Source organism: Pseudarthrobacter sp. H2, from assembly GCF_050157045.1.
Classification (GTDB): domain Bacteria; phylum Actinomycetota; class Actinomycetes; order Actinomycetales; family Micrococcaceae; genus Arthrobacter.
The window spans coordinates 2610523-2665989 of the sequence record NZ_CP189594.1 but is presented as its reverse complement, the minus strand read 5'-3'; the positions used below and the strand labels follow the sequence as shown (position 1 = coordinate 2665989).

59 protein-coding genes (2 of these 59 cut by a window edge) are annotated in these 55467 nt (G+C 68.4%); 46 read left to right on the top strand and 13 right to left on the bottom strand.

The window, feature by feature from the left end:
* The 8 genes from ACQCSZ_RS12615 to ACQCSZ_RS12580 all read left to right on the top strand — a co-directional run.
* Positions 1-137, top strand: the end of a protein-coding gene (locus tag ACQCSZ_RS12615; protein WP_427004124.1) for a M50 family metallopeptidase. It extends 1195 nt beyond the left edge of the window; only the last 137 of its 1332 coding nucleotides appear in the window; its start codon lies beyond the left edge, outside the window; it ends in the stop codon at positions 135-137.
* A 132-nt stretch (positions 138-269) separates the two neighbouring features.
* Positions 270-1175, top strand: coding sequence for a MarR family transcriptional regulator (locus tag ACQCSZ_RS12610; protein ID WP_427004123.1), 906 nt, complete (start codon positions 270-272; stop codon positions 1173-1175).
* Positions 1172-1726 carry a hypothetical protein gene (locus ACQCSZ_RS12605; RefSeq protein ID WP_427004122.1) on the top strand — a complete coding sequence of 185 codons (555 nt, stop codon included), beginning with the start codon at positions 1172-1174 and terminating at the stop codon, positions 1724-1726. Before ACQCSZ_RS12610 ends, ACQCSZ_RS12605 begins: the two co-directional genes overlap by 4 nt.
* A gap of 83 nt (positions 1727-1809) precedes the next feature.
* Positions 1810-2091 (top strand): type II toxin-antitoxin system Phd/YefM family antitoxin, encoded by a 282-nt coding sequence (locus tag ACQCSZ_RS12600; protein WP_427004121.1) that lies wholly within the window; start codon positions 1810-1812, stop codon positions 2089-2091.
* Positions 2088-2360, top strand: a complete 273-nt coding sequence (locus ACQCSZ_RS12595; protein WP_427004120.1) for a type II toxin-antitoxin system RelE family toxin — start codon at positions 2088-2090, stop codon at positions 2358-2360. The genes ACQCSZ_RS12600 and ACQCSZ_RS12595 overlap by 4 nt, the downstream gene beginning before the upstream one ends.
* Positions 2361-2407: 47 nt before the next feature.
* Positions 2408-2701, top strand: coding sequence for a YciI family protein (locus ACQCSZ_RS12590; RefSeq protein WP_427004119.1), 294 nt, complete (start codon positions 2408-2410; stop codon positions 2699-2701).
* Between the two features lie 74 nt (positions 2702-2775).
* Positions 2776-3942, top strand: a complete 1167-nt coding sequence (gene ispG / locus ACQCSZ_RS12585) for a flavodoxin-dependent (E)-4-hydroxy-3-methylbut-2-enyl-diphosphate synthase (protein ID WP_427004118.1) — start codon at positions 2776-2778, stop codon at positions 3940-3942.
* On the top strand, positions 3905-4792 hold the full coding sequence (locus ACQCSZ_RS12580; RefSeq protein WP_427008328.1) for a DUF4081 domain-containing protein: 888 nt from the start codon (positions 3905-3907) through the stop codon (positions 4790-4792). Before ispG ends, ACQCSZ_RS12580 begins: the two co-directional genes overlap by 38 nt.
* Here the strand turns inward: ACQCSZ_RS12580 and ACQCSZ_RS12575 are convergent.
* Genes ACQCSZ_RS12575 through ACQCSZ_RS12565 form a run of 3 tightly spaced genes read right to left on the bottom strand, consistent with a single transcriptional unit; the run spans position 4789 to position 6958 of the window.
* A complete protein-coding gene (locus tag ACQCSZ_RS12575) occupies positions 4789-5406 on the bottom strand; it encodes a TetR family transcriptional regulator (protein WP_427004117.1) in 618 nt (205 codons plus the stop codon). The genes ACQCSZ_RS12580 and ACQCSZ_RS12575 overlap by 4 nt on opposite strands.
* On the bottom strand, positions 5403-6146 hold the full coding sequence (locus ACQCSZ_RS12570; protein ID WP_427008327.1) for an ABC transporter permease: 744 nt from the start codon (positions 6144-6146) through the stop codon (positions 5403-5405). The genes ACQCSZ_RS12575 and ACQCSZ_RS12570 overlap by 4 nt, the downstream gene beginning before the upstream one ends.
* 8 nt (positions 6147-6154) lie before the next feature.
* Positions 6155-6958, bottom strand: coding sequence for an ABC transporter ATP-binding protein (locus ACQCSZ_RS12565; RefSeq protein ID WP_427004116.1), 804 nt, complete (start codon positions 6956-6958; stop codon positions 6155-6157).
* A gap of 247 nt (positions 6959-7205) precedes the next feature.
* On the opposite strand from ACQCSZ_RS12565, the gene ACQCSZ_RS12560 reads away from it, so the two are divergent.
* The 5 genes from ACQCSZ_RS12560 to ACQCSZ_RS12540 all read left to right on the top strand — a co-directional run bounded on the left by ACQCSZ_RS12560 (position 7206) and on the right by ACQCSZ_RS12540 (position 12790).
* The gene (locus ACQCSZ_RS12560; RefSeq protein ID WP_427004115.1) at positions 7206-9017 is read left to right on the top strand and encodes a proline--tRNA ligase; all 1812 of its coding nucleotides are present in this window, start codon (positions 7206-7208) and stop codon (positions 9015-9017) included.
* Positions 9018-9027: 10 nt separating this feature from the next.
* Positions 9028-9822 carry a sulfite exporter TauE/SafE family protein gene (locus ACQCSZ_RS12555; protein WP_427004114.1) on the top strand — a complete coding sequence of 265 codons (795 nt, stop codon included), beginning with the start codon at positions 9028-9030 and terminating at the stop codon, positions 9820-9822.
* 54 nt (positions 9823-9876) lie between these two features.
* Positions 9877-11304 carry a pyridoxal phosphate-dependent decarboxylase family protein gene (locus ACQCSZ_RS12550; RefSeq protein WP_427004113.1) on the top strand — a complete coding sequence of 476 codons (1428 nt, stop codon included), beginning with the start codon at positions 9877-9879 and terminating at the stop codon, positions 11302-11304.
* 58 nt (positions 11305-11362) lie between these two features.
* Positions 11363-12454 (top strand): phosphotransferase, encoded by a 1092-nt coding sequence (locus tag ACQCSZ_RS12545; protein WP_427004112.1) that lies wholly within the window; start codon positions 11363-11365, stop codon positions 12452-12454.
* Positions 12455-12616: 162 nt separating this feature from the next.
* Positions 12617-12790 (top strand): hypothetical protein, encoded by a 174-nt coding sequence (locus ACQCSZ_RS12540; protein WP_427004111.1) that lies wholly within the window; start codon positions 12617-12619, stop codon positions 12788-12790.
* 49 nt (positions 12791-12839) lie between these two features.
* Here ACQCSZ_RS12540 and ACQCSZ_RS12535 read toward each other — a convergent pair whose 3' ends face one another.
* Positions 12840-13568: a VIT1/CCC1 transporter family protein gene (locus tag ACQCSZ_RS12535; protein ID WP_427004110.1), complete on the bottom strand. Its 729-nt coding sequence runs from the start codon at positions 13566-13568 to the stop codon at positions 12840-12842.
* Positions 13569-13788: 220 nt separating this feature from the next.
* Here ACQCSZ_RS12535 and ACQCSZ_RS12530 point away from each other — a divergent pair, with 220 nt between their 5' ends.
* From ACQCSZ_RS12530 to ACQCSZ_RS12520, 3 genes are all read left to right on the top strand, one after another.
* Complete coding sequence (locus ACQCSZ_RS12530; RefSeq protein ID WP_427004109.1) at positions 13789-14160, top strand: ArsR/SmtB family transcription factor; 372 nt, start codon at positions 13789-13791, stop codon at positions 14158-14160.
* Positions 14135-14602 carry an SRPBCC family protein gene (locus ACQCSZ_RS12525; protein ID WP_427004108.1) on the top strand — a complete coding sequence of 156 codons (468 nt, stop codon included), beginning with the start codon at positions 14135-14137 and terminating at the stop codon, positions 14600-14602. Before ACQCSZ_RS12530 ends, ACQCSZ_RS12525 begins: the two co-directional genes overlap by 26 nt.
* Positions 14603-14705: 103 nt before the next feature.
* Positions 14706-15215: a hypothetical protein gene (locus tag ACQCSZ_RS12520; protein ID WP_427004107.1), complete on the top strand. Its 510-nt coding sequence runs from the start codon at positions 14706-14708 to the stop codon at positions 15213-15215.
* 138 nt (positions 15216-15353) lie between these two features.
* On the opposite strand, the gene ACQCSZ_RS12515 is transcribed toward ACQCSZ_RS12520, so the two are convergent.
* On the bottom strand, positions 15354-16241 hold the full coding sequence (locus ACQCSZ_RS12515) for a DUF4439 domain-containing protein (RefSeq protein WP_427004106.1): 888 nt from the start codon (positions 16239-16241) through the stop codon (positions 15354-15356).
* A 400-nt stretch (positions 16242-16641) separates the two neighbouring features.
* Here ACQCSZ_RS12515 and rimP point away from each other — a divergent pair, with 400 nt between their 5' ends.
* From rimP to ACQCSZ_RS12485, 6 genes are all read left to right on the top strand, one after another.
* The gene (gene rimP / locus ACQCSZ_RS12510) at positions 16642-17259 is read left to right on the top strand and encodes a ribosome maturation factor RimP (protein WP_427004105.1); all 618 of its coding nucleotides are present in this window, start codon (positions 16642-16644) and stop codon (positions 17257-17259) included.
* A complete protein-coding gene (gene nusA / locus ACQCSZ_RS12505) occupies positions 17259-18239 on the top strand; it encodes a transcription termination factor NusA (protein WP_427004104.1) in 981 nt (326 codons plus the stop codon). Before rimP ends, nusA begins: the two co-directional genes overlap by 1 nt.
* Before the next feature lie 213 nt (positions 18240-18452).
* A complete protein-coding gene (locus tag ACQCSZ_RS12500; RefSeq protein ID WP_427004103.1) occupies positions 18453-18794 on the top strand; it encodes a YlxR family protein in 342 nt (113 codons plus the stop codon).
* Between the two features lie 152 nt (positions 18795-18946).
* Complete coding sequence (infB, locus tag ACQCSZ_RS12495) at positions 18947-21916, top strand: translation initiation factor IF-2 (protein WP_427004102.1); 2970 nt, start codon at positions 18947-18949, stop codon at positions 21914-21916.
* 301 nt (positions 21917-22217) lie between these two features.
* Positions 22218-22745, top strand: coding sequence for a 30S ribosome-binding factor RbfA (rbfA, locus tag ACQCSZ_RS12490; protein WP_427004101.1), 528 nt, complete (start codon positions 22218-22220; stop codon positions 22743-22745).
* Positions 22746-22857: 112 nt separating this feature from the next.
* Positions 22858-23343 carry a nucleoside deaminase gene (locus ACQCSZ_RS12485; RefSeq protein ID WP_427004100.1) on the top strand — a complete coding sequence of 162 codons (486 nt, stop codon included), beginning with the start codon at positions 22858-22860 and terminating at the stop codon, positions 23341-23343.
* Positions 23344-23861: 518 nt separating this feature from the next.
* Here the strand turns inward: ACQCSZ_RS12485 and ACQCSZ_RS12480 are convergent.
* Together ACQCSZ_RS12480 and ACQCSZ_RS12475 are read right to left on the bottom strand one after the other, a co-directional pair.
* Positions 23862-24065 carry a hypothetical protein gene (locus ACQCSZ_RS12480; protein ID WP_427004099.1) on the bottom strand — a complete coding sequence of 68 codons (204 nt, stop codon included), beginning with the start codon at positions 24063-24065 and terminating at the stop codon, positions 23862-23864.
* Positions 24066-24201: 136 nt separating this feature from the next.
* Positions 24202-25359 (bottom strand): pyridoxal phosphate-dependent aminotransferase, encoded by a 1158-nt coding sequence (locus ACQCSZ_RS12475; protein ID WP_427004098.1) that lies wholly within the window; start codon positions 25357-25359, stop codon positions 24202-24204.
* Between the two features lie 139 nt (positions 25360-25498).
* On the opposite strand from ACQCSZ_RS12475, the gene truB reads away from it, so the two are divergent.
* From truB to ACQCSZ_RS12460, 3 genes are read left to right on the top strand one after another with little or no spacing between them, the layout of a single operon-like run.
* Positions 25499-26512 (top strand): tRNA pseudouridine(55) synthase TruB, encoded by a 1014-nt coding sequence (truB, locus tag ACQCSZ_RS12470; RefSeq protein WP_427004097.1) that lies wholly within the window; start codon positions 25499-25501, stop codon positions 26510-26512.
* Between the two features lie 2 nt (positions 26513-26514).
* Positions 26515-26868: a hypothetical protein gene (locus tag ACQCSZ_RS12465; RefSeq protein ID WP_211877877.1), complete on the top strand. Its 354-nt coding sequence runs from the start codon at positions 26515-26517 to the stop codon at positions 26866-26868.
* A gap of 1 nt (position 26869) precedes the next feature.
* Entirely contained in the window at positions 26870-27364 is a 495-nt protein-coding gene (locus ACQCSZ_RS12460) for a hypothetical protein (RefSeq protein ID WP_427004096.1), read from the top strand.
* A 25-nt stretch (positions 27365-27389) separates the two neighbouring features.
* Here ACQCSZ_RS12460 and ACQCSZ_RS12455 read toward each other — a convergent pair whose 3' ends face one another.
* Positions 27390-27848 (bottom strand): VOC family protein, encoded by a 459-nt coding sequence (locus ACQCSZ_RS12455; RefSeq protein WP_427004095.1) that lies wholly within the window; start codon positions 27846-27848, stop codon positions 27390-27392.
* 70 nt (positions 27849-27918) lie between these two features.
* Positions 27919-28491 (bottom strand): NUDIX domain-containing protein, encoded by a 573-nt coding sequence (locus ACQCSZ_RS12450; RefSeq protein WP_427004094.1) that lies wholly within the window; start codon positions 28489-28491, stop codon positions 27919-27921.
* Between the two features lie 125 nt (positions 28492-28616).
* On the opposite strand from ACQCSZ_RS12450, the gene ACQCSZ_RS12445 reads away from it, so the two are divergent.
* Complete coding sequence (locus ACQCSZ_RS12445) at positions 28617-30407, top strand: DUF222 domain-containing protein (RefSeq protein ID WP_427004093.1); 1791 nt, start codon at positions 28617-28619, stop codon at positions 30405-30407.
* Positions 30408-30429: 22 nt separating this feature from the next.
* Here the strand turns inward: ACQCSZ_RS12445 and ACQCSZ_RS12440 are convergent, their stop codons facing one another.
* Positions 30430-30879, bottom strand: coding sequence for a hypothetical protein (locus ACQCSZ_RS12440; RefSeq protein WP_427004092.1), 450 nt, complete (start codon positions 30877-30879; stop codon positions 30430-30432).
* A 233-nt stretch (positions 30880-31112) separates the two neighbouring features.
* Here ACQCSZ_RS12440 and ACQCSZ_RS12435 point away from each other — a divergent pair, with 233 nt between their 5' ends.
* The 9 genes from ACQCSZ_RS12435 (at position 31113) to ACQCSZ_RS12395 (ending at position 42665) form a co-directional block, all read left to right on the top strand.
* The gene (locus ACQCSZ_RS12435) at positions 31113-31364 is read left to right on the top strand and encodes a hypothetical protein (RefSeq protein ID WP_427004091.1); all 252 of its coding nucleotides are present in this window, start codon (positions 31113-31115) and stop codon (positions 31362-31364) included.
* A 391-nt stretch (positions 31365-31755) separates the two neighbouring features.
* Positions 31756-34044, top strand: coding sequence for an alpha-amylase family glycosyl hydrolase (locus ACQCSZ_RS12430; RefSeq protein ID WP_427004090.1), 2289 nt, complete (start codon positions 31756-31758; stop codon positions 34042-34044).
* Positions 34045-34449: 405 nt separating this feature from the next.
* On the top strand, positions 34450-35496 hold the full coding sequence (locus ACQCSZ_RS12425; protein WP_427004089.1) for a bifunctional riboflavin kinase/FAD synthetase: 1047 nt from the start codon (positions 34450-34452) through the stop codon (positions 35494-35496).
* Positions 35497-35530: 34 nt separating this feature from the next.
* Complete coding sequence (kynA, locus tag ACQCSZ_RS12420) at positions 35531-36385, top strand: tryptophan 2,3-dioxygenase (protein WP_427004088.1); 855 nt, start codon at positions 35531-35533, stop codon at positions 36383-36385.
* Positions 36382-37665 (top strand): kynureninase, encoded by a 1284-nt coding sequence (locus ACQCSZ_RS12415; RefSeq protein ID WP_427004087.1) that lies wholly within the window; start codon positions 36382-36384, stop codon positions 37663-37665. The genes kynA and ACQCSZ_RS12415 overlap by 4 nt, the downstream gene beginning before the upstream one ends.
* 139 nt (positions 37666-37804) lie before the next feature.
* Entirely contained in the window at positions 37805-38074 is a 270-nt protein-coding gene (gene rpsO, locus ACQCSZ_RS12410; RefSeq protein ID WP_354244612.1) for a 30S ribosomal protein S15, read from the top strand.
* A gap of 247 nt (positions 38075-38321) precedes the next feature.
* Positions 38322-40583, top strand: coding sequence for a polyribonucleotide nucleotidyltransferase (locus ACQCSZ_RS12405; protein ID WP_427004086.1), 2262 nt, complete (start codon positions 38322-38324; stop codon positions 40581-40583).
* 117 nt (positions 40584-40700) lie between these two features.
* On the top strand, positions 40701-42044 hold the full coding sequence (locus ACQCSZ_RS12400) for a M16 family metallopeptidase (protein ID WP_427008238.1): 1344 nt from the start codon (positions 40701-40703) through the stop codon (positions 42042-42044).
* Positions 42045-42170: 126 nt separating this feature from the next.
* Positions 42171-42665 carry a DUF1579 domain-containing protein gene (locus ACQCSZ_RS12395; protein WP_427008237.1) on the top strand — a complete coding sequence of 165 codons (495 nt, stop codon included), beginning with the start codon at positions 42171-42173 and terminating at the stop codon, positions 42663-42665.
* A gap of 568 nt (positions 42666-43233) precedes the next feature.
* Here ACQCSZ_RS12395 and ACQCSZ_RS12390 read toward each other — a convergent pair.
* Entirely contained in the window at positions 43234-43500 is a 267-nt protein-coding gene (locus ACQCSZ_RS12390; RefSeq protein WP_427008236.1) for a MoaD/ThiS family protein, read from the bottom strand.
* A gap of 7 nt (positions 43501-43507) precedes the next feature.
* Positions 43508-44638, bottom strand: coding sequence for a GTP 3',8-cyclase MoaA (gene moaA, locus ACQCSZ_RS12385; RefSeq protein ID WP_427008235.1), 1131 nt, complete (start codon positions 44636-44638; stop codon positions 43508-43510).
* A gap of 339 nt (positions 44639-44977) precedes the next feature.
* Between moaA and ACQCSZ_RS12380 the strand changes: the two genes are divergently transcribed.
* From ACQCSZ_RS12380 to ACQCSZ_RS12350, 7 genes are all read left to right on the top strand, one after another.
* The gene (locus ACQCSZ_RS12380) at positions 44978-46408 is read left to right on the top strand and encodes a molybdopterin-dependent oxidoreductase (protein ID WP_427008326.1); all 1431 of its coding nucleotides are present in this window, start codon (positions 44978-44980) and stop codon (positions 46406-46408) included.
* 40 nt (positions 46409-46448) lie between these two features.
* On the top strand, positions 46449-47672 hold the full coding sequence (locus tag ACQCSZ_RS12375) for a molybdopterin molybdotransferase MoeA (protein WP_427008234.1): 1224 nt from the start codon (positions 46449-46451) through the stop codon (positions 47670-47672).
* Positions 47660-48154, top strand: a complete 495-nt coding sequence (gene moaC, locus ACQCSZ_RS12370; protein WP_211879087.1) for a cyclic pyranopterin monophosphate synthase MoaC — start codon at positions 47660-47662, stop codon at positions 48152-48154. The genes ACQCSZ_RS12375 and moaC overlap by 13 nt, the downstream gene beginning before the upstream one ends.
* A 2-nt stretch (positions 48155-48156) precedes the next feature.
* Positions 48157-48663, top strand: coding sequence for a MogA/MoaB family molybdenum cofactor biosynthesis protein (locus ACQCSZ_RS12365; RefSeq protein WP_427008233.1), 507 nt, complete (start codon positions 48157-48159; stop codon positions 48661-48663).
* On the top strand, positions 48653-49162 hold the full coding sequence (locus tag ACQCSZ_RS12360) for a molybdenum cofactor biosynthesis protein MoaE (RefSeq protein ID WP_427008232.1): 510 nt from the start codon (positions 48653-48655) through the stop codon (positions 49160-49162). Before ACQCSZ_RS12365 ends, ACQCSZ_RS12360 begins: the two co-directional genes overlap by 11 nt.
* Positions 49163-49281: 119 nt before the next feature.
* Entirely contained in the window at positions 49282-50040 is a 759-nt protein-coding gene (gene dapB / locus ACQCSZ_RS12355) for a 4-hydroxy-tetrahydrodipicolinate reductase (protein WP_427008231.1), read from the top strand.
* Positions 50041-50045: 5 nt separating this feature from the next.
* Positions 50046-50528: a hypothetical protein gene (locus ACQCSZ_RS12350; RefSeq protein ID WP_427008230.1), complete on the top strand. Its 483-nt coding sequence runs from the start codon at positions 50046-50048 to the stop codon at positions 50526-50528.
* A 48-nt stretch (positions 50529-50576) separates the two neighbouring features.
* On the opposite strand, the gene ACQCSZ_RS12345 is transcribed toward ACQCSZ_RS12350, so the two are convergent.
* Positions 50577-51860: a heparan-alpha-glucosaminide N-acetyltransferase domain-containing protein gene (locus tag ACQCSZ_RS12345; protein ID WP_427008229.1), complete on the bottom strand. Its 1284-nt coding sequence runs from the start codon at positions 51858-51860 to the stop codon at positions 50577-50579.
* A gap of 599 nt (positions 51861-52459) precedes the next feature.
* Here ACQCSZ_RS12345 and ACQCSZ_RS12340 point away from each other — a divergent pair.
* From ACQCSZ_RS12340 to ACQCSZ_RS12325, 4 genes are all read left to right on the top strand, one after another.
* Entirely contained in the window at positions 52460-52846 is a 387-nt protein-coding gene (locus ACQCSZ_RS12340) for a hypothetical protein (protein WP_427008228.1), read from the top strand.
* 183 nt (positions 52847-53029) lie between these two features.
* Positions 53030-53815, top strand: a complete 786-nt coding sequence (locus ACQCSZ_RS12335; RefSeq protein WP_427008227.1) for a carbon-nitrogen hydrolase family protein — start codon at positions 53030-53032, stop codon at positions 53813-53815.
* A 79-nt stretch (positions 53816-53894) separates the two neighbouring features.
* Positions 53895-54803 (top strand): 4-hydroxy-tetrahydrodipicolinate synthase, encoded by a 909-nt coding sequence (dapA, locus tag ACQCSZ_RS12330; protein WP_427008226.1) that lies wholly within the window; start codon positions 53895-53897, stop codon positions 54801-54803.
* Between the two features lie 59 nt (positions 54804-54862).
* On the top strand, positions 54863-55467 hold the 5' end (the start) of the coding sequence (locus ACQCSZ_RS12325; protein WP_427008225.1) for a ribonuclease J. The gene runs 1087 nt beyond the window's last position; only the first 605 of its 1692 coding nucleotides appear in the window; the start codon lies at positions 54863-54865; the stop codon falls past the right edge of the window.

The window sequence follows — 55467 nt, the reverse complement described above, 5'->3', positions numbered from 1 at the left end:
TCGGCCGCCCCGATCCCGGCGCGTTCGACATCGCGAAGCTGCTGCCGGTGACCTATGTGGTGGCGGTGCTGCTCATGGGCATCGGGGCGCTGCTGATCTACGCGGACATCGTCAAGCCGGTGAACCTCTTCGGCTGAGGCTTTGCGCCGGTCTATTGCCGGTCTTCTGCCCGCCTTCCGCCGACGGGCCGATCTAAGCTATTTAGGCTGATTATGGAGAATCACTCGAAAATGATTGATTATTCACAATCAGCCTTTTAGGGTTGGCCTATGTACGTGATGACCATCGACCAGCGCGGGAGCAGCACCGACACCGACCGCGTCCCCGGACTCCTCGCGGAACTGGGTGCCCTTTCCACGGCGGGGCGCTTCGAACGCTCCGTCGGCGACGAGGTCCAGGGCGTGGTTGAACGCCCGGACGAAGTGGTGGAGATCGCCCTGCACGCCCTGCGCAGCGGCCGCTGGTACGTGGGGATCGGCGTGGGGCAGGTGGACCTGCCGCTGCCGGCCAGCCCCCGGGAAGGCTCCGGGCCCGCCTTCGTCGCGGCCCGGCTGGCGGTGGACCGGGCGAAGGCCGCGGCCTCCCACGTCCCGCTGGCGGTGGTCGCCGGCGTGGTCCCGGGCGGGGTGGCCGGCGTCCGGCGGACGGATGCGGCGCCGTTGGCGGCGCCCCCCGAGGCGCACGGCTCAGCGCCGGACCGCCCAGTGCCGGACGGCTCAGTGCCGGACGGCCCAGTGCCGGACGGCTCAGTGCCGGACGGCCGGGCGGGGGCGTCGGCAGGCGCCAGGGCCTGCGCCAACGCCGAGGCCGTGCTGCGGCTGATCGGGCGGCTGGTCCAGGACCGGACCGCGGCGCAATGGAAGGTGGTCGATGTGCTGCGCTCCGTGCAGCACGGCCACGCCGGCACGCACGGAACCCAAAAAATCGCCGCCCGGAAACTCGGAATCACCGAACAGTCGGTGAGCCGTGCGCTCCTGCGGTCCGGCTGGCAGGAAGAATGGGCGGCGAGGCCGGCTGCGGAAATGCTGCTGGCACTGGCCCACGGCCTGATCACAGGCACCGGCGGCTTGAAGATTCCGGACGCCCGGGATCCCGGGCCCCGCAGCCCCCAGGCGCGTGGCGCCGATACACTCAACGCCGATGCCCAGGACAGCAGCACAGGAGGAGACAGGTGAACGCCCTCTGGATCACCCTGGCCCTGCTCACGGCCGGATTCGCCGGCTGGCCGGTGACTGCCCTGGTCTTCCGGCTCGCCCGGACCATCGACGCCAGGGCCGACGCCGCCGGCACGGCCAGCGACGCCGGCACCGACGCCGCCACCGACCCCTCGGCCGACGTCACCGTTGATCCCGTGGTTGATTCAGTGGTTGATTCAGGGATCCGGCAGCCGCAGCCGCAGCCGCAGCCGCAGCCGCAGCCGCAGCCGCAGCCGCCGTCATCGGCCCCGGGCTCCAGCGAGGCGGGCTCCAGCGAGACGGTCAGCAGCGAACGTATCCTGCGGGGAGGCGCGATCATCGGCGTCCTTGAACGGCTGGCGGTCTGCCTCGCAATTCTGGGCGGCCAGCCGGTGGCCATCGCCTACGTGGTGGCCATCAAGGGCCTGGGCCGCTTTGCCGAACTGAAGGCGACGCCGGTGGCGGCCGAGCGGTTCATCATCGGCACCCTGGCCTCCATGCTGTGGGCGGCGGGCATCGCGGCGCTGGCCAAGGTCTTCTTCCTCGGCTGAACCCCGGTTCGGGACCGGCTCCATCGGTCCGGGCCGGTCCCCAAAGCCTGCTGAGGCGATCTATTTGCGCTAGAATTCTGTACATGACAACTTTGCCAGTGGCCGAAGCGCGATCTCACTTCTCCCGTCTCGTCGAGCAGGCGTCCACGACCCACGAGCGGTTCGAGATCACCCGGAACGGCTCGCGCGCCGCGGTGCTCCTGGGCGCTGAGGATTACGACGCTATGCTGGAAACTTTGGCGATCCTTTCCGAATTGGAGCTGGTCAAGGAGATCGGTCAAGGCCTCAAGGATCTGGAAAGCGGCGACACCTTCACCGTCGAGCAGGTACGGGCCGACATGAGGACGGCTGCCCCTAAGGGATGAGCCCCCATTACGACGTCAGGTTTTCGCGGTCCGCCCGGCGTGCACTGACCGAGGATCTGCCGGAGAAGGTCGCTGCAGCAGCGTTCGAGTTCATCACCGGCGCTCTGAGCGAAAACCCCCAACGGCTGGGCAAGCAGCTCCTGCCCCCGCTCTTTCCCCTATATTCGGCTCGACGCGGGGACTACCGGATCATCTACCGGATTCTCGACAACGTTGTCGTGATCGAAATCGTATCGATCGTCCACCGACGTGACGCCTACCGCGCCTAGCTGCGGCCGGATGTGAACGGGGCAGGCGGGGGCGATAGTGTATCCGTATGACTGTTTTTGCTGTGGAGTACGTATACGACGCCGAATCCTCCGATGCCCGTGACGCCAGCCGTCCCGCGCACCGCGAATGGACCGCAGGGCTTGTCAGGGAAGGCGCGCTCCTCGCCAGCGGGCCCTACACGGACGGAGCCGGCGCACTGCTGATCTTCAAAGCAGCCGACGAGAAGGCCCTGAACGAGCTCCTGAAACAGGATCCGTTCGCGGCGGCCGGCGCCATCTCCGGCACGCGCACGAGCGTGTGGGCCCCGCTGACCGGCCTCCTCGCCGACCACGCGGCCTAGCCCGTACCGCCTAGCCCGTACCGCCTACAGACCATCCACACTTCGATGCCGTTACTTCCATACAAGGAGTCCATGTGACCTCGGTCAGCCTGGGAATGCCGTCAGCACCGCCCCCCGTTCTTGCCCCGCGGCGGAAGACCCGCCAGATCAAGGTCGGTTCCGTCGGCGTCGGTTCGGATTCCCCGATCAGCGTCCAGTCGATGACCACGACGCCGACCACGGACATCAACGCCACCCTCCAGCAGATCGCCGAGCTCACGGCCTCAGGCTGCGACATCGTCCGGGTGGCCTGCCCGTCCGCCGACGACGCTCTGGCGCTGCCGATCATCGCCAAGAAATCCCAGATTCCGGTCATCGCGGATATCCACTTCCAGCCGAAGTACGTGTTCGCCGCGATCGAGGCCGGCTGCGCCGCGGTGCGGGTGAACCCCGGCAACATCCGGAAATTCGATGACCAGGTCAAGGAAATCGCGCGCGCCGCGAAGGACCACGGCACCTCGATCCGGATCGGCATCAACGCCGGCTCGCTGGAGCCCGGCATCCTGAAGAAGTACGGCAAGGCCACCCCGGAAGCCCTCGTGGAATCCGCTGTCTGGGAAGCCTCGCTGTTCGAAGAGCACGGCTTCCACGACTTCAAGATCTCGGTCAAGCACAACGACCCGGTCATCATGGTCGCGGCCTACGAGATGCTGGCAGAGCAGGGCGACTGGCCGCTGCACCTGGGCGTCACCGAGGCCGGCCCGGCGTTCCAGGGCACCATCAAGTCCGCCACCGCCTTCGGCGCCCTGCTCTCCCGCGGCATCGGCGACACCATCCGCGTCTCCCTCTCCGCGCCGCCGGTGGAGGAGATCAAGGTGGGCAACCAGATCCTGCAGTCGCTCAACCTGCGCCCGCGCAAACTCGAAATCGTCTCCTGCCCCTCCTGCGGCCGCGCCCAGGTGGACGTGTACACGCTCGCCGAGCAGGTCACCGCGGGCCTGGAAGGCATGGAGATCCCGCTGCGCGTCGCCGTCATGGGCTGCGTCGTCAACGGCCCCGGAGAAGCCCGCGAGGCGGACCTCGGCGTCGCCTCCGGCAACGGCAAAGGCCAGATCTTTGTGAAGGGGCAGATCATCAAGACTGTCCCTGAGGACCAGATTGTTGAGACACTGATCGAAGAGGCCATGCGCATTGCAGAAGAGATGGGGGAGGCCGGTGGCGAAGATGCTGTCAAGGGTAGCCCCGTGGTTAGCGTCTCGTAGGGACGGCGCCGCTTCCGGCGTCGCCGTCCGCGTCCTGGGTGTTGAGGATACCGCACCGTTGTTGGACCTCGCCGGGCAGGACCCCGTCGCCAATGTCTTCATCCTGTCCCACCTGGAAACCGCGGGCACGGCGTCGCCCACTGCCGGCGGCGCCAGCATCCTGGGCGTGTTCGACGGCGGCACCCTCCTCGGGGCCTGCTGGGCGGGTGCGAACCTGGTGCCGGTGCAGCTGGACCCGGAACTGGCGGGCCTCGTCGCGACGGCGGCGCACCGCTCCGGGCGCCGCTACGCCTCGATTTTCGGCCCGGCCGACACCGTGATGGCCATCTATGCCGGGCTGGAGCGGCTGGGCCAGTCCGCCCATGAAGTCCGCGACGACCAGCCGCTGATGAGCATCACCGGCCCGCCCGCCGTCGAGCCCGAGCCGGCGCTGGGCTTCGGCCAGCTCGCCGATTTCGATAAGATCCTGCCCGCCTGCGCTGCGATGTTCGAAGAGGAAGTCGGCTACTCCCCGTACCTTGGCGGCAGGGAGTACTACGGCCGGCGGGTCAAGGGCCTGATCCGCGCGGGCCATTCTCTGGTGCATCTGGACGCCGACGGCGAGGTGGTGTTCAAGGCCGAGCTGGGTGCCGTGACACCGGAGGCAACCCAGGTCCAGGGCGTCTGGATGAACCCCAAATTCCGTGGGCTCGGCCGCAGCCCCGGCTACATGGCCGCCGTCGTGGTCCTGGCCCAGACCATCGCGCCCGTCACGAGCCTCTACGTCAACGGCTTCAACACCCGTGCCCGCGCCACCTATGAGCGGGTCGGCTTCCAGCAGGTCGGAACGTTCGCGACCGTCCTGTTCTAGGAGGGCTCCGGCAGATCCCCGGCGAGGTAGCGCTGGATGGTGGGCGCGATGAGCCTGACCACATCCTCCCGGCTGGCAGAGGCCAGCGGCTCGAGCCGGATGACGTAGCGCATCAGCACGGCGCCGACCAGCTGCGCGGCCACCAGATTTCCGCGCAGGGCCACCTCCTCCGGCGTGCCGGCGACCCCCGCCATGATGCGCGGCAAAATCCTCTGGCTGGCGATTTCCCCGAGAATCGCCGTCTTCGCCTTTGAACCGATCGTGCCCCGGAGGAAAGCAAGGAGGCTGTGCTGCGCGGGGCTTTCCCACAGTCCCAGGACTGCCCGGACCAGAGCTTCGGCCCGCTCGGAAGGATCGCGGCGGTCCAATCCGGCCAGCACCGTTGACGGGTCCGCAGGCAGCTCGACGCTCAGGGCGAAGAGTTCGTCCTTGCCGGCGAAGAAATGATGGATCATGGCCGGGTCCACGTGCGCCTCGCGCGCTACCAGGCGCAGGCTGGTGCCCTCGAATCCATGCTCCGCGAACAACCGCCGCGCGGCCGCGAGGATCTGGTCCCGGGAGCCCGCATCGCCGGCCCGGCGGCCCCGCCGGGGCTCAGGCTGCCCGCTGCTCACGCGGTCCGCCGGCGAAGGGTCAACGAGGCCAGGACCAGTACTGCCACGACGATCGCGGCCATGATGCCGGTGTCCTGCCACAGGGCGTCGGTGGCCTCGGCGTGTCCGGCGATCTCCTTCAGGGCATCCACCGAAAACGTCAGCGGCAGCACATTGGAGACTGCCTCCAGGACCCCGTTCATCCGGTCCCGTGCGACGAAGAGTCCGCACAGCAGGATCTGGGGCACCACAACCACGGGCATGAATTGCACGGCCTGGAATTCGGTGCGGGCGAATGCGGAGCACAGCAGGCCCAGCGCAACGCCCAGCACCGCATTGACGACGGCGATCATCACCACGAGGCCCGGACTTCCCTTGATCTCCAGGCCGAACACCCAGTAGGCGACGCCGGTGGCCACCAGCGACTGGAGGGCGGCCATGAGGGAAAACGCCAGCCCGTAGCCGAACAGCAGGTCCGTCTTGTGGATGGGCGTGGTCAGCAGCCGCTCCAGCGTTCCGGAGGTTCGTTCGCGGAGCATCGTGATGGAGGTGACAAGGAACATCACCACAAACGGGAAGATCGCCAGCATCATCAGACCCACCCGGTCAAAGGTCCGCGGGGCGCCCGGCGGGACTGTTTCGTTCTCGTAGAGGAAGTAGACGGCCGTCAGCAGCAGCGCGGGAACGACGAGCATCAGCGCCACGCTGCGGTGGTCGTGGCGCAGCTGGTCCAGGACCCGGCCCGTCGTCGCCAGCATCATGCGGGGATTCATTCCAGCACCTTCATTCCGGCCGTCGGGCGCGTTGCGGCAGCAGGACTTGGTTCCCCGGGGCTCCGGAGCGGCCCGTCGGCGGACTCCGCCTGCCTGATGACGTTCAGGAACGCCAGCTCCAGGTCCTCGCTGCCGCCCTGCCCGCTGAGCTCGGCGGGGGTGAGCGAGGCCAGCAGCCGCCCCTCCCTCAGGAGCAGGAGGGAGGCGCAGTGGCGCGCCTCTTCCATGACATGGCTGGAGACCAGCAGGGTGGTTCCGGACGCCGCCATGGCGCCGAAGCGCTCCCAGAGGTCTGCCCGGAGAACCGGATCCAGGCCGACGGTGGGCTCGTCCAGGATGAGCAGCCTGGGGCGGGCCACCAGGGCACACGCCAGCGACACGCGGCTGAGTTCGCCGCCGGAGAGGTCCGCCGTCCGCATCCGTGCCTGCCTTTCCAGGCCGACGGCGGCAATCGCCTCGGCGGCATCGCGCCGGTGGACGCCGTACATGGCCCCGAAATACCGGACGTTCGCTTCGATGCTGAGGTCGGGGTAGACGCTGGCCGACTGGGTGACGTAGCCGAGTTCATGCCGGAGAGCCGGATCGCCGGCGGGCCTTCCCAGCACCATGACGGTTCCCGAGGTGATGCGTTGGACGCCCACGATGGCGCGCATCAAGGTGGTCTTGCCGCTGCCGGAGGGGCCCAGCAGCCCCGTGATCCGGCCCGCGGGAATGCTGAACCCGACATCCTGCAGGATGTCCTTGCCGGCGCGCACGATCCGCAGGCCGCCCACCTGCACCGCTGCTGCTGGATCTGACATGGTTTCCTCCGCCGGGCTGCCGTGCCAATCGCACAAACGGACAATTCATCAACTGATGAATTAAATCTAGGCAGGGAAGAGCGGATGGTCAATGGACCGGAATACCAGTTGCGCAGCGGCCCGGGGCTTCCATCATTCCTGGCGTGGCTCTTCTGCGTCCGGGCTGACGGTAGATTAGTACCTAGACGTTTTTCGCCGGTTTTGGCCGGTTTCACCCTGCTCCTCCCCAGAAACGGATACCTACCCAGTGGTCCTTCGACTTTCCAAGCTGTTCCTGCGCACCCTGCGTGAAGACCCCGCCGACGCCGAAGTGGCCAGCCACCGGCTCCTGGTCCGGGCCGGCTACATCCGCCGGGCCGCGCCGGGCATCTACACCTGGCTGCCGCTGGGACTGAGCGTGCTGCGCAAGGTCGAACAGGTCATCCGCGAGGAAATGACGGCCATCGGCGCGCAGGAGGTCCACTTCCCGGCCCTGCTGCCGAAGGAGCCCTACGAGGTCACCAACCGCTGGACCGAATACGGCGACGGCATTTTCCGGCTCAAGGACCGCAAGGGCAACGACTACCTGCTGGCCCCCACGCACGAGGAAATGTTCACCCTGCTGGTCAAGGACCTGTACTCCTCGTACAAGGACCTGCCGCTGAGCATCTACCAGATCCAGAACAAGTACCGCGACGAGGCGCGTCCCCGGGCAGGCCTGCTGCGCGGCCGCGAGTTCATCATGAAGGATTCCTACTCCTTCGACGTCGACGACGCCGGCCTGGACGCCAGCTACGCGGCGCACCGCGGCGCGTACCTGAAGATCTTCGAGCGCCTGGGCCTGGAAGTCATTCCGGTCGCCGCCACCGCCGGGGCCATGGGCGGCTCCAAGAGCGAGGAATTCCTGCACCCCACCGAGATCGGCGAGGACACCTTCGTCCGCTCCGCCGGCGGCTACGCGGCCAACGTCGAGGCCGTCACCACGGTGGTTCCCGCGGACATCGACTTCAGCAACGCCCCCGCCGCGGAGGTCCGCGACACCCCGGACACCCCCACGATCGACACCCTCGTGGACGCCGCCAACGTCCTGGTTCCCCGCGCGGAGTCCGACGGCGGCGCCTGGACCGCCGCCGACACCCTCAAGAACGTCGTGCTCGCCGTGACGCTGCCCACCGGCGAACGCCAGATCGTCGTCATCGGCCTGCCGGGCGACCGCGGCGTGGACCTCAGGCGCGTGGAAGCGAACATCGGGTCCTTCCTGCCCATCGCCGGCGAGATCACGCTCGAGGCCGCCAATGAGGACGACCTCAAGAAGCACCCCCTCATCGTCAAGGGCTACCTCGGCCCGGGCCTGTCCCTGGACGCGCCCCTGCTGGGCACCGAGGGTGCCGCCAAACTGCTCTACCTCGTGGACCCCCGGGTCGTCAGCGGCTCCGCCTGGGTCACCGGCGCCAACGAGGCCGGCAAGCACGTGTTCGGCCTCGTCGCCGGCCGCGACTTCGGCTGGGACGGCGTGATCGAATCCACCGAGGTGCGCGCCGGCGACGAGGCCCCCGACGGTTCCGGACCGCTGGAGACCGCCCGCGGCATCGAGATGGGCCACATCTTCCAGCTCGGCCGCAAGTACGCCGAAGCCCTCGAGCTCAAGGTCCTGGACCAGAACGGCAAGCAGGTCGTCGTGACCATGGGCTCCTACGGCGTAGGCGTCACCCGCGCCGTCGCGGCCCTCGCCGAGTCCAACCACGACGCCAAGGGCCTGGTCTGGCCGCGCGCCGTCGCCCCGGCCGATGTGCACGTCGTCGCGGTGGGCCGCGGCGAGGAGATCTTCGCCGCCGCCGAAAAGCTGTCCCTTGAGCTCGAGGCCGCCGGCCTCGACGTCATCTACGACGACCGCCCCAAGGTGTCCCCGGGCGTGAAGTTCGGCGACGCCGAACTCGTCGGCGTGCCCACCATCCTCGCCGTCGGACGCGGCCTCGTGGACGGCGTCGTGGAGATCAAGGACCGCCGCAGCGGCGACGCCGAGAACGTGGCCGTCGAGAAGGCCGTGGACTACGTGGTCAACGCCGTCCGCAACAGCTAACGGGGGCAGGGTGGTCTCCGGACTGGAGTCGATCCAGCTCGGCACCCTCGTCCTGGTCGTGGTGGCCGGCTTCGCCGCCGGCTGGGTGGACGCCGTCGTCGGCGGCGGGGGACTCATCCAGCTGCCGGCGATGCTGCTGGTCCCGGGCATCAGCCCGGTGCAGGCCCTGGCGACGAACAAGATGGGGTCCATCTTCGGGACGACGACGAGCGCCGTCACGTTCTACCGGCGCGTCCGGCCGGACCTGGGCACCGCCGTGCCGATGGCGGTGATCGCCCTGGCGGGCAGCTTCGGCGGCGCCGTGCTCGCCGCCACGCTGCCGGCCAGCGTGTTCAAGCCCATCATCGTCGCGGCGCTGGTCGCCGTCGCACTGTTCACCGCCTTCCGGCCCGCCGTCGGCGAGCTGACCAGGCTGCGGCACGAGGGCCACCGGCACTATATGGTGGCCTGCCTGATCGGGGCAGTGATCGGTTTCTATGACGGGCTCATCGGCCCGGGCACGGGCTCGTTCCTGGTCATCGCGCTCGTTTCCGCCATGGGCTACGCCTTCCTCGAGGCCAGCGCCAAGGCCAAGATCGTGAACATGGCCACCAACGCCGGCGCCCTGATCTTCTTCCTGCCGCACGGCTCGCTGCTGTGGGGGCTCGGGCTGGTCCTGGGCCTGGCCAACATGGCCGGCGGCTACCTCGGGGCCCGGACCGCCGTCAGGCAGGGGAGCCGCTTCATCCGGATCGTGTTCCTGATCGTGGTGGGCGCGCTCATCCTCAAGCTCGGGACCGACATCTGGCAGGACAGCCTGGCCTGACCCACCCGACGGCGGGCACTCCCTGCCAGGAGGCCGCAGGCGTAGCATGCAGCTATGTCAGCAGCTGAGGAACGCTATGCGGCCGCCCTGGCGGCTGCCGCCGGGCACGCGCACGAGTGGCTGGAAAGTCAGGGGACACGCCGGATCGGGCCGCGGCGCACGGCGGCGGAGCTGGCCGCCGACTTCGGCGGCCCGCTGCCCAGGGAGGGCATGCCGGCCGCGGAGGTGATCGACTATCTCGCGGAAAAGGCCGAGCCGGGCCTGATGGCGATGCCGTCCGGCCGGTTCTTCGGCTGGGTCATCGGCGGGACCCTGCCGGCGGCGCTGGCGGCGGACTGGCTGGTCAGCGCCTGGGACCAGAACGCGGTGATGCGCTACGCCGTTCCGGCCATGGCGGCCATCGAGGAAGCGGCCGGGGCCTGGCTCCTGGAGCTGTTGGGACTTCCGGAGGAGTCCGACGTCGGCTTCGCCACCGGCGCCACAATGGCGAACTTCACCGGCCTGGCCGCCGCACGGTGGCGGCTGATGGCGGACGCCGGCTGGGACCTCGACGGCGAGGGACTGTCCGGCGGCCCCCGGATCCACTGCTTCGTGGGGGCCGAACGGCACGACACCATCGACCTCGGGCTGCGGTACCTGGGCCTGGGCCGCCCCGCCGTGGTCCCCGCGGACCGGCAGGGGCGCATCATCCCCGCCGAGCTGGACCGCGCCCTGGAGCGCGCCCTCGACGCCGCGCCCAGCCGCGGGAACAGGTCCGGGCGGGCGCCGGCGCTCGTGTGCCTGCAGGCCGGAAACCTGCATTCGGGAGCCTTCGATCCCTTCACCGAGGCGATCGCCGTCGCAAAGGCCTACGGGGCCTGGGTGCATGTGGACGGGGCGTTCGGGCTCTGGGCCGCCGCCGTGCCGGAACTGGCCGGGCTGACCGCGGGCCTGGCGCTGGCCGACTCCTGGGGCACGGACGCGCACAAGACCCTCAACGTCCCCTACGACTGCGGGATCGCGGTGGTCCGGGACGCCCAGGCGCTGCGTTCGGCCATGGGCGTGCACACCAGCTACCTGATCCCGGCCAGAGACAGCGCGGGGGACCCGTTCGAAAAAGTTCCCGAGCTCTCGCGCCGGGCACGCGGCGTGCCCGTATGGGCGGCCCTGAAATCGCTCGGCCGGGACGGCGTCACGGCCCAGGTCCGGGAACTGGTGCTGCGCGCCTCGCAGCTGGCGGAGCGGCTGTCGGCGCTCGACGGCGTCGAGGTGCTCAACGACGTCGGCTACACGCAGGTGTGCCTCGCCTTCGGGGACGACGCCGTGACGCGCGCGGTGACCGCACGGATCATCGGCGACGGGCGGGTGTGGATGTCCGGCTCGCGGTGGCAGGACCGGGACATCCTGCGGATCTCCGTCAGCAACTGGAGCACGGACGACGACGACGTGGAGGTCGCCGTCGGCGCGGTCCGGGACGCCCTGGCGGCGGTGCGCGCCGGCTGACCGGGCCCCCCAGCTGCCTGCAGAACCCGGAAGGACTTCCGTGAAAGGACTCGAGGGATTGGCTCCCTCTGAAGTGGAGTTGCTGCTGCGTCTGGTTGGTGGAGAGGGCGCCGCAAACGGGGCTGTAGCGGAGGAATGGCATCTGGTCCGGCTCCGGGCCGGCTCCGGACAGGGGGAAGGGGTCTACCGGCTTGCCGGCCCCGGCGCGGACGGAAGCGCGGCGTCTCTCATCCTGAAGATCCTCGCAGCATCCCCGCCAAACGATGAGGCGTGGCGATGGAACTGCCAACAGCGCGAGCCCCTCTTCTACGGTTCCGATCTGGCCCGGGGCCTGAACGGGCTTGTCGCGCCCAGGTGTCTCGGCGTGACGCAGCGGCAGGATGGGACGACCTGGCTGTGGCTGGAAGATGTTGCTGACGATGCCAGGGCGTGGCCCCTGGCCCGATACGGACTCGCCGCCTACCATCTGGGAAGGTTCAGCGGACGCTTCGCGTCAGCTGCAGCGCTTCCGGACTACCCCTGGCTGAGCCGCCGATGGCTGCGGGGCTGGCTTGGGGAAGCGGCCGCCGCAATAGCTGAACTGCGGGCCCTTCAGAACGATCCAGCGGTCCAGCGGGTCTATCAGGATGCGGGCAGCATCCTGCGGCTCTGGGATGAACGTGGGGGAAGGCTGAACATGCTCGAACACTGTCCGCAGACGCTGTGCCATCTGGACGCCCACCGCAGGAACATGTTTGCCCGGAAGGCAGCGGGCGAAGAGCAGACCGTGTTTATTGACTGGGCCTTTGTCGGCGTTGGTGCCATTGGCGAGGATCTCGCGTCCCTCGTCAGCGCCACCGTCGCCTTGGGCGAAGTGGCGCCCGGCGACATTCAAGAGCTCGAGGCAACGGTCATGGAAGGTTACCTGGAGGGGTTACGGGACGCGGGGTGCCGGACGGATCCGGAGCTCGTCCGGCTGGCATATTCATTGGCCGCTTCCCTCCGGCTTCCCGTCGGCGCCGTGCGCCTTGTGCTTCCCATGCTGCTCGATCCGGGACTTCACGCCGACGTCGAACAGTTGCATTTCGGCACGCCCATTGAGGCCTTGTTCGATAGATGGGCGACGATGAACCGGCACCTAATCCGCCTTGGAGATGGGCTCGTCAAATGAGCCCTGCGGGCCACACGTTTCCTCACACGGTATGGAGGCAAGCTGGGCTTGTTACAGGCAAACCGCGGCGGGAATCCTATTCGCGGAGCCTGACGATCCGAACGAGGGGCCCGCAGCCTCCTGCGGCGAAGCCAGCCCCACAACACATTAGAGGTGTGTGAAATGTCCGAATTCATGGCCGGTGTTCTCGTCGTACTCTTCATCGTTGGCCTGGTGGCCATGGCCGCCGTCGTCTCTGTCCTGAGAGACGGCCGGGGCACTCCGCCGGAGCCCTCGGACCAGCCCTGGACGGCCCGTGAACTGCCCAGCAGCCCTTATTACGTCAGCCACCCGTAGGAGAAGGCAGAATTTGGGGCCGCGGACGCAGGGAGGACCCGGCCTGGACTCAGACGACCCCGCTGGCGCCGAGCAGGTTGCCGAGGAGGAAGGTTGCTGCCAGGGCCAGCGCACCGCCCACCACCACGCGGACCGCCGCCCTCAGTTTCGAGCCGCCGCCGATCCAGGCGCCCAGCGCTCCCGTGATCGCCAAGGCCACGAGGACGGCACCGAAGGTCAACGGGACACGGATGTTCTCCGGCGGCAGCAGGATGGCCAGCATCGGCAGGACGGCACCGATCAGGAACGCGACGAACGAGGCGAAGGCGGCGTGCCAGGGGCTGACGATATCGGTCTCGTCGATGTTAAGCTCCGCCGAAAGGTGGGCGGCCAGGGCATCGTGCTTGGTGAGTTCGAGGGCCACCGTGCGGGCCGTCTCTGCGCTGAGTCCTTTGGCCTGGTAGATGGCGGCAAGTTCTTCCAGCTCCTCTTCGGGCTCCTCCTCCAGTTCCCGGCGTTCCTTCGAGATCAGGGCCTCCTGGCTGTCCTTCTGGCTGCTGACGGAAACATATTCGCCCAGGGCCATGGAGATGGCACCGCCGACCATGCCCGCGGCGCCGGCGATCAGGATCGGGCCCGAGTCCGTGGTGACGCCCGCGACGCCGACCACGATCGCGGCCACGGACACGATCCCGTCGTTGGCGCCCAGGACGCCTGCCCGGAGCCAGTTGAGCCGCTGGGCGAGGTCGTTCCTATGGGGTTCGTTCTCGTGGAGGGTTGCCGCGCCTGTGGTTTCCATGCCTTCCAGCAAAGCACCAGTGCCACGTGCTGGCCAGTATTGCGACCCTAAGCACGTCAAGCCAGGGCTTACTAAGCTCGTGCCCCTCGGTCCCGTATCCGCGGAGCTCGCTATCGGCCAGCGTCAGCGTTACGGAGACCCCTTGACACCCGGTCCCCGGGGGCGCATATTTAACAGATCAGTTAATTAATGGAAATGTTAAATACAAGGGCGCATCACGATGTCAACCGATCGGCTCAGCCTCATCTTCTCGGCGCTTGCCGACCCCACCCGCAGGGCCATCCTGGCCCGGCTGGCGGAGGGCGAAGCCACCGTGAATCAGTTGGCCGAGCCCTTCGACATCAGCCTCCCTGCGGTCTCCCGCCACCTTAAGGTGCTGGAAACCGCCGGGCTGATCACTCGTAGCCGGAATGCGCAATGGCGCTCCTCGAAGCTCGAGGCCGCACCGCTGCGCGAGGCTGCTGAATACATGGACAAGTACAGGCGCTTCTGGGACGTCAGCTTCAGCCGTCTCGATGCGCATTTGCGAACGATCCAGCAAGTTCCCAAGAATCAGGAGCCAGGTAATGAACACGCAACAGAACACCACTGAGTCCCACACCCTCACCATGACCAGGGAGTTCGATGCTCCTCGCGAACTGGTCTTCAAGGCCTTCACCGATCCGGACCAGCTCGCCGCATGGTTCGGCCCGGAGGGAGTGGACTCGCCCCGGGACCGGATCGTCGTCGAACCCCGCGTCGGGGGCACCTGGCGGCTCGTCATGGTCTACGAGGATGACGGCGTCGCCAAGGAGTCGCCGATCGACGCCGTGATCTCCGTCTACGACCCGCCGTCGCTACTGGTGGCCAGCCAGAGGGCGGAGCCCGACGCCGGCATCACCCTCCAGCTCGAATTGCGGCTTGAGTTCGAGGACCTGGGAGGCCGGACCCGGCTGCACCTTACCCAAGGCCCCTTCGACAGCACCGAATGGGTGGAGATGACCCGCGAGGGCTGGGGCAGCTCGTTCACCAAGCTCGACAAGGTACTGGCCTGATATCGTGTCAACTTGCCCGGAATCCAGGGGGTGCCAACGGGTCACGAAATCTCATCCGGATGCAACTGCGGTCGGACGCGAAGACATCTGAGCGGGTGCCGAAATGACCTTCCGGACCGACGTCGACCTCGAGCGGTCCCCGGCCTACCATTGGACCGTCACGTCAGTCGACGTGGGTCCATGCACCGATCCAATTGGCAAGGAGATCATGATGCTCGGAGAGCAAATCGGGGAATTCACCGGACAAGCCATCAGCACACGGGTTCTGGAAGACATTGGTCTCGGTCCGCGCACCGAAGTGACCGATCATCAGGTCGGCACGCTCTGCGGTGTCCAGGTTGACATCACGGTCACCTACGTCGGCACGATCCGTCCCGGCGGCACGGTCGCCGGCACCGGAACCGGTTTTGTCGTCACCGCAAGCGGGCAGACCGCGACCTTCACCGGTACCGGCGTCGGCAGGTTCACTGCTCCGGGCCACCTCGCCTGGCGGGGTGCCTTGTTCTACGAAACCACTTCCGACGAGTTGAGCAGCCTCAACGGGATCGCGGTCCTGTTCGAGTACGAGGTGGCGGACGGCAAGTCAGAAGGCCGCCTGTCCGAGTGGAAGTAGCGGGGCAGCGGCGGCCCAGCGGGGGCACTTTGCCAGGGACCCGCCGCATTCCGGCACGAAATCGCCGGTTTCGGGGTTCAAAGTGCCCCCGGACGGCGCCGTAAGCCGTGCAGGCAGCGCGGCGCCGTAAGCGCTGCGTCAGCGGGCTGCCGGGCTTTCAGCGGGTAGCGCGTCAGTGGGCAGCGCGGGAAACGCCGCCGGGTCAGCCAGTAATCCGGGCACCGGGCCGGGCTCCCCGCCCCAGAGCACGGCCCGGCGGGCTGCGTCCAGCAGGCCGGCGATCGCCCACCGGCGGGTCTCCCCGTCGCTCAGCGCCACGAGGTCGCCGTAGACCGGCAGCGTGGCCGTTTCCTGCCCGGCCAGGCCGGCGGCGGGCGCTGCGAGGAATGACGGCCCCAGCACGTAGCCGGCCTCGCGCGGCGGGACGGGGACGCACTGCCTCCGGCTCAGGGTTTCCGCCGCGCTGACCAGTGCCTCGTGGCGGGCCAGCTGCTCGGCCGCCGGCTTCACCGCATCCCCGCCAAGCCGGGTCAGGGCCACCTGGTAGCCGTAGACAGTCTCCGCTTCGATCCGTACTGTCGCCGCCAGCGCCCCGTCGAGCGCAGCGGCGCCGGGCAGAGTGTCGCCCGTGGAAGGAGCCGGAGGAACGGACGACGCCGTCGCGTCCGGGGACGGGCACGCTCCGGAAGGCTGGGCAGAGGCAGCGGCAGGATCGGCTTGCGCGGGCACTGCGGGCACCGCGGGCCCTGCGGCGCCGGGGTCGGGGCCGGCGGCCAGGGCGGACGCCTGGAGCAGTTGCCCGGTTCCGACGGCTGCCAGGAGGCGTGCCATGCCGCCGTCGGCCGTGGCCGCATCGGCCAGGCGCTGGCTGCCGCTGCGCGCCAGTTCGGCTGCCAGGCCGGCCGCCGAGGTGGGCAGGGGAGGGGAGGGCGAGGCAGCGGACGGGGTTGACGAGGCCGGCTCAGCGGAGGCATCACCGGGGACATCGCCCGGTCCCAGGAGCGCCCGGGCCTGGGTTGTCAGCAAGGTCACAGTCTGCGAAAAGGCCGGCTGCCCGGTGGCGGATCCGGGGTCCGGGGCAGCCTCGGAGAGCTGTTCGCCTGCGGTCCTTAGCCGGAGCGTTGCCGTCAGAGCCGAGGCCCGTGCCCGTTCGGAAAACGGCGGTTCCGGGGGCTCCCGCGGGACTACGGGCGTCAATGCCGCTCCCAGGCTGACAGTCACCAGGGCGAGGCAGGCCAGAAGTGCAAAGCGGGGAAGGATCCGGGGAAAAAGGCGGCGGGGGGAGACCCGCCGTCGTTTTTCCCTGGTGTCGTCTTTCACAACAGACCATGTTGTCATGCCTGCAAGGAACTGAGTGCACCACGGCGCCGGGAAAATCGCTACGCTAGTAGTCACACAACATCATCTAGCAGGAGGCGGCGGCGTCATGTCCAATCCAGAAGCCACGACTTCAACAGGCCGGTCCGGGACGGGGAAGGCTGAAGCCGAACCCGCGCAGAACCTGGAGGCCGCGCGCCTGCACGCACTCCTGGAGCCCGCCGTGCTGGCGAACCGGCTGTACGTGGAGGACGTTTCCATCCACGTCGCAGGGGCCAACCGCGTGGTCCACGTGGTGGTGGACCTGCCGCAGGAAGAGACCGGCGGCGTCACGCTCGACGTCATCGCCGAGATCTCCAAGACCCTTTCCGACGTCCTGGACAATGACCCCAGCACGGATTCGCGTCCCTACGAGCTCGAGGTGTCCTCCCCCGGCGTCGGACGCCCCCTCACCGAACAGCGGCACTGGCACCGCGCCCGCGGGCGGATGGCGTCGGTCAACGTCATCCAGGGGGACAATGTCACCGGCAGGATCCAGTCCGTGGACGACGACGGCGTCACCATGGTCCCGGAGATCACCGTGAAAAAGGGAATGAAGCCCAAGCAGGGCGATCCCATCAAGCTCCCCTTCGACAGGATCCGCAGCGGAAAAGTCGAAATAGAGTTCAGCCGCCTCGACGAGGCCGGCCTGGAAAACGGACACAATGGACCTTCTGAGGAGGCCTGATGGATATTGACATGAGCGCACTGAGACTCCTGGAGCGTGAGCGTGAAATCCCGCTGGATCTCCTGATTCCCACCATCGAGCAGGCACTGCTGGTGGCGTACCACAAGACCCCGGGCGCCTTTGAAAAGGCCCGCGCCGAGCTGGACCGCAAGAGCGGACACGTGACCATCTGGGCCACGGAGATTGACGACGACGGCGCCCCCATCGGCGAATTCGAGGACACTCCCGCGGGCTTCGGCCGCATCGCGGCCAGCACCGCGCGGCAGATTATCCTGCAGCGCCTGCGCGATGCCGAGGATGACAACGTGCTGGGCCAGTTCAAGGGCCGTGAAGGCGAACTGGTCGCCGGAACCATCCAGCAGGGCAACAACCCGCACATGATCCAGGTCAACCTGGGCGCGGTGGAGGCACTGCTGCCGCCGCCGGAGCAGGTGCCGGGGGAGAAGTACGTCCACGGCAACCGGCTCCGCGCCTTCGTCATCGATGTCCACCGCGGCACCAAGGGTCCCTCGATCACGCTGTCCCGCTCGCACCCGGGCCTGGTCCGGAAGCTTTTCGAGCTGGAAGTTCCCGAGATCGCCGACCGTTCGGTGGAGATCGTGGCCCTGGCCCGGGAAGCCGGGCACCGCACCAAGATCGCGGTCAAGGCCAACGTCTCCGGCATTAACGCCAAGGGCGCCTGCATCGGTGAAATGGGCTCGCGCGTGCGCGCCGTCATGACCGAACTGAACGACGAGAAGATCGACATCGTCGACTACAGCGACGATCCGGCGACCTTCATCGCCAGCGCCCTCTCGCCGTCACGCGTGAATTCGGTCACCATCACCGACGAAGCAACCCGCTCCGCCCGCGTGGTTGTCCCCGACTACCAGCTCTCCCTGGCCATCGGCAAGGAAGGCCAGAACGCCCGGCTCGCCGCCAAGCTCACGGGCTGGCGGATCGACATCGCCTCAGACGCCGCGGTCAGCCGGGATAAATAGGCCGCAGTTCCGGCCTGCCCGTCTGCGCCCGGATCCTGCAAGTTCGGGACCCGGGCGCCGGAGGGGCTAGAATAGACATGACCGGGCCTAACGGCCGGTATCCGCGTGCCCTGAGCGCGTCCGGATGTGGCGGAGACGTTGTTGTTCACGTCCCGCCAATCCATCCGGAAGCTAAAGGCCGGCAGATATGTACTGGCAGGAAGATTCTCGTAAGTGGCACAAGTGCAGCACCTCGAGCATCAGCCGCAGCGCACCTGCATCGGATGCCGACAGAAGGGCTCGCGGTCTGAGTTACTCCGGCTCGTCGCCGACGGCAGCGGTTCATCCGCCGTCCTGGTGGATGAACGACGCCGGATGGCTGGCCGGGGTGCATGGCTGCACCCCAGCGAGAAGTGCCTGGCACTGGCGGTCAAACGTCGAGCGTTCGGACGCGCCCTCAACGGCGCAACCGGAACGGCCGACGTCGAACGCCGGCTGGCGGCAGGCACGAACGCCGTGGACACCCCAGTGGCCGCAGCGAAAACCGTCCAACCTGAAAGCGGGTCAGAAAACTGATGGAAACCCGATGAGTTCCCAGCGATGAGTGCGCAACGATGACAACTTTGTTGCGCTCTGCAATGGGCCTTTCAGCTGCACTCGCGGCGGAGGCCCGCATTAAGAAGTAGACGGTTCGTGCCTGGCTCGGTGCGGACCGAGACAGGAGAAATGTGGCCAAGGTCCGCGTACATGAGCTTGCTAAAGAGCTCGGTATTACTTCCAAAGATGCAGTAACCAAACTGCAGGAACTGGGCGAATTCGTTCGCTCCGCCTCTTCAACCATTGAGGCCCCCGTCGTGCGGAAACTCCGCAACGCCTTCCCCGCTGCAGCAGCAGCACCCAAGTCAGAAGCGCCTGCCGCAGCACCCGCGGCATCCGCCGGCACCCCGGCGGGTCGTCCGGCGCCTGCGCCCGGCCCCGCCGCGCCCACGGCTCCGGCAGCCCCGGCCGCAGGACCTGCAGCAGCCCCGGCTCCGGCCGCACCTGCGGCAGCCCCGGCTCCGGCAGCCCCTGCAGCAACTTTTTCAGCACCCCCGGCGGCACCCGCCGCAGCACCGGCACCCGCCGCTGCGGCACCTGCACCGGCTGCACCGGCTGCCAAGGCTCCGGCTGCTCCGTCGACGGGCGCCAAGCCCGGCGCGCGGCCCGCTCCGAAGGCTGAAACTCCCGCTGCGCCGGCCCGCCACGGCGGCTCGGCACCCCGCCCGGGCGGTCCCCGCCCCGGCAACAACCCCTTCGCCACGTCCCAGGGCATGCCCCGGGGCCGCGGCGGCGACAACGATCGTCCCTCGCGTCCGGGTAACAACCCGTTCGCTCCTTCCCAGGGCATGCCGCGTCCGGGCGGAAGCCGTACCGAGGGCGAACGCCCCGGCGGCCCCCGCCCCGCGGCAGGCGCTGGTGGTCCCCGTCCGGGTGCTCCCCGTCCCGCCGGCGCTGCCGGTGCACGTCCGGGCGCTCCGCGTCCGGCCGGCGCGGCCGGCGGCCCTGGTCGTCCGGCAGGAGCCGGCGGAAACCGTCCGACTCCCGGCATGATGCCCAACCGCACCGAACGTCCAGCACCGGCTGGTGCAGGCCGTCCCGGTGGCGGCGGCCGCGGTCCGGGCCGTCCGGGCGGCGCCCCGGGTACCGGTGCTCCCGGTGCCGGTGCCGGTGGCGGCGCTCCGGCCGGCGGTGGCTTCGGCAAGGGCGGCCGCGGTCGCGGCGGCACCCAGGGTGCCTTCGGCAAGGGCGGCGCAGGCCGTGGCAAGCAGCGCAAGTCGAAGCGTGCCAAGCGCCAGGAACTCGAGCAGATGAGTGCTCCGTCGCTGGGCGGCGTCAGTGTGCCCCGCGGCGACGGCAACACCATTGTCCGGCTCCGCCGCGGCTCGTCCATCACGGACTTTGCCGACAAGATCGAGGCGAACCCGGCAGCACTGGTGACCGTCCTCTTCCACCTCGGTGAAATGGCCACGGCCACGCAGTCGCTGGATGAAGAGACCTTCGCCCTGCTCGGCGAGGAGCTTGGCTACAAGCTGCAGGTTGTGTCGCCGGAAGACGAGGAGCGCGAGCTGCTCTCCGGCTTCGACATCGACTTCGAAGCCGAGCTGGAAGCCGAAGGCGATGAAGACCTCGAGGCACGTCCTCCGGTTGTCACCGTCATGGGCCACGTTGACCACGGTAAGACCCGGCTGCTCGATGCCATCCGCAAGTCCGACGTCATGGCGGGCGAGCACGGCGGCATCACGCAGCACATCGGTGCCTACCAGGTCAGCCACGAGCACGAAGGCATCGACCGCAAGATCACCTTCATCGATACTCCGGGCCACGAGGCGTTCACCGCCATGCGTGCCCGTGGTGCGAAGGTCACCGACATCGCCATCCTGGTGGTCGCAGCGGACGACGGCGTCATGCCGCAGACCGTTGAGGCCCTCAACCACGCACAAGCGGCCAATGTGCCGATCGTCGTGGCCGTGAACAAGATCGACAAGGAAGGCGCCAACCCGGACAAGGTCCGCGGCCAGCTGACCGAGTACGGCCTGGTTCCGGAAGAATACGGTGGCGACACCATGTTCGTGGAGGTCTCTGCCCGCCAGAACCTCAACATCGACGAGCTGCTCGAGGCTGTCCTGCTCACCGCGGACGCAGCCCTGGACATGCGCGCCAACCCGAACAAGGACGCCCGCGGTATCGCGATTGAAGCGAACCTGGACAAGGGCCGCGGTTCCGTGGCCACCGTCCTGGTCCAGTCCGGCACCCTGCACGTCGGCGACACCATCGTGGCAGGCACGGCCCACGGCCGCGTCCGTGCGATGTTCGACGACGACGGCAGCGCCCTGACCGAGGCCGGCCCGTCCCGCCCCGTGCAGGTCCTGGGTCTGTCCAACGTCCCGCGCGCCGGTGACACCTTCTTCGTGACCGCTGACGAGCGTACCGCCCGCCAGATCGCCGAGAAGCGTGAAACCGCCGACCGCAACGCCGCCCTGGCCAAGCGCCGCAAGCGCATCAGCCTGGAAGACTTCGACCAGGCCGTCGCCGAAGGCAAGATCGACACCCTCAACCTCATCCTCAAGGGTGACGTGTCCGGTGCCGTGGAAGCCCTCGAGGACGCGCTGCTCAAGATCGACGTCGGCGAGGGTGTCCAGCTCCGCATCATCCACCGCGGTGTCGGTGCGATCACGCAGAACGACGTCAACCTGGCAACGGTCGACAGCGCCGTCATCATCGGCTTCAACGTCAAGCCTGCCGAGCGGGTTGCCGACCTGGCAGACCGCGAAGGCGTGGACATGCGCTTCTACTCCGTCATCTACGCAGCAATCGATGACATCGAGCTGGCCCTCAAGGGCATGCTCAAGCCGGAGTACGAAGAGGTCCAGCTTGGCACCGCCGAGGTCCGCGAAGTGTTCCGTTCCTCCAAGTTCGGCAACATCGCAGGCTCGATCGTCCGCTCCGGTGTTATCCGGCGCAACGCGAAGGCCCGCATCAGCCGCGACGGCAAGGTCATCGGCGAGAACCTCTCCGTTGAGACGCTCAAGCGCTTCAAGGACGACGCCACCGAGGTCCGCACGGACTTCGAGTGTGGTATCGGTCTTGGCTCGTTCAACGACATCAACGAGGGTGACATCATCGAGACCTTCGAGATGCGCGAAAAGCCGCGCGTCTAAGGTTGGTTTAGCGTTACAAAGGTGCGGGGCCGTTGGATTTTTCCGGCGGCCCCGCCCCTACGCTGGGCGGCACTGGATCTGCGATCCCGTGCCGCCCAGCTCCGGCAGCGGCGTCAGCCTTCCCAATGCTCGCAAGCTCGCATCGGGTCCCTCGGCTGCCACCTTGGATGCCACTCCCAGGCCGCCGGAAAAATCCAACGGGAGTCCGTCGTAGACTCGCCTTAGGCGCGTGGCAACAAACCCAATCTGTGTACGCCAGCTGTTAACGCGCCGTCGTACATCCAAATTTTTAGGAGTGGAAATGGCTGATCCCGCACGGGCTGCCAAGTTGGCGCAGCGGATTAAGGTTGTTGTTGCCGAGGCTTTGGGCCGGAAGGTCAAGGATCCGCGGCTGGAGGGCATTACTGTCACCGATGCCCGCGTGACCAATGACCTGCAGCACGCCACGGTCTACTACACGGTGCTCGGTGACCAGGTGGTCCAGGCCGAGGCCGCCAAGGGCCTGGAGAAGGCCAAGGGCGTGCTCCGGCAGGAGGTCGGCCGCAATATCACCGTCCGGCTCACCCCCACCCTCGAGTTCGTGGCGGACCAGATCCCGGTTAACGCGTCCAACCTTGAGGAACTGCTCCGGGCCGCGAAGAAGCGCGACGCCGAAGTGGCTGCCCTCGCCGCCAGCGCCCAGCACGCGGGCGACGCCGATCCGTACAAGTCCGACACGCCCCAGGACGTGGAACTCGACGAGGACGACTTCGACGAAGAGGACCTTGACCTGATCGACGACGACGAGATCGACGAGGACAGCAACAAGGACCAGGGCAGCACCAAGTAGGACAGCAGGAATTCTGCAGGGGAAGTGGCCGGACCGGCAAACGGGTCCGGCCACTTCTGTCTTCCGGCTGTCTTCCGCGCGTGGAGCACGCTCCTCTGGCTATGATCGGACCATGACGACGCAGCCCCCAGCCCAGGTCATCGGGGAATTCCTCAATCAGGCCATCCGTATCGCCGTCCGGAACGTGTCCGACGGCGGCGGGCCGTTCGGCGCTGTCGTTGTCACCGCGGACGGCCGGACCCACGACGGCGTCAACCGGGTGACGCGGGACAACGACCCCACTGCCCATGCCGAGGTTGTGGCCATCCGCAAGGCAGCGGCCGCGTCCGGCAACTTCGACCTCAGCGGGGCCGTGCTGTACGCCAGCTGCGAGCCGTGCCCGCTTTGCCTGGCCGCGGCTTTGTGGGCCCGCGTGGACCGGGTGTACTTCGCGGCGGACCGGCACAGCGCCGCCGCGGCAGGCTTCGACGATGCCCTCTTTTACGAATACTTCGACGGGGACCGCCCGGAACTGATGCCGGTGAGCCACACTGATCTCCCGGCGTCGGACCTTCCCTTCCAGGCGTGGCGCGACAACCCTGACCGCACCGAGTACTGACCCTGTCGGGACCTTTGACTCGATTTCCGATCCGTGCGGATTCTCCCCACCATTGACGGGCTGGTCCGGCGCGTTCCTCGGAATCACCGGGGATTTCCGGGGCCGCGAAGCCAAAGCCGGGGAATCTCAGCGTAGGACGGGCCGTCCGCGTGTCTGGTCCCCGCGGTCCGGGGGGACTTTGGCGCCGACACGCCGTCGCCGGACCGGGATTCGGCGGCTTGGGACTTCAAAGTAGCCCCGGACCGCAGCTACCGGCATCCTCGGACCGCGGCCACCGGAATCACCGGGGATTTCCGTGGCCGCGAAGCCAGGGCCGGGGAATCTCAGCGTAGGACGGGCCGTCTGCGTGTCTGGTCCCCGCGGTCCGGGGGGACTTTGGCGCCGACACGCCGTCGCCGGGCCGGGATTCGGCGGCTTGGGACTCCAAAGTAGCCCCGGACCGCGGCCACCGGCATCTTCAGTGGTGGAACGCCCCGCCTCGAAGGGGAGCCGATGCCTGTCGAACGCGCCGGTGCGGCTCAGCGCCTGGACCTGAAGCGGGAGCCCAGGCCGCCCAGCAGGGGCGATCCCATGCCCAGCAGGAAGCCGAAGTCATACCAGTTGCCCGAACGGGCGGAGTTGTAGAAGGGGAACTCGCTCCAGACCCCGAAGACATGGACGATCAGCACAATCCAGGCGGTCAGCCCGTTCCAGATGCCCCACAGCAAGTCCTGCCACCACATGATGTACCCTCCGGCTGGAAACTCCGGCACTTCCAGCGCAAAGTGCCGTGGGATCAGGCTACGGCGCGGGCCGTTCCGGCGGTAGGGGCTATCGACCCCAGCCTGGCGACCCGGCCTGGCGACACAGCGGGTCGGCTCAGCCCCGCCGGGCCGGGAGCCGGCCGAGGCCTTCGACGAGGTCCGCCCGGCTGCCGCAGAGGGCGATCCGGATCCAGCCCTCGCCGATGGAACCGAACGCCGTGCCCGGGGCGAAGGCCACCCCGGAATCCGCCAGGAACCGCCGGACCCAGGCCCGGACATCCCCGCCGCTGTTGGGTGAAACGTCCGCCCACAGGTAGAACGCCCCCTGCGCGGTGAGGAACGGGATCCCCCTGGACCGCAGCACCGCGGAGGCCGCATCCCGGTTGGCCCGGTAATGGGCGTGGGCGTCGCGGACGTAGTCCTGCGGTCCGGTCAGGGCTGCCAGCGCCGCGTACTGCGACGGCGAGGCCACACACGAGACGATCGACTCCATCACGTTGTTCATCTTCTGTTCCAGCCCCGGCGGGCAGATCAGCGCGCCGATCCGGAGCCCGGTCAGCCCGTAGGTCTTGGACAGGGTCAGCGAGGTGAACACGCGTGCCTCGCCGGGGACATCGCTGTCGAAGCGGGCCGGGCTGACATGGGGGACGTCGTAGGTGAACGCCTCATAGCATTCGTCCGAGATGATCCACAGGTCGTGCCGCCGGGCCAGTTCCACCAGGCTGCGGGTGAGTTCCTCGCCCACGACGGCCCCCAGCGGGTTGGAGGGTGAATTGAGGACCAGGACCCTGGTCCGCGGCGTGATCAGGGCCTCGATGTCCTGAATCCGCGGCTGGAAATCGTGTTCCGGATACAGCGGATACCGCACCGGTACGGCATTCAGCAGGCTGCTGGTCATCACGAAGGTGGGGTAGCCCGGGTTCGGGATGAGGATTTCGTCCCCGGGAGAGAGCAGCAGGCTCATCGCCAAATGCAGGCCCTGCTGGGCGCCGCCTACGACATAGACCCGGTCCGGGCCGACCGGCGTCGCGTTGTTCGCGGCGAACCTGGCGGCGAAGGCCTCGCGCAGCGCCGGGATCCCTGCGTTGGGGGTGTAGTTGGTCTCGTCGCGGTCCAGGCACGCCATCCCGGCCTCGAGGATGTGGCGCGGGACGGGGAAACCCGGCTCTCCGATGCTCAGCACGATCGTACCGGGGGTGGCCCAGGCGGCTTCGGTTATCTCACGGATCTGGTTGGCGGGGACGTCGCGGACATGGGCGGCAAGCTCGGGCATGTCAGTCATCCTAACCGCCGCAGACCGGCCGGCGGGGAAGGTCCGGCCGGTGGCGGCCGGTGGCGGAGGAGCCCGGGCGGGGCGCGTCGTCGGGGGGCCCGTCGTCGGCGGCGCGTCGGGCGCAGATATACTGGGGAGCGTGCTTTCTGGACTGGTGATAGTGGACAAGCCGCAAGGCTGGACCAGCCACGATGTGGTTGGACGGATGCGGCGGATCGCCGGTACCCGAAAGGTGGGCCATGCCGGGACCCTGGACCCGATGGCCACCGGCGTGCTGGTGGTCGGCATCAACAAGGCCACCCGGCTGCTGACCTACATTGTGGGCACCTCCAAGACCTACACCGCCACGATCCGGCTCGGCGAATCCACGGTGACCGACGACGCCGAGGGCGAGGTCACTTCCACCCGCAGCGCCGCCGCGGTCACCGAGGAAGCCCTCCGCGCCGGCGTCGCCGTCCTGACCGGTGAGATCTCCCAGGTTCCCAGCAGCGTCAGCGCCATCAAGGTCAACGGCGAACGCGCCTACGCCCGAGTCAGGTCCGGTGAAGAGGTCAAACTGGCCTCCCGCCCGGTCACCATCCACCGCTTCGAGGTCCACGGGGTCCGCCGCGTACGCGACGGCGAGGCGCTCGACGTCGACGTCACCGTGGAATGCTCCTCCGGCACCTATATCCGCGCCCTGGCCCGTGACCTGGGGGAGGGCCTCGGCGTCGGCGGGCACCTGACGGCGCTGCGCCGGACCCAGGTGGGCCCGTACACCCTGGACCAGGCGCACACGCTGGAGCAACTGGCCGAGGAACTGGACGTCCTGGAAATGTCCCAGGCGGCCCGGGCCCTGATGCCGAACCGCGAACTCAGCGACGCGGAAACCACCGAGCTCTCCTTCGGCCGCAGGATCGCCGCCGGGGCTGCCGCCGGAACGCCTGAAGCCGCGACGGCGGACAAGCCCGCCGCTGCGTTCGCACCGGACGGCACGCTGGTGGCCCTGCTGGCCGATGCGGGAAGCTACGCCAAGCCCGTGCTGGTCTTTGCGCCCGACAACGAGAAGCGCGCCGGGGAAACGGGCGCCAGTGAAAACGGCGCCCGGATCCCTGCTCCGGAACAGCGGGCGGAACAACGGGCTGAACAGTGGACCGAAAAGCAGGCCGACTAGTCTTGGACGCGTTTTTCTACATCATCCTCGTGGTCGGGCTGCTCTCCACCATCATCTGCGCCACCGCGGGCATCCTGAAGAAGGCCCCGAACGACACGACGATCCTGTCGGTGGCCGCCGTCGAACTGTCCCTGCTGGTGTACCTGGTCGGTTCCATCGTCCGGGTCCTGGGCGGGGAGCGGATCGCGGGGGAGCCCTGGGAGTTCTGGGGCTATCTGGTGACCGCGCTGATGCTGCCGGTCGGAGCGGTGTACTGGTCCATCCTGGAGCGGACCCGCTGGAGCAACTTTGTCCTGGCGGCTGTCGGCGTCACCGCCCTGGTGATGGCCGCCCGCATGAACCAGATCTGGTACTGACATGGAAGAGGAACAGAACGTGACGGCAAAACCTTCGCCGCAGGACACCGGGACCGGCCCCGGGGAAACTCCGGCAGCCGCCGGCCCGGCGTCGACCGACACCCGCAACACGGGCCCCGGCCGGCTGCTGATCGCCGTCTATGCAGTGTTTGCCCTTTCGGCGACGGCCCGGGCGGGATACCAGATCCTCACCAAATTCGCCGAAGCGCCGCTGGCCTACCTGCTGTCCGCCTTCGCCGCCGTCGTGTACATCGTGGCAACGGTGTCGCTGGCAAAGCCCGGCCGGACCTGGTTCAAGATCTCCGTGACGGCCGTGCTCGTGGAACTGATCGGTGTGCTGGTGGTGGGCGCGCTGAGTCTCTTCGACTCCGTCAACTTCCCGCACGAGACCGTCTGGTCCCTGTTCGGCCGCGGCTACGGCTTCATTCCGCTGCTGCTGCCCATCCTGGGACTGATCTGGCTCTACCGCCGCCGTCCCGCGCCCAGGCAGGCCTGAGACTTCTTCGTGGCGGGCTGCGGGCTCAGGGACTGTCCGTGGCTGGACCCTCGGCTGGCTCTGCGGGCGGGTCCAGTTCCTGAAACAGCGTGATCTGCAGTCCGGCCGGCCCGCTGAGCCTGGAGTTCAGCGATCGCCACGGCGTTTCCCGCGGCTCCGCGAGAAGTGTTCCTCCTGCTTTCACGAGAGCCCCCGTGGCGGTTTCGGCGTCCTCGACCTCGAAGGCGACGCGGATCTTCGCGCTCGGCCGGCCGTCTGCCTCGACCTGGTCGATCATCCTGACCTGTGCCGGGTTGGAGAGCTCCAGGGTGGCCCGGCCTGCTTCGAGAATCGTGATGCGTGCATCCCCTTCGCTGGGGATGACCTCGCGCTCCACCAGCCCGAGAACGTCGCGGTAGAACGTCAGGGCAGCGTCGTAGTCCTCCGTCTCGACGACGAGGCGCAGCTGCCGGACAGGATGCGGGGTCCGGTTTTCGGTAGTCATGCTCGTACCTTAGGACCGGGCGGGCCGTCGCGGAATGCGTGCCGGAAACTGCGGGTGGTGCCTTGGCTGGTTAGCCCTCGCTGATGTTTCGGACGGCGTCTGTGCCGGTGGCGAGGCCCTGGAGCCTGCTGCGAAGGTCGGGCCAGGCCGCGGCGAACCCCGGGTGCAGTTCCTTGGTGCTGACGCGGTCGATCCCCACCCATGCCAGTTCGAGGCTTTCCGGGTCGCTGATGGCCGGTTCAAAGGGCTCGACCACCTGCGCGGCGACGGTGGTGTAGGACCAATAGCCGACGTCGAACACGGATGTGAACAGGACGCGGAGGCTCTCCGGCGGGACGGCAGCTTCTTCCCTGGCCTCTCGCAGCGCCCCGTGGACAGCCTCTTCGCCTTGGTGCAGGGCGCCTCCCGGGAGTCCCCACGTGCCGCCTTGATCGCTCCACAAGGCGCGGTGCTGGAGCAGGACGCCCTTGGCCGGATCGTGAACGAGGAGTCCGGCCGAGCCGAAACGCCCCCAGAATTTCCCGCGGTCCCCTTCGACCCAGGCATCACCCGGATCGCGGGGTCCCAAGGGCCGGCGGGGTTCCACCGAAAAAATCCCGCCGGATAGTGATTCCCCGAGCGTGGGGGCAACTGAGCTGTCCATGCGTCCAGTTTCCCACGGACGAGACCTGTCCCCGGGGAAGCCGTAGTTTGGCGACGCTTTGCGGGCGGGGAGCCGGCCAGCGCCGCCGGGCTAATAACGTCGTAGGTCTCTGGAAGAGTGGAGTCATGGAAGCCATTGGAGATTTCATCCCGGATCCGGCCGCCTGGCCGGACGCCGGGATGATCCTCGGCGGCCCGCGGCGGGCTGCGGCTCCCGTCCCGCCATGGTCTGAGGCGCTCGACGGCGCGTTGGCGCTACTGCAGGGTCTGGGCACGACGGCGGTTGCCGATTCAGCAGCCTTCGGCCTGACCGACGCCTCCGATTTCGCCGGCCGGGTGGAGGAACTCTCGCGCAACGTGGAATATCTGCAGCTCGTCGCGGCCGGGGCGGTGGACCGGGCCAGGAAACTGCCGGTCGCCACGGTCCCCTCGGGCACTACATCGTGGGCCACCGGGTGGCGGGAGAGCTCCAGCGATGGCTCCAGCGACAGCCCTGGCGGCTCCGGCGACAGCCCCGCCGGCAGCACCGGCGGCTCCCCGGGAGGCGCCGACGGGGCCGACGCTTCCGCGGCGGCCGTGGCCGCCAGGGCTGGCGCTTCCGTGGCGGCCTCCGTGGCCGTGCCGCTGGATGACGGTTACCGGAACACCAGGGAGTTCCTGCGGGCGCGGTTGCGGATCAGCGCCGCGGAGGCCCGCCGCCGACTCTCCCTGGCCGGCAGTGTCCTGCCGCGCCCGGTACTCGCCGGCCGGCAGCCGCTGCCTGCCGCCCGTGCGGAACTCGGAGAAGCCCTCGCCGCCGGGGAGGTCGCGTCCCGGTCCGCGAGCCTCATCGCCCTGGCCCTGGACGGCGTCCGGCACAGCTGCGACGCGACGGCCGCGGCGGCGATGGAGCACGCCCTGACGCGCACCGCCGCCGAGAACGACCCCGACTTCCTGGCACGGATCGCCCGGCGCTGGGCCGATGCCCTGGACCAGGACGGCGCCGAACCCTCCGAAGAGCTCCTGCGCCAGCTCCAGGGCGCCTTCATCCGCCGCACCCGCCGCGGCCTGCACCACCTGGAAATCTTCGCGACCGCCGACCAGTTCGAACAGCTCCTCACCGTCATGAACACCGCCACCAACCCCCGCACCAGCGGCACGGGGCCATCCAGCGCTTCCAGCGACGGCCAGGATCCCGGGCCCGGCCCCGCCACCTCCACCGCCGCCGCCACCGCGGCTTCCACCGCGGCTGCCCGGGCGGCCGCCGCCGTGATCCCGCGCGCCGGCTGCGACGACGACACTGACCCGGGCGCGGCGGGGCTGGACCTCCGCTCCCGCCCGCAGAAACTCCTCGACGGCCTCGTCGGCGCCTGCAAAATCGCCTTAGCGTCCGGCGGACTGCCGGCCGCGGGAGGACTGCGCCCCCAGGTCATGGTCACCATCGACTACCGGGACCTGCTCGGAAGGCTCGCGGACACCGGCGCGGCCCGGACGGCGTCGCACACCGGAACCCCGAACACCGGGACGCTGCTGTTCACCGGCCCCGTCACGGCCGCCACCGTGCGGAAGATCGCCTGCGACGCGGACATCATCCCGGTACTGCTCGGGACCGAGGGCAGGATCCTGGACATCGGCCGGACCTCACGGATCTTCCCGCCCCACATCCGCAAGGCCCTCACCGCCCGGGACCAGGGCTGCGCCTTCCCCGGCTGCACCATCCCCGCACCCTGGTGCGAAGCCCACCACATCAGCTACTGGTCCCGCGGCGGCACCACCAGCACCGACAACGGCACGATCCTCTGTACACACCACCACCACCTGATCCACAAGGAACAATGGACCATCCAGCTCCGCACCGGCATCCCCTGGTTCATCCCCCCGCCCCACATCGACCCGCGCCAGGTGCCACGAAGAAACCACTACTTCCGCCTCGAATGACGCCGAGTCCGGCTTAGGAAGCCTACTTGAATGGGAGTTGGGTGCCCGGCTCGAACGGCACGGCGCCCTGGGCCGGGGTCATGGTGAACCAGTCACCGTTCTGCCTGTTGGCGTAAATCAGCATCCGGCGGTTTTCGTCGAGCGGATCGCCCTCCGGATAGGACACGCCGCCGGTGCAGGTCAAGGGCATTGAAGCGATGCGGAGGGGGCCGGGTCCAGACTCGCCTTTGAGGACTGCCTCGACGTCCACGAGATGAATCTGCGCCGTGTAGCCGTAGATGCTGGTTTCGCCGTCCTTGCCAACGGGTTTCCCGATGAGGACGAGCCCGGCTTCCTTGAACTGCTCCTGGGGCGCCTCGAAATGGACCCAGTCGACACAGGTTTCCGTGTGGGCGCCAGGCAAAAGGCCGCAGCCGGTGGTCAGGACGCCAATTAGCAGCCCCACCAGCGCCGTCGCCATTGGCCTCCGCATCTTCAGAAGATAGCCCTCTGTACGAAGACGGTCCAGAGTCTTCGTTCCCGACCGATCCGGGTCTGCCGTCTGTACGCGGGCTTCCGCGGCCGCACGGACCGGAGAGGAGGCCTGGCGGCCGGCGTCGTCGCGGGCAGCGCCACCGCTCCGGCAGGGATCCGGCAGGAAGCCACCGGAAGGGAGTCCCCGTAGGGGGTCCCCCCTTCCTGGCCAAGGGCCTGCAGACGCTGACGGTGGCAGCGGGGCGGTTTACCGGCGTCGGCCTCGGCAGCAAAGCAGTCAAGGTGGTGGCCAAGAGCGTCGGCGATGACTTCTTCCGCCGCAAGGTCGACGCCGAACAGGACGAAATGGTCAAACACCATACGGCATCCCCGGCCGCCGCCCTCGCGATGTCGAAACCCGCCCTCGAGCGGTGCCACGCTGCTGAGGCGCCGACGGCCAACATCGCTGACAGCGAGCTGGTCCGGCTCAGGGCGGACATGTAAAGATTTCGATCAACTGTCATGGCGCCGTCGTGGCACCGAACGTGCCTGTAACGGCCAAGTAACGGTGTCGGGGCAGGCTGGGCGTGGCGCTGCCGCAGGCGGCCCGCTATAGGCATCGTGCGGGGCAGGTCGCCGAACCAAGAGTGCGTTCCGCCTTCAGGAGAACCGATATTGGAAATCCTTGGATGATATGACGTCCCCACAGTTGGCCCGCAACGGTCACCGGTGCATAGTCCACCGGTGCATCGTCGTGCCCACAGTCTCCCCGGATTCATGGAACAGGAGTGCCTAAGTGATTACCGTTAGCTTCATTTTCCTTCCAGGCATCAAACGCTCGATCTTCCACCATGCCCGCTTGTCAGGAAGCTGGGACAATTGGTCTGACGTTCCGATGACAGAGGTCACCGGCGACGACGGATGCCCGGCGTTCATCCGGGATGTCCAGTTTGAGGATGCGATGGCCGGGTGCCTGGTCCAGTGGGGTGTGCGCGTTGATGGCCCGCAAGGCTCGAATGTGTGGGGTATCAATCTCGAGCTTCCGGATGCCAACCCCGTCAAACGATTCCGACAGTTGCGGCTGCCGGAGGCGGGGCAAAACCACGAGGAGCGTTACCGGCTTACCTTCAGCCGGTACCTCGGGGCGCAGAAGTTTTACGATGGCGGCGCCCCGGCCATACGCTTTGCGGCCTGGGCGCCCAACGCCCAGTCAGTTGAAGTGGTCTTCGGCCGCACGGACAACGGCTACATCGCCGATGACGGCTCGGGAATCGATCCGGCCATGCCCGTCATAGTCCTTGATCGAAAACCGGGAGGGATATGGGAAAGCCCGCCCAGCAGAGACTTCCCGAGCTTCACGGGGCTTCCCTACATGTTCCGCATCCGCACTGCCCAGGGTGCAACGAAGATGCGCACCGACATTCATTCCCGCTGGCAGATTGGCCGAGGCGACCAGAATCCGGCCGGGGCCTGGAACGGGACGCCAGCGACGCTGGACGGCGGAATCAGTTGCAGCGTTATCGTCGACCAGGACATCGTCCGGGAGGAGTTTGAGCCCACCGGCAGCCCGCCTGCCCAGCTGTCCGACGAAGATTTCTGGCTGACTGAGTTCACCGCAGGCAGGCCGGTACCCACGCGGGTGCAAGACCTCGTCGTCTACGAGCTTCACGTCGGTTCCCTGGGATTTGGGAGAACAGAATCCGGGAAGCTTTCCGATGCCATGGAACTGGTCCAATACCTGGATGATCTGGGCGTCAACGCGGTAGAGCTTCTGCCGATGTCCGAAACCTCGGGGACCCTCAGCTGGGGCTATGGCGACACGCACCACTTCGTCATCGAGTCCAGCTCCGGCGGCAGGGACAAGTACAAACACTTCGTGAGGGAATGCCACCGCCATGGGATCGCCGTCATACAGGACGTCGTGTACAACCATTTCGACAGCACGGCAGACCGCGCGGAATGGGAGTACGACTCAAATCTGCCGGCGGAGAACATCTACTACTGGTACGAGGGGCGTTCCTCGGATTACCGGAACCCCGACGGTTCTCCGAATCCACGCGGCGGGTACCTCGAGAACGGCTCCTCCGGTTGGGCCCCGCGATACTGGGAGGAGCCGGTCCGCCAGCTCTTTATCAGCAGCGCCGCCGAATTCATCGAGGAGTTCCACGTCGACGGCCTCAGAGTGGACCTGACCAGCGCCATCCACGGCAACAACAGGCAACTGGCGAACGGCTGGGAGATCAGCCGTGTCAACCTCGCCGGCCAGCAGCTGCTGCGCGAGTGGAGCAGGACCCTGCGGATGATCCGTCCCACGGTCATGCTGATCGCCGAAGACCATTCCGGCTGGGGTGCTGTGACGGAGCCTCCGGACGTGGACGGCCTGGGCTTTGACTCCACCTGGTACGCCGACTTCTACCATGATCTGATCGGCGATGCAGACAGGGCCGCAGGCAAGGCCCGGCTGCTTAAGGAGGCCGGATACGGCCACGATGATCCGCTGGCCATGTCCCGATTCGCAGACTCCCTCTGGCACACCCGACAGAACAAGGTCGCCTACCACGAGTCCCACGACGAAGCCGGAAACGATGACGGCAGCCTGCGCACCAGCAAGGCCGCCGTTAACGACGCGCCCCTGTTCGGCGCCACCCGCGACGCCGCCGAAGCGCGCAGCCGCGTGGCGGCCGGGCTGGCCATCCTCTCCGCCGGAACACCCATGTTCTTCATGGGCGAGGAAATCGTGGCCCAGAAGCTATGCAAGTACAACAACATCTCGGTGAGCAAGGAGGATCTGCACGGGGAACGAACCGGCCTCGGCGCCACCATGTTCCGTTTTTACCAGGATGTCATCCGCTTAAGCCGGGAGAACAGGGCCGTCCGGTCACGCGAAATAGACGTCCTCCATGCCTGCGATCCCAGCCGCGTTATCGCCTTCACCAGGAACGAGGGCACCTCCCGCCTACTGGTCGTAGCGTCCCTGAACAACCGTCCATTTCCGGACGGCTACATCATCGAATCCGACGTACACCGGTTACAGCCCGGGATGTGGAAGGAAATCTTCAACAGCGACTCGTCACTTTACGGCGGTACCGACCTGGGCAACTTCAGTGCGGCTCTCCCGTCCCTGTCGGGCCAGATCAAGCTACGCCTGCCGGCAAACGGGTTCGTCGTGCTGCAACGGACCTGACCCCTGACGCGGTGTCCTCAAACGGCACCAGCTGCTGACTATTCGGCGGGCGGGACGGCTTCTGGCCACCTGGTCCTGCTGTCCGCCAAAGACGTGGCTGACGACCCTGCAATCTGCCCGACCGGAATGTGCCCGAGAATGTCCTGGAGCTCAGTCATGGGTTCTCCTTCAGCCGCGCCGGGAGCGGCGTCGTCGTCGCCGGAAACGGCGCCCGAACCGGCGCCGCCGAACTGCTGCCTTTGTATCGTAGTCCGCGTGCCCGGCACGCGGAAGGCCGCGGAAGACCGCTTCCGGCCGCCCGGCCGCACCGTCCCGGACGCACCGTGAATGCGGGTAATCTTAGAGGGTTCCGGAGCCGGCACCGTCTCCGGAAGAGTTCATGGCAGGCAGCAAAAGGCGAGGTTCATGGTCCACATCTGGAACGATCCGTCCGAAGTCCCGGCGGACTTCGGTCCTACGGTCGTCACATTCGGCAACTTCGACGGCGTGCATCGCGGACACCAGCAGGTGCTCTCGCAGCTCGTCCGCATCGGCCGCCTGAACCATGCCCGTGCCGTCGCCATCACGTTCGACCCCCATCCGGCGCAGGTGCACCGGCCCGAATCCGCTCCTGAACTGATCATGGGGCTGGAGGACAAGCTGGTGGCCCTCGGCGAGCTGGGCCTCGACGCCGTGCTGGTGCTGAAGTATTCACTCGAGCTGGCCGGCCTCACGCCGGAGGAATTCGTGGCCGACATCCTGATCGGCAGCCTCAAGGCGAGCCACGTGGTGATCGGCCACGACGCCCGCTTCGGCCGCGGCAATTCCGGCGACCTGGCCACCATGCAGGAACTGGGCCGGAAGCTCGGCTTCGAGGTGCTGGTCATCAGCGAATTCGGTTCCGAAGGCTTCCCCCTGCACGATGAAAAACTGCACAACGCTGTGCACAACGACGTGCACGACGACGTGCACGACGACGGCGGCACGGACCGCCGCTGTTCCTCCACCTGGGTGCGCGAGGCCCTGCGATCGGGCGACGTCGCCACCGCCGCCGCCGTCCTGGGCCGCGCCCACCGGATGCGCGGCGAAGTCGTGCACGGCGCCGCGCGCGGCCGGGACCTGGGCTTCCCCACGGCCAACCTCGCGTTCACGGCGAGCGGCTACATCCCCGCGGACGGCATCTACGCCGGCTGGCTCGTGGACCAGGCCGGCACCCGGTGGCCCGCCGCCATCTCCGTGGGATCCAATCCCACCTTCGACGGCGTCAGCCGGCAGGTCGAGGCACACGTGATCGACCGTCCGGCCGAAGACGCCGACGCCTTCGATCTGTACGGCCAGACAGTAGTGGTGGAATTCGTCACGAGGTTGCGGGGCATGGTGGCGTACCGTGGGCCTGAAGCGCTGGTGGAGCAGATGCGCCTGGACGTGGTCCAGGCGCACGATCTCCTGGTCGCGCACCGCGGAAGGCACTGAGCCGCGGAAATCACCGAGCTGCGGAAGGCACACTGTGGGCATTGAGAAAAACACGAGGGAGCTGGACCCGGACATTGTCCGCGACTTCAGTTCCCGGATGAGCTACGCGTCCTACCTGCAGCTGCCGACCCTGCTCAGCGCCCAGCAGCCGGTCAGCGCCCCCGAACACCACGACGAGATGCTGTTCATCATCCAGCACCAGACCACGGAGCTGTGGCTGAAGCTGGTCCTGCATGAGCTGCGCAGTGCCGCCGCCTGGCTGCGCACCGATGACCTCGGCTCGGCGCTGAAGGCGATCGCCCGGGTCAAGCACATCCAGAAGACCCTGACCGAGCAGTGGTCCGTGCTCGCCACCCTCACGCCCACCGAGTATTCGCAGTTCCGCGGCTTCCTGGGCAACTCCTCCGGCTTCCAGTCCAGCCAGTACCGGGCCGTGGAGTTCATGCTCGGCAACAAGAACCGCAAGATGCTGCCGGTGTTCGAGTCCGATCCCGAGGCGCACGCGATGCTGAAGGAACTCCTCGAAGAGCCAAGCATCTACGACGACTTCCTGGCCTACCTCAAGCGGCAGGGCTTCGACATCCCCGCGTCGGTGCTGGACCGCGACGTCAGCGAGGCGCACGAGTTCTGCCCCGGGCTGGTGCCGGTGTTCAAGTACATCTACGAGAACGCGGCCGACAACTGGGGAGCCTACGAGGCCTGTGAGGAACTCGTGGACCTCGAGGACAACTTCCAGCTCTGGCGCTTCCGGCACCTGCGCACCGTCCAGCGCACCATCGGCATGAAAGCGGGCACGGGCGGCTCCAGCGGCGCCGCGTTCCTGCAGAAAGCCCTCGAACTGACCTTCTTCCCCGAGCTCTTCGCCGTCCGGACGGAGATCGGCCGGTGAGCATCCCCGCCAGCACCGAAGCAACGGACATCCTGTGGCAGCGGGCCCTCGAACTGGATGCCGCGGATCCGCTGGCCGGCTACCGCGACCACTTCATCGGCACGAACACCGCGCTGTCCTACCTCGACGGCAACTCCCTGGGCCGCCCGCTCAAGCGCACGGTCACCGACGTCGGCAGCTTCATCGAGGACAGCTGGGGCGGCCGGCTGATCCGCGGCTGGGACGAGGAATGGCTGGAACTGCCGCAGGTCATCGGCGACCAGTTGGGCCGGGCCGTCCTCGGCGCCGCCCCGGGCCAGACCATCATCGCCGACTCCACCACCGTCGTGCTGTACAAGCTGGTCCGCGCCGCGCTGGCCGCCGTCACGGACCCGGCCCGCACGGAAATCGTCCTGGACACGGACAATTTCCCCACCGACCGCTACCTGGTCGAGGGGATCGCCCGCGAAGAGGGTCTCACCTTGCGCTGGATCGACGCCGATCCCGCCGCCGGCGTGACCGTCGACCAGGTGCGGGCCGCCACCGGGCCGACCACCGCCGTCGTGCTCCTAAGCCAGATCGCCTACCGGTCCGGGTTCCTCGCGGACCTCCCGGGGATCACCGCCGCGGTGCACGACGCCGGCGCGCTGGTGGTGTGGGACCTGTGCCATTCCGCCGGCTCGGTGGAGATCGGGCTGGACGCGGCCGGCGTCGATTTCGCCGCCGGCTGCACGTACAAGTACCTGAACGGGGGACCGGGCTCGCCGGCGTTCGCCTACGTCAACGCCCGGCACCTGCCGCGTCTGCAGCAGCCGATCTGGGGCTGGATGGGACGCAAGGACGCCTTCGAAATGGGCCCCGGCTATGAGGCCGCCGCCGGCATCCGGGGATTCCTCAGCGGCACCCCGGCCATCTTCGGGATGCTCGCGATGCGCGGCACCCTGGATCTGCTCGAGGAAGCCGGCATGGCCGCCGTGCGGGAAAAGTCCCGGCTGCTGACCGCGTTCGCCGTCGAACTCCACGACGCCTGGCTCGCACCGGCGGGAGTGACGCTGGGAACCCCGCGGGACCCCGGGCTGCGCGGCAGCCACATCACCGTGGACCACCCCGCCTTCCGGGAAATGACCGCCGCCTTGTGGGAGCAGGATGTCATTCCCGACTTCCGGGCGCCGCAGGGCATCAGGATCGGGCTCTCACCGCTGAGCACGTCCTTCGTGGAGCTGTACCGCGGCGTGGCCGCGATCCGGGAGCGGCTGGAAAGCGGCGGTTTCGACAACCTGAGCGACAAGCCGGTAAACTAAACGTTGGATCCGGCTGCAGTCCGTGGCGGCTGGCTCTTGTTGTGTACGGGAAAGCTTCTCTTCGGAGGGCAAATCAGGCATGGCACCCCCGGCAGTGAGTTACTGATTCGGGCCTCACGGCACATCTCTAGGAGTTATCGTGGCACTTGAAGCCGCTGTAAAGCAGTCCATCATCAAGGATTTCGCAACGTCCGAGGCCGACACCGGTTCGCCGGAGGTCCAGGTTGCAGTCCTGACTCAGCGGATCAAGGATCTCACTGAGCACATGAAGGTGCACAAGCACGATTACCACACCCAGCGCGGTCTGCTGGCCATGGTCGGTCGTCGCAAGCGCATGCTCACCTACCTCAAGAACACTGACATCACCCGCTACCGTGCGCTCATCGAGCGTCTCGGCCTGCGCCGCTAGTCAGCTCTAAGGGGCGGCCCCTTCCGGAACGGAAAGGGCCGCCTTCTTCACACACAACTCAACAGGAGGATCAACCGCATCACGCATTCGCGGTCCTCGGTAGTGATCCCCGGGAACGGTTTCGAAGAATGAAACCCCGGCCCGTGGGTCTCGATCGATGACCGGGTGCAGTGCAGGCCAGTCGACAGATGCTGGCCTGGGTTGATGCGGCTGGGCTCCGTGAACCATGAAACGGAGGTGACTCTCTATGGAGGGTCCCGAAATCCAGTTCTCAGAGGCAGTCATTGACAATGGCCGCTTCGGCAAGCGTGTAATCCGCTTTGAAACCGGCCGGCTTGCCAAGCAGGCAGCCGGCGCAGCAATGGTCTACCTCGACGAAGAGACCGCACTGCTGTCCGCCACCACCGCCGGCAAGCACCCGCGTGAAGGGTTCGACTTCTTCCCGCTGACGGTCGACGTCGAAGAGCGCATGTACGCCGCCGGCCGCATCCCGGGCTCGTTCTTCCGCCGCGAAGGCCGCCCGTCCACCGAAGCGATCCTGGCCTGCCGCCTGATGGACCGCCCGCTGCGCCCGGCCTTCGTCAAGGGCCTGCGCAACGAGGTCCAGATCGTCGTCACCGTGCTCTCCATCAACCCGGACGAGCTCTACGACGTGGTCGCGATCAACGCTTCCTCGATGTCCACCCAGCTCTCCGGCCTGCCCTTCTCCGGCCCGATCGGCGGCGTCCGCGTTGCCCTCGTTGCCGACGAGAACGGCTCGCAGTGGGTTGCGTTCCCGAAGCACTCCGAGCTGCAGAACGCCGTCTTCAACATGGTCGTCGCCGGCCGCATTGCAGGCGACGACGTCGCCATCATGATGGTTGAAGCCGAAGCCACCGACAACTCCTGGAACCTCATCAAGGAACAGGGCGCCACCGCCCCGACCGAAGAGGTTGTCTCCGAAGGCCTCGAGGCTGCCAAGCCGTTCATCAAGGCCCTCTGCGAAGCCCAGGCCGACCTGGCTGCCCGCGCCGCCAAGCCGACCGTCGAATTCCCGGTCTTCCTGGACTACCAGGACGACGTCTTCGCCGCCGTCGAGGCCGCCGGAGCCGAGAAGCTCGCCGCTGTCTTCCAGATCGCCGACAAGCAGGAACGCGACACCGCTTCCGACGCGCTCAAGGACGAGGTCATCTCTTCCCTGGCCGGCCAGTTCGAAGGCCGCGAGAAGGAGCTGTCCGCAGCTTTCCGCTCGGTCACCAAGCAGGTTGTGCGCCAGCGCATCCTCAAGGACCAGATCCGCATCGACGGCCGCGGCCTGACGGACATCCGCCAGCTCACCGCCGAGGTTGAGGTCCTGCCCCGCGTCCACGGCTCGGCCATCTTCGAACGCGGCGAGACCCAGATCATGGGTGTCACCACGCTGAACATGCTCAAGATGGAACAGCAGATCGACTCGCTGTCTCCCGTGACGCGCAAGCGCTACATGCACAACTACAACTTCCCGCCGTACTCCACCGGCGAGACCGGCCGCGTCGGTTCCCCGAAGCGCCGCGAAATCGGCCACGGCGCCCTCGCCGAGCGCGCCATCATGCCGGTGCTGCCGTCCCGCGAGGAATTCCCCTACGCGATCCGCCAGGTGTCTGAGGCCCTCAGCTCCAACGGCTCGACGTCGATGGGTTCCGTCTGCGCCTCCACGCTGTCCCTGCTGAACGCAGGCGTGCCGCTGAAGGCTGCCGTCGCCGGTATCGCCATGGGCCTGGTCTCCGACCAGGTCGACGGCCAGACCCGCTACGCCGCCCTGACCGATATCCTCGGCGCCGAAGATGCCTTCGGCGACATGGACTTCAAGGTTGCCGGTACCGCCGAGTTCGTCACGGCCATCCAGCTGGACACCAAGCTCGACGGCATCCCGGCCTCCGTCCTGGCAGCCGCCCTGAAGCAGGCCCGCGAAGCCCGCCTGCACATCCTCGAGGTCCTGAACTCCGCGATCGACACCCCGGACGAGCTCTCCGAGTTCGCGCCGCGCGTCATCGCGGTCAAGATCCCGGTTGACAAGATCGGCGAGGTCATCGGCCCGAAGGGCAAGATGATCAACCAGATCCAGGAGGACACCGGCGCCGACATCTCGATCGAGGACGACGGCACGGTCTACATCGGCGCCACGAACGGCCCGTCTGCCGACGCAGCACGGTCCGCGATCAACGCCATCGCCAACCCGCAGATCCCGGAAATCGGTGAGCGCTACCTGGGCACGGTCGTCAAGACCACGACCTTCGGCGCCTTCGTGTCCCTGACTCCGGGCAAGGACGGCCTGCTGCACATCTCCGAGCTGCGCAAGCTCGCCGAGGGCAAGCGCGTGGACAACGTCGACGACGTCGTCTCCGTCGGCCAGAAGATCCAGGTGGAAATCACCAAGATCGATGACCGCGGCAAGCTCTCCCTGTCCCCGGTCGTCGCTGACGCGGAAGGCGCCGGCCAGACCGAGCGTGTTCACGCTTCGGCTCCGGCAGAGGGCGCTGACTCCGAGTAGCCAAGTAGCCAGCAACAACGAACGCAGCGGCGGGGCCGGTGGATCATCCACCGGCCCCGCCGCCGTTAAAGGGTAGGATGGCAGGCAGATTTGGCTCGTGTTTACTGAAAGGCCTTGATGACTGTCGTACCCCTGCCGCTAGAGCAGAACCAGCATGCCGACACCCTGATCCACGGAGCCGACGGCGGTTCCGAGGTGCGCCGCTCGGTCCTGCCCGGCGGCGTCCGCGTGCTGACCGAGGCCATGCCGGGCCAGCGTTCGGCCACCATCGGTTTCTGGGTCGCCGTGGGCTCCCGCGATGAGGCCCCCGGCCAGCACGGCTCCACGCATTTCCTCGAACACCTCCTGTTCAAGGGCACGAAGCGCCGCACCGCGCTGGAGATCGCCTCGGCCTTCGACGAGGTCGGCGGGGAATCGAACGCGGCCACCGCGAAGGAAAGCACGTGCTACTTCGCCCGGGTGCTGGACACCGACCTGCCCATGGCGATCGACGTCATCGCGGACATGATCACCGGCGCCGTCCTTGACCCGCAGGAGATGGAGCAGGAACGGGACGTCATCCTCGAAGAGATCGCCATGGACAGCGACGACCCGACCGACGTCGCACACGAGCACTTCGTCGCCGCCGTGCTGGGAACCCATCCGCTCGGCCGTCCGATCGGCGGCACCCCGGCCGCCATCCGCGCCGTCGCCCGGGACTCCGTCTGGGACCACTACCGCCGCTACTACCGGCCCGACGAGCTGGTCGTCACCGCGGCCGGGGGACTGGACCACGACGTCGTCTGCGGGCTTGTGGTCGATGCCCTCCACGCCGCGGGCTGGAGCCTTGAGCCGGCCGCCACGCCGGTGCAACGCCGCCCCACCGAACGCGCGTCCATCACCGGCACCGCGGGCCTGCATGTGGTCAAACGTCCCGTCGAGCAGGCGAACATCATCATGGGCTGCCCCTCGCTCGTCGCCACCGATGACCGCCGCTTCGTGATGAGCGTCCTCAACGCGGTCCTCGGCGGCGGCATGTCCTCCCGGCTGTTCCAGGAGGTCCGGGAGAAGCGCGGCCTCGTCTACTCGACCTACTCCTTCGCGTCGTCTTACGCCGACGCCGGCTACTTCGGCATGTACGCCGGCTGCACGCCGTCCAAAGTCCGGCAGGTCGTCCAGCTCCTGGGCGCGGAGCTGGACAAGCTGGCCGAGGGAGGCATCTCCGAGGAGGAGCTCCGCAAGGCCGTGGGGCAGCTCTGCGGCGGCATCGTGCTGGCCCTCGAGGACACCGGATCCCGGATGTCCCGGCTGGGCCGCGCCGAGCTGGTGTCCGGCGAATACCAGGACATCGACGAGACCCTGCGCCTGATCAAGGCCGTGACCGCGGCCGAGGTCCAGGGACTGGCCCGCGAGCTCGCCGCAGCCCCCCGCACCATCACCGTCGTCGGCCCCTTCGACGAAAGCGAAACCTTCGGACTCTGACGGGTGGGGGCGCCGGCTCGTCCGCGGGCCCGGAGTCCACCTGGACCGCAGCGCCCCTAGACAGTGCAGGCCGCAGGGCGTGATGATGGGGTCGGGGTCATTCGGGAGGACCCCTGGAAGGAAAACATGGACCGGCCGCTGCCAGGCAGTGCACACGAGGCCCTCGAGGCCCTCGAGGCTTTCCTGGGGCGCTGGGCCGGCACCACGGAGTGGGCGGCCTCACCGTGGGGCCCGGCACGGACAGCGGCGGTGGAAGTGACGTTCAGCCGCGCCGCCGCCGGACTGGCCGTCACTCACGGCTACCGCCACATCGACGCTGACGGGACCCTCTCCGAAGGGCATGGCGTCTTCACTGTGGACCCGGACTGCCCGGACATCCTCTGGTATCACGTCAACAGCATGGGGCTGCCGCCGGAGCGCCCTGCGCGCGCCAGCTGGCAGGGCGGTACGCTCACCCTGGAACGGCGCAGCGACCGCGGCACCGCGCGGCACACCTTCCGGGTGGACGACGGCATCCTGACGCACACCGCCGGGCTCCGGCTGGGCAACGCGAGCGAGTTCACGCCCTTCATGACGACGGTCTGCCGGCGCGTGCCAGAAGACGCCAGGGTTCCCGCCTGAAGCGGCCCTCCGCTTCCCTCACTCGGACGATCCTTCACATCCTGCCCCGAATCCGGGGTGTGGAGTCTCATGACTAATGGACACTTCTCATGACCTCGTAGACACTCTGTCTCAGGCGTCGTGTGCACCGGGGGCGGTGTTTGCTGCTTCGGATGACCAATCCCAACCCGGATATCAGGATCCGTCATGCCGTGGCCACCTGGCCCGGGCCTCCCGCGCGGCGCCTCGTGCCTGGCGATGCGCCGTTGCCCGGTCGCTACCGGGATTCGGATAGCGACAGGAAATCTGCGCATCGTGGGGCGGTTTGCGCGTCATCAGCCACACCGGACCACGAAAGGATCACCCTACGTCGGCGGTGGAAAGCGGTCAGGCATCACGGCCGCCCCGCCGGAGCCCGCAAAAAACGGACACGCTACCTGCGGAAAACCTGCGCCACGCCATCACCGGCAACCGAGCCACAAGACAAACCGTCCACGAAGTCCTGAGACATGGCAGCTCCAAGTCCCGGGACCTTTCTTCACGTCCTGTCCCGAATCCGGGGACGCTTCCTCAAGTCCCGCCGCAAATCCTAGCCCCCGGCGAAGGGCGGCAGGACGTCGACGACGTCGCCCGGCTTCAGCTTTGCCGTGTTACCGCGCACCGCCACCTCGTTGAGCAGGAAGCTGGAGCGGGACAGGATGCGGGCCAGGGGTGGTGTCCCGGCCGGGGGTTCGGGCCGATCGACGGCGAGGATCGCCGCCACCAGCGAGCCCATGGTCGAGCCGTCGGCCAGGTCGAAGTGTTCCTCTTCCGTCCCGGCGGCAGCGCGCGCGGCAGCGAAGTAACGTACGTACACAGGTGTTTCAGCCTCCGATGGCGCTCATGCTGCGGTCCGGCTGGACGAAGTCCGGGGCATCGAGTCCGACGTGGTCCATGCCGTGGGCCTTGGGCTTGATCCACATGGCATCCTGCCAGCGTCCGGCGAGCTGTTCGTCGCTGGCGCCCTCGCGCAGCAGCCCCAGCAGGTCCACCTCGTCGCGGGAGAACAGGCAGCTCATGATCTTGCCCTCGGCCGTGATGCGGGTGCGGCGGCAGTCCGAGCAGAAGGGCTCGGTGACGGAGGCGATGATCCCCACGGTCCCCAGCACGGGGCCGGTGGTCCCTGCGGTGCCGGGCATCCGGCGTCGGACCTCGAAGCGTTCGGCGGGGGCGCCGTCGCGGGCCCGCGGATCCGGGCCCAGCACGTAGTCGGCGGAGAGCAGTTCCCGGATCTCCGCCGCCGTGATCATGTTCCGGCGGGTCCAGCCGTGGTCGGCGTCGAGCGGCATCTGTTCGATGAAGCGCAGCTCGTACCCGCGGTCCAGGGCCCAGGCCAGCAGGGCCGGCGACTCGGCGTCGTTGATCCCGCGCATCAGCACGGCGTTGAGCTTCACGGGACCCAACCCGGCGGCCCAGGCTGCGTCCACGCCGGCCAGGACCTTGTTCAGGAAGGGGCGCCGGGTCAGCTGGGCGAATGTCTCCTCGTGCAGGGAATCCAGCGAGACGTTGATCCGCGACAGCCCGGCGGCTTTCAGCCCGGCGGCCTTCTTGTCGAGGCCGACGCCGTTGGTGGTCATGGAAATGGGCAGTTGAGGGTGGGCCTGGCGGAGGGCCGCGATGATGTCCAGCAGGTCGGCCCGGACCAGCGGTTCGCCGCCGGTCAGCCGGAGCTCCCGCACGCCCAGCATATCGACGCCGATCCGCACGATCCGGACGATTTCCTCCGCCGACATGACTGCCTGCTTGGACAGCCACTCCAGGCCTTCGGCCGGCATGCAGTAGGTGCAGCGCAGATTGCATTTGTCTGTCAGCGAGAGCCTCATGTCCGTGGCGCGGCGGCCGTAGCGGTCCACGAGCCCGGCGGGCAGGCCGGCCGGGCGTCCGGACTGCGCGGAGGCGCCCGTTCCGGGGATAGCTGTCCCGCGGGGCTGGGGCATGCCGAGCTGAACTGTCATAAAATCAGGCTACGCCACCTCGGCCCCTGCATCACGCCCGGGGGCCGGGGATCTGGCGGATGCCGCAGGGAATTCCCGACTTTCCCGTCCGGTGCCTGGAACGGTGCCTGGAACCGTGCCAGAGAGCCTGCCGTGGAGCCCTGCCGTGGTGCCCTGCCGTGGAGGCGCCGGCGAACCTATGCTGGAAGCGTGAACACTACCCAGAGTGCGCCGGCCACCGCGCCGACGGAAAACCGGCACGTCCTGGGGTGGGCGGCGGCCGCCGGGGTGGTGTCCGTCGGCACCGGGGTGGTGCTGGGAGAACTTGCCGCCGGGCTGGTGAGCCCTTCCCTGTCACCCATGACGGCGGTGGGCGGCGCCGTGATCGACGCCGTCCCGCCGGGCGTGAAGGAATGGGTCATCTCGCTCTTCGGCACCGCCGACAAGGTGGCGCTGCTGGCCGGCATGGCGCTCGTCATCGCCGCGCTGGCGGCCCTCTCCGGGGTCGTCGAGCTGAGGCGCCGTTTCGCGGGAGTTGCCATCATCGCTGTCTTCGGCGTGGTGGGCCTCGTGGCCGTGCTGGGCCGGGCCGAACTGACCGCGTACGCCATCCCCGTCCCGCTGCTCGTTGCCGTGGCCGGCATATCGCTGCTGCGCTGGCTGATCCGCCGGCTGGGGGAGTGGCAGCCCGTGACGGGACAGCCGGTCCCGGGGCAGCCCGCACCGGCCCGGCGCCGCTTCCTGCAGATCCTCGGCGGAACGGCCGCCGTCGCCGTCCTGGCCGGCCTGCTCGCCTCGATGCTGCGGGGAGCAGCCGCCGCCGTCACGGAGGTGCGCAGCAAACTGTCGCTGCCGGCTGCCGCCTCGCCCGCGGCGCCGGTTCCGGCAGGCGCCGAGATCCGGCTGGACGGCCTCGGCCCGCTCGTGACCCCCGACAGGGACTTCTACCGGATCGACACCGCGCTGCGCGTCCCGCTGGTCGATCCGGAGCAGTGGACCCTGAAGGTGACCGGCCTGGTGGAACGAGAGATCGAACTGGATTTCGCCACGCTGCTGGCCAAACCCCTGACGGAGCGGTACGTGACCATCGCCTGCGTCTCCAACGAGGTGGGCGGGGACCTGATCGGCAACGCCCGCTGGCTCGGCTGGCCCGTCCGCGAACTGCTGGCCCTCGCCGGCCCCAGGCCGGAGGCGGACATGGTGCTGTCCCGCAGCACCGACGGCTGGACGGCCGGCACCCCGCTGGAGGCGCTCACGGACAGCCGGGACGCGTTGCTGGCGGTTGGAATGAACGGCGAGCCGCTGCCGCTGGAGCACGGCTTCCCCGTCCGGCTGATCGTTTCCGGGCTCTACGGCTACGTCTCGGCCACCAAATGGGTCACGGAGCTGAAGGTGACCCGCTTCGCGGACGACGCCGGCTACTGGACGCCGCGGGGCTGGTCAGAGCGCGGCCCCATCAAGACGTCCTCGCGCATCGACGTGCCCCGCGACGGGCGCAACGTGGCGGCCGGGAAGGTGGCGTTCGGCGGCGTCGCCTGGGCCCAGCACACGGGCATCGCCAAGGTGGAGCTCCGGGTCAACGGCGGGCCCTGGCAGCAGGCCGGGCTGGCCCCGGGGATCTCCAGGGACACCTGGTACCAGTGGAAGCTGGCGCTGGACCTGGCACCCGGGCAGTACGAGGTCCAGGTCCGGGCCACGGACCTCGGCGGCGTCCCGCAGGTGGAGGACCGCGCCCCGGTTGCCCCCAGCGGGGCCACCGGCTACCACACGGTTAGAGTTAGCGTGAAGTAGCCCCCCGGAAGCAGCCCGCCGAGCCGAAGGTCACCCAGCCATGCACCGCACCCAGACACGCCGCGTCAGCGTGGAAGAGCACCGCGACAAGGTCCGCGGGCTGCTGGCCCCGCTCCGCACCCCGGACCGGGTGGAGCGGCTCCCGCTCCTCGCGGCCCTGGGCCGGGGGCTCGCCGCCGGGATCACGGCACCGCTGGACCTGCCGCCGTTCGCCAACTCCCAGATGGACGGCTTCGCCCTCCGCAGCGCCGACGTGCCCGACGGCGGCGCGGAGCTGCGCGTCGTCGCCCCCGTCCCCGCCGGTGCCGCCCCGGCGGAACTCGCCCCCGGCACGGCCGCCCCGATCATGACCGGCGCCATGCTGCCCCCCGGCGCCGACGCCGTCGTACCGGTTGAGCAGGCGGTGCCCGATTCCTTTCCCCCGCCCGGACAGCCGGCCACCGTCCGCCTGCCCGCCGCCCCGGCCGGGAACTTCGTCCGCGACGCCGGGAGCGACCTCCGCGCCGGGGAGCCGGCGCTCGCCGCCGGGACCTTCCTTGGTCCGGCCCAGCTGGGCCTGCTGGCGGCCCTGGGATTCACGGAGGTCCCGGTCCACCGCGCCCTGGCGATTCTCCTGGTCACCACCGGCGACGAGGTCGTGGAACCCGGCAGCCCGCTGGGGCCCGGCAAGATCTACGACTCCAACGGCACCCTGCTCGAGGCCTCGATGCGCCAGGCCGGCCTGGCGGTCACGAGGACCGGGATCTCCACCGACCGGCCCGAAGAGCTCGCCGCCCTGCTGCGCCGGCACGCCCCGGCCGTGGACCTGATCGTCACCACCGGCGGCGTCAGCAAGGGCGCCTACGAGGTGGTCCGGCAGGCGATGGACGGCCACGACGTCGAGTTCGCACCCGTCGCGATGCAGCCGGGCGGCCCGCAGGGCATCGGCAGCTTCGACGGCGTCCCCGTGCTGGGCTTCCCCGGAAACCCGGTCAGCTGCCTGGTCTCCTTCGAGATGTTCCTGCGCCCGGTGCTCTCGGAGCTGTTCGGCTCGCCCGCGCCGCGTCCCGTGGTCCGGGCGCGGCTGGCGGAACCGCTGGCGTCCCCGCCCGGCAAGCACCAGGTCCGGCGCGGCACGCTGGGCCCGGACGGCACCGTCCGGCTGGAAGGCGGCGCCGGTTCGCACCTGGTCCACGCCCTGGCGCACTCCAATGTGCTCATCCAGGTCCCGGAAGGAACTGCGGCGCTCGCAGCGGGCGCCGAGGTGGAAGTATGGATGTTGTGAACGAAGCAGAGAATCAACACGGTTTAACCCACCTGCGCCAGGACGGCACGGCCCAGATGGTGGACGTGTCCAACAAGGCGCAGAGCACGCGGGAGGCCACGGCCACCGCGACCGTCCAAAGCACGGCCGAGGTCCTGGGCCTCCTGATGGACGGGGAGCTGCCCAAGGGCGACGCCCTGGCCGTGGCCCGCGTGGCCGGGATCATGGCCGCCAAGAAGACCCCGGACCTTATTCCGCTGTGCCACCCGCTGCCGCTCGCCAAGGTGACGGTCGACTTCGAACTCGACACCGATTCGGTCACCGTGTTCGCCACGGTCAAGACCTACGGCGTCACCGGCGTCGAGATGGAGGCGCTGACCGCAGCCTCCGTCGCGGCACTGAGCGTGTACGACATGATCAAGGCCGTGGACAAGCACGCGGTCCTGACCGACATCAAGGTGCTCGCCAAAAGCGGCGGCAAGAGCGGGGACTGGAGACTGTGAGCATGCCCGAACCACACCGCCACGGCGAAGCGACAGGCCGGAAGGCCGGCGTCGTCATCGCCTCCACGCGCGCCGCCTCCGGCGTCTACGAGGACCTCACCGGGCCGGTCATCATCGACTGGCTCACCGAACACGGCTTCGAGCCGTATCCGGCCATGGTGGTCCCGGACGGGGCGCCCGTCGGTGCTGCCCTCCGCGCCCTCCTGACCCAGCAGCCGGCCGTCATCATCACCAGCGGCGGCACGGGCCTGAGCCCCACGGACGCCACCCCGGAGCAGACCCTTCCGCTGCTGGACCGGGAAATCCCGGGCATCATGGAGGGCATCCGGGGCGCGGGGACCGCCAAGACCCCCATGGCCATGCTCAGCCGCGGCCATGCGGGGGCGGCCGGCCAGACCTTCATCGTCAATCTCCCGGGCTCCCCGAAGGGCGTCATGGACGGCCTGAGCGTGCTGGACCCGGTCATCGGGCACCTCTGCGACCAGCTGGACGGCAGCCATGGGCACTGAATCAACCTTCGAAGTGGTGCACGCGGTACTGAGCGCCGAGCCGATCTCCGTGGACCAGGCCATTGCCGCGGTCGAGTCGGAGACCGCCGGGGCCGTGGTCAGCTTCAGCGGCATCGTCCGGAACCACGACGGCGGCAAGCCGGTGGAGCGGCTCAGTTACAGCGCGCACCCGACGGCGCACCAGGTGATGGCCGACGTCGTCGCGGCCCTCGTGGCCGAGCACACGCCGGCCGGGGAGCCTGCCGAAGTGCGGGCCGAAGTGCCGGGCGGGCGGGGCGGCGGGGAGGAGAGCCAGCCCGTACGGATCTGGGCGGCCCACCGGATCGGCATGCTGGAGGTCGGGGACCCCGCGCTGGTCTGCGCCGTCTCGGCGGCGCACCGCGGCCAGGCCTTCGAGGTCTGCTCTGAACTGGTGGACCGGATCAAGGCCCAGGTGCCCATCTGGAAGGAACAGTTCTTTACCGACGGAAGCGTCGAATGGGTGGGCGCGGGCGAGTAGGGCGTGCCGGGGCCGGCGCGTGTGGCCTGCCGGCGGGCGGGCAGCCGCCGTCGGCGTGGGGCTGTAACGCCGGGCCGCCGGTTCAAGGCCGCAGCGGCCCCGGCGGTAGGGTTGATGCCATGACCGAACAACTCGCAGTCGCCGTGCTGGGCGCGAACGGGCGCATGGGCGCCGAAGCGGTGAAGGCTGTCGAAGCCGCCGCTGACCTGAAGCTCGTGGCGGCCCTGGGCCGGAATGATCCGCTGGACACGCTGCTCTCGTCCGGCGCCCGGATCGTGGTGGACCTGACCGTCCCCGGCAGCACCGAGGCCAACGTCCGCTTCGCCGTCGAACACGGCCTCCACGCCGTCGTCGGCACCACCGGCTGGGACGCGGACCGGCTGGCACGGCTCGCGGAGCTCCTCGCCGGCCAGCCCGGCGTCGGCGTCCTGATCGCGCCCAACTTCGCCCTCGGCTCGGTGCTGGCCTCGGCCTTCGCCGCCAAGGCCGCCAGGTATTTCGAGTCGGTCGAAATCATCGAACTGCACCACCCGGACAAGGTGGACGCCCCCTCGGGAACGGCCGTGCGCACCGCGCAGCTCATCTCGGCCGAGCGTGCCGCCGCCGGCGTCGCCCCGAGCCCGGATGCCACGAGCACCGAGCGCCCGGGCGCGCGCGGCTGCGACGTCGACGGCGTCCGCGTCCACAGCGTCCGCCTGCGCGGCCTCGTCGCGCACCAGGAAGTCCTGCTGGGCGGCCCGGGGGAGCAGCTGACCCTCCGGCACGACTCGTTCGACCGCGCCTCCTTCATGCCCGGCGTGCTGCTGGGCGTCCGCAACGTCGCCGCGAATCCGGGCCTCACCGTGGGCCTGGACGGCTACCTGGACCTGGGACTCTGAGCGCCATGGCGAACATGCTGGCCACCCTGAAAACCAAGCGCACCAAGATCTGGGTCGGCGCCGTCACCCTGCTGCTGGTCTTCTACCTCGTGGTGTCCTTCCAGCGCTCGGTGCTGCTGATGTCCGACCCCAACCCGGTGGCGAAGGCCATCGGCGTCGCCTACCTCGTGCTTCCCGCCATCGGGGCCTGGGCACTGGTCCGCGAGCTGCTGTTCGGCGCCCGCACCGAGCGGATGGCGAAAATTCTTGAAGCCGAAGGCGGTCTGCCGGAGGACAACCTGCCGCGCACCCCCGCCGGACGGATCATCCGCGCGGCCGCCGACCTCGAATTCGAAAAGTACCGGACCGAAACGGAAGCGGCCCCGGAGGACTGGCGCTCCTGGTTCCGGCTCAGCTGCGCCTACGACGCCGCCGGCGACCGCAAGCGCGCCCGCGCCTCGATGCGCGACGCCGAACGGCTCTTCCGCGCCAAGGCGCCGGCAGCCTGACCCCTCGCGTGACCCCCTCTGGCCTGGCCCCGGCTTCCTGACCTTGGCTCAGCGGAGGCGGGCCGGCTGGTAGCGGCCGAGCCGGCTGGCCGCATGCGCCGGCCATTCCAGCGGCCCGCGCCACCTGAGCGCTGCGAAAGCGGCGCCGATCACCACGACGGCGGCGGCCTGGGCCCAGTAGACGGCCTCCACCGTCCAGCCGGCCGGCAGCGGCTGCCCGTACAGGGCCGCCATGACGCACAGGTGCGCGGTATACAGGCTCAAGGTCATCGCGCCGGCGCCGCGCAGCGGGAGCAGCAGGTCCAGTTCGACCCACTGGCCGAGCCGGCCCAGCAGCAGGCAGGCACCGACCACGGCCGCCGCGACACCGGAGGTGTGGAGCAGATCAAGCGTGGTGCCTGAATGCGGGGAGGCGGTCGCCAGCCACCACCATGACCCCGATTGCTCGACGCCGGCCAGGTTGACCTGCAGGAGGCTGTCGAGGGGGTACGCCGGGTCCGCGAACCGTGCCTGCAGGGCTGCCAGGCCACCCCAGTCCTCCATCATCACAATGCCGAGCCACTTGGCGAGGACCGCCACCACGGTCCCGCCGGCCAGCAGCAGGACCGGCACCACCGCCGTCGACAGGGCCAGCCGGCCGACCGCGAGGCCGATCAGCAGATACGCGATCCACTGGAACACCGGATAGTAGCCGGTCAGGAAGAGGTCGCCGAGCAGCCTCGCGGGGGTGGACAGGTCCTCCCACCCGGGGTTGTGCCCCAGCTGCAGGGGCGGCCTCGCGGCCAGCAGCCAGGGCCGCAGCAGGTAGGCCAGCACCGGGGTGACGAGCACCCAGGCGGCCGCGAGTCCGAACAGGCGTTTCGCGCCGAGTCCGATGAACGGCAGGACGCAGAGGAACAGCGCGGCGTAGTGGACCAGGATGATGGCGATGTTGACTTCCAGCCCGCCCAGCGACAGCCCGACGGCGCCCACCACCAGTGCCCGGCAGGCGATGCCCCGGCGGGCCGCCGCCAACCCGGAGCCCTCGGGCGCCTGCTGTTTCCCGGTGGACAGCGCCAGCCCGACGCCGGCCAGCACGGCGAAGAGCGCCGAGGCGCGTCCGGAAAAGATCAGCCCGACCCAGGTCGGCGTGAGCTGCGTGTCTGATTCGAAGGTGGGCAGCACATGGGTCGCCATCATGCCCAGCAGGGCCAGTCCGCGGGCGGCATCGATGCCGGCCAGACGGAGGCCGGCTGGTCTGCCCTTGCCGGGCCTGGCGCCGGCGCCCCTGGAGCCACTGCCGGCCTGGCGTTTGGCGGTCCGGGAAGTGGCAGCCAATCCGCGCGGGGTCATCGTCCGATCGTCTCATATCCGGCTGTGCGGCGGTCCGGGGCTACTTTGAAGTCCCAAGCCACGGAAAACCCGGCCCGCCAACGGCGTGTCGGCGCCAAAGTCCCCCCGGACCGCGGGGGCCAGACATGCAGACGGCCCCGCGCGCTGAAATTCCCCGGCTTTGACTTCGCGACCCCGGAAATCCCCGGTGATTCCCAGGAACGCGCCGGACCAGCCCCTCAAAGGTGGGGAGCATGTCTATCCGGTTAGCTCAGCTCTTGCGGTGTTGGCCGGTGTTGGCCCGGTCCGACCGCGATTATTTCGATGTAGGTGGTCGCCGATTCGTTAGCGTCGAGACCCAGTAGGGTCTGGAAGGCGACCATGGGCACCGCGGGCACCGAAGGCCTTCCGGACAGTGACAAGCCACCAGATAAGCCCGCCAAGCCCCATCATCGGGGAACCGGTGCTGAAACTCCACAATCGACTGCGGAAATCAGGACGAACCATAAATCCTGACACCGGCTGAGTTAACCGGATAGGCATGGATGGGGAATTCCCGTGACTGAAGGGGTGCCGCCCCGGGTCTTCTATTCGAATATATGTTCGAATACCATGGGGCCATGGACAACGCATCAGAGCCTGCTATTCCGGACCCTGCTTTTCGGGACCACGCCTCTCCGGACCACGCTTCTCCCCGGGATGCATCCGGCGTGCTGAAGGCGATGAGCCCGGGCGTGGTGGATTTCCTCTTTCGGCGGCTCGTCGCCGGGGAAGCGGCGGAGGACCTCCAATGGCACAGGGAAGGCACGGCACTCTCCGCCCAGACGCCCGGCGCCGAGCTTGCCCGGAGGCTGTCCGAGACAGACCTCGAGGCGCTCACGCCCGCCGAGCTGTTCCACTACGTGCGGGCCGCGCAACGGCTCGCCGCCTGGGCGGAAGCCTCGCGGGAGGAGGCGGTCGGCCGCTACTGCGCGGCGCCCTCCGGCGGCGGCCCTCCACCTGCCTGACCCGCCCCGGGGCCCCCGCCTGCCTGACCGGCCCCGGGCGTGCCGGGCGCCCCGCGCCTTGCCTGACCGGCCCCAGGGCGCGCGGGGCGCCCCCGCCTGCCTGACCGGCCCCAGGGCGGCCTGCCGGGTGACACCCCGCTGCAGGGCCTGCTGCCCGGGCCACGGCATGCCTAGGATGGCAGCATGACCACCGCGCTGACGCTCTCCGCGATCCAATACCAGGCCCTCGGCGGCGGCCTGGCCGCCAACCTGCCCGAGCACATCCGCCTCATCGAGGACGCCGAATCGCACGGCGCCCGGCTCGTGATCTTCCCGGAACTGTCCCTCATCGGCTATGGGCTGGACCTGTTGGCGGATACCCGGCAGTGGGTGACCACGGCGGACAACACGCTCGGCGGCCTCCGGGAGATCTGCCGGCGGACCGGCATCACCGCGGTCGTGGGCGCAGCCTTCAAGGAACCGGACGGCACGCCGCGGCTGGCCTCGCTCGCCATCCATCCCACCGGCGTAGTGGAGGCCGGCTTCAAAGCCAGGCTGCACGGACCTGAGCAGCAGCATTTCAGCGCCGGGGAGCGGGCGGCCGTACTGGACCTCGACGGCTGGAAGATCGCGCTGGCCATCTGCTTCGACGCGGCCCATCCGGACGACGCGGGGGACGCGTCGGCAGCGGGTGCGGATATCTACGCCGTCTCGGGCCTCTACGCGGCAGGGCAGGACCACCGGCTCGCCCTGCACCTCGGGGCCCGTGCCATGGACAACCGGATGTTCACCGTGCTGGCCAACCTGGGCGGCACCACGCCGCTCGGTCCGTCCTGCGGGCTGAGCGGTTTCTGGGGCCCCGACGGGCTCCCCCTCCGCCAGGCGAGCGGGACGGGGACGGAGGTGCTGACCGCGACGCTGCAGCACAGCGCCCTGGAACGCCGGGCACCGGACGGAGTGCCCAAGGGTGCCGCGGCCGGACCGCAATGACGCGCGGACCGCCGACTTTGACGCGCATCACGCCGCCGCCATTGTCCTAACACGCTGTGGACAGGGTAACGTTTTTACCATGGCTGACTCTGACATTCGCTCGTACACGTTCGGAACCCTCGTGACCGCCATGGTCACGCCTTTCACCAGCGACGGTCAAGTCGACTACCAGAAGTCCGCAGAGCTGGCCAGCAAGCTCGTCGACGACGGCAATGACGCCCTCGTCATCTCCGGCACCACCGGCGAAACATCGACGCTGGAGGACGACGAAAAAGAGCGGCTGTTCCGCGTCATCGTCGACGCGGTGGGGGACCGGGCCAAGGTTATCGCCGGCACCGGCACCAACCACACCTCGCACTCGATCGAGATGGCCAAGCGCGCCGCCAAGGCCGGCGCCCACGGGCAGCTGATCGTCACGCCGTACTACAACAAGCCGAGCCAGGCCGGTATCCAGGCCCATATCGAAGCCGTCGCCGACGCCGCCGACCTTCCCGTCATGGTCTACGACATCCCCGGCCGCGCAGGGGTCCCGATCCTGCCCGAGACCATGATCCGGCTCGCGGACCATCCCCGGATTGTGGCGCTCAAGGACGCGAAGGCTGACTTCGCGGCCGTGACCCGCGTCCTGGCGAACACCGACCTCGATGTCTACTCCGGCGATGACGGACTGACCCTGCCGTGGATGGCAGCGGGCGCCGTCGGCCTGGTCAGCGTCACGGCGCACGTGGCGACGCGCCAGTTCCGCGCCATGATTGACGCCGCACTTGCGGGCGATTTTGCTACCGCCCGCACCTTACATTTCGAACTGGACCCCGTGGTCCGTGCAGTGATGACCCATATCCAGGGTGCTGTAGCTGCCAAGCAGGTTCTTAAGTGGCAGGGAGTCCTGCCCAACTCGGTTGTCCGTTTGCCCCTCGTGGAGCCGGGCGAGGCCGAGATCGCAACCATCCGCGAGGATTTGGCGGAAGCAGGGCTGGTTTTTCCCTGATCGGGTGTTTTCCCGATCGGCCAAGACCAGTCCAGTTCCCGCCTGGAAAGTAGTGCACTATGACCCAAACCGCCCTTCCCGGCCTTGTTACGCCGCCCAAACTCACCAAGGACACGCTGCGGATTGTGCCGCTCGGCGGCCTTGGCGAAATCGGCCGCAACATGACGGTCTTCGAAGTCGACGGCAAACTGCTCATCGTCGACTGCGGTGTCCTCTTCCCTGAGGAGACCCAGCCCGGCGTCGACCTGATCCTGCCCGATTTCTCCTACATCGAGAACCGGCTCCAGGACATCGTCGCCGTCGTCCTGACCCACGGCCACGAGGACCACATCGGCGCGGTCCCCTACCTGCTGCGCCTGCGCGCCGACATTCCCCTGGTGGGCTCCCGGCTGACGCTGGCCCTCATCGAGGCGAAGCTGCAGGAACACCGGATCAAGCCCGTCATGCAGACGGTCACCGAGGGACAGGTTCAAAAGTTCGGCCCGTTCGAATGCGAATTCGTCGCGGTCAACCACTCGATCCCCGATGCCCTCGCCGTGTTCATCCGAACGGCCGGCGGCACCGTGCTGCACACCGGCGACTTCAAGATGGACCAGTTGCCCCTCGACGGCCGGATCACCGACCTCCGGCACTTCGCCAAACTGGGTGAAGAAGGCGTGGACCT

Bases quoted from the DNA above. Each gene is read 5' to 3' on its own strand.
- ACQCSZ_RS12610 (WP_427004123.1), top strand. From the start codon at position 270: ATGTACGTGATGACCATCGACCAGCGCGGGAGCAGCACCGACACCGAC.
- ACQCSZ_RS12600 (WP_427004121.1), top strand. From the start codon at position 1,810: ATGACAACTTTGCCAGTGGCCGAAGCGCGATCTCACTTCTCCCGTCTC.
- ACQCSZ_RS12595 (WP_427004120.1), top strand. From the start codon at position 2,088: ATGAGCCCCCATTACGACGTCAGGTTTTCGCGGTCCGCCCGGCGTGCA.
- ACQCSZ_RS12590 (WP_427004119.1), top strand. From the start codon at position 2,408: ATGACTGTTTTTGCTGTGGAGTACGTATACGACGCCGAATCCTCCGAT.
- ACQCSZ_RS12580 (WP_427008328.1), top strand. From the start codon at position 3,905: ATGCTGTCAAGGGTAGCCCCGTGGTTAGCGTCTCGTAGGGACGGCGCC.
- ACQCSZ_RS12570 (WP_427008327.1), bottom strand. From the start codon at position 6,146: ATGATGCTGGCGACGACGGGCCGGGTCCTGGACCAGCTGCGCCACGAC.
- ACQCSZ_RS12565 (WP_427004116.1), bottom strand. From the start codon at position 6,958: ATGTCAGATCCAGCAGCAGCGGTGCAGGTGGGCGGCCTGCGGATCGTG.
- ACQCSZ_RS12550 (WP_427004113.1), top strand. From the start codon at position 9,877: ATGTCAGCAGCTGAGGAACGCTATGCGGCCGCCCTGGCGGCTGCCGCC.
- ACQCSZ_RS12540 (WP_427004111.1), top strand. From the start codon at position 12,617: ATGTCCGAATTCATGGCCGGTGTTCTCGTCGTACTCTTCATCGTTGGC.
- ACQCSZ_RS12535 (WP_427004110.1), bottom strand. From the start codon at position 13,568: ATGGAAACCACAGGCGCGGCAACCCTCCACGAGAACGAACCCCATAGG.
- ACQCSZ_RS12530 (WP_427004109.1), top strand. From the start codon at position 13,789: ATGTCAACCGATCGGCTCAGCCTCATCTTCTCGGCGCTTGCCGACCCC.
- ACQCSZ_RS12525 (WP_427004108.1), top strand. From the start codon at position 14,135: ATGAACACGCAACAGAACACCACTGAGTCCCACACCCTCACCATGACC.
- ACQCSZ_RS12520 (WP_427004107.1), top strand. From the start codon at position 14,706: ATGACCTTCCGGACCGACGTCGACCTCGAGCGGTCCCCGGCCTACCAT.
- rimP (WP_427004105.1), top strand. From the start codon at position 16,642: ATGTCCAATCCAGAAGCCACGACTTCAACAGGCCGGTCCGGGACGGGG.
- nusA (WP_427004104.1), top strand. From the start codon at position 17,259: ATGGATATTGACATGAGCGCACTGAGACTCCTGGAGCGTGAGCGTGAA.
- rbfA (WP_427004101.1), top strand. From the start codon at position 22,218: ATGGCTGATCCCGCACGGGCTGCCAAGTTGGCGCAGCGGATTAAGGTT.
- ACQCSZ_RS12485 (WP_427004100.1), top strand. From the start codon at position 22,858: ATGACGACGCAGCCCCCAGCCCAGGTCATCGGGGAATTCCTCAATCAG.
- ACQCSZ_RS12480 (WP_427004099.1), bottom strand. From the start codon at position 24,065: ATGTGGTGGCAGGACTTGCTGTGGGGCATCTGGAACGGGCTGACCGCC.
- ACQCSZ_RS12475 (WP_427004098.1), bottom strand. From the start codon at position 25,359: ATGCCCGAGCTTGCCGCCCATGTCCGCGACGTCCCCGCCAACCAGATC.
- ACQCSZ_RS12460 (WP_427004096.1), top strand. From the start codon at position 26,870: ATGGAAGAGGAACAGAACGTGACGGCAAAACCTTCGCCGCAGGACACC.
- ACQCSZ_RS12455 (WP_427004095.1), bottom strand. From the start codon at position 27,848: ATGACTACCGAAAACCGGACCCCGCATCCTGTCCGGCAGCTGCGCCTC.
- ACQCSZ_RS12450 (WP_427004094.1), bottom strand. From the start codon at position 28,491: ATGGACAGCTCAGTTGCCCCCACGCTCGGGGAATCACTATCCGGCGGG.
- ACQCSZ_RS12445 (WP_427004093.1), top strand. From the start codon at position 28,617: ATGGAAGCCATTGGAGATTTCATCCCGGATCCGGCCGCCTGGCCGGAC.
- ACQCSZ_RS12440 (WP_427004092.1), bottom strand. From the start codon at position 30,879: ATGCGGAGGCCAATGGCGACGGCGCTGGTGGGGCTGCTAATTGGCGTC.
- ACQCSZ_RS12430 (WP_427004090.1), top strand. From the start codon at position 31,756: ATGACAGAGGTCACCGGCGACGACGGATGCCCGGCGTTCATCCGGGAT.
- ACQCSZ_RS12425 (WP_427004089.1), top strand. From the start codon at position 34,450: ATGGTCCACATCTGGAACGATCCGTCCGAAGTCCCGGCGGACTTCGGT.
- ACQCSZ_RS12405 (WP_427004086.1), top strand. From the start codon at position 38,322: ATGGAGGGTCCCGAAATCCAGTTCTCAGAGGCAGTCATTGACAATGGC.
- ACQCSZ_RS12400 (WP_427008238.1), top strand. From the start codon at position 40,701: ATGACTGTCGTACCCCTGCCGCTAGAGCAGAACCAGCATGCCGACACC.
- ACQCSZ_RS12395 (WP_427008237.1), top strand. From the start codon at position 42,171: ATGGACCGGCCGCTGCCAGGCAGTGCACACGAGGCCCTCGAGGCCCTC.
- moaA (WP_427008235.1), bottom strand. From the start codon at position 44,638: ATGACAGTTCAGCTCGGCATGCCCCAGCCCCGCGGGACAGCTATCCCC.
- ACQCSZ_RS12380 (WP_427008326.1), top strand. From the start codon at position 44,978: ATGACGGCGGTGGGCGGCGCCGTGATCGACGCCGTCCCGCCGGGCGTG.
- ACQCSZ_RS12375 (WP_427008234.1), top strand. From the start codon at position 46,449: ATGCACCGCACCCAGACACGCCGCGTCAGCGTGGAAGAGCACCGCGAC.
- moaC (WP_211879087.1), top strand. From the start codon at position 47,660: ATGGATGTTGTGAACGAAGCAGAGAATCAACACGGTTTAACCCACCTG.
- ACQCSZ_RS12365 (WP_427008233.1), top strand. From the start codon at position 48,157: ATGCCCGAACCACACCGCCACGGCGAAGCGACAGGCCGGAAGGCCGGC.
- ACQCSZ_RS12360 (WP_427008232.1), top strand. From the start codon at position 48,653: ATGGGCACTGAATCAACCTTCGAAGTGGTGCACGCGGTACTGAGCGCC.
- dapB (WP_427008231.1), top strand. From the start codon at position 49,282: ATGACCGAACAACTCGCAGTCGCCGTGCTGGGCGCGAACGGGCGCATG.
- ACQCSZ_RS12350 (WP_427008230.1), top strand. From the start codon at position 50,046: ATGGCGAACATGCTGGCCACCCTGAAAACCAAGCGCACCAAGATCTGG.
- ACQCSZ_RS12345 (WP_427008229.1), bottom strand. From the start codon at position 51,860: ATGACCCCGCGCGGATTGGCTGCCACTTCCCGGACCGCCAAACGCCAG.
- ACQCSZ_RS12340 (WP_427008228.1), top strand. From the start codon at position 52,460: ATGGACAACGCATCAGAGCCTGCTATTCCGGACCCTGCTTTTCGGGAC.
- ACQCSZ_RS12335 (WP_427008227.1), top strand. From the start codon at position 53,030: ATGACCACCGCGCTGACGCTCTCCGCGATCCAATACCAGGCCCTCGGC.
- dapA (WP_427008226.1), top strand. From the start codon at position 53,895: ATGGCTGACTCTGACATTCGCTCGTACACGTTCGGAACCCTCGTGACC.